This is a genomic window from Robiginitalea aestuariiviva, from assembly GCF_029537735.1.
In the GTDB taxonomy this organism is placed as follows: domain Bacteria; phylum Bacteroidota; class Bacteroidia; order Flavobacteriales; family Flavobacteriaceae; genus Robiginitalea; species Robiginitalea aestuariiviva.
The window spans coordinates 1,345,882-1,402,854 of sequence record NZ_JARPUQ010000001.1; the positions used below are offsets into that span (position 1 = coordinate 1,345,882).

The following is a 56,973-nucleotide window of genomic DNA, read 5'->3' on the forward strand; positions in this document are numbered from 1 at the left end:
GCCGGGCGATAACCGGTTTACGCCCCAAAACAAACCCGCCCAGGAAGTGATCCGCACCTACTACCGCCTCCATCAATAAGAAACAAGGTTTGCATTTCGGCAGCATTTTTGATAATCTTTGTAAAACCCGCTGCGCATGCCTCGCCTGTTTTTCTGTCTTTTTCTTTCCCTGGGGATGCTCCTGCCCACTGGCCTTTGGGCCCAGGACAGCCTGATGCAGGTTGTGGCTTCCCCCGGCGATGGCATTTATTCCCTTTTACGCAAACACGGGGCAGACCCGGTAGGTCAGCTGCAGGTCTTTAAAGAACTCAATGCACCAAAACTCGACGCCAATGGCCACCTGAGAGCCGGAGATACGTACCTGGTGCCCCTGCCCGCACCCGAGGTGGAAGCCGAGGCCGTTACTGAATCCGCTGCCAAATCCCGTCGTTTTGAAATCTTCGGGGAGGCCTATGCCGATGTCCCGGAGCGCAGCACGCGCCTGGAGGGAGCCATCTTCTACCTGATATCGGGCCATGGCGGCCCGGACCCCGGTGCCGTGACCCCCTATGGCGAAACCTCCATTTCGGAGGATGAATATGCCTACGACATTACCCTGCGGCTGGCCCGTAACCTGATTTCTCACGGGGCCCTGGTATACCTCATTATCCGGGATGGGGATGACGGGATCCGGGACCAGCGCATTCTGCCGATGGATACCGATGAACAAGCCTATCCGGACCTGGAAATCCCCCTGGGGCAGCGGGAGCGTTTGCAACAGCGGGTAGAGGTGGTAAACCGGTTGTATGCCCAGCATAAAGGGCGCTATCAGCGGCTGGTGGTTACCCATGTAGACAGTCGCAGCAAGGGGCAGAATATTGATGTGTTCTTTTACCACCACGAAAAGAGCAGCAACGGGAAACGCCTGGCCGAAAATATCCATGCTACTTTCCGGGACAAGTACGCCCGCTTCCAGCCCAACCGCACCTATGCGGGAACCTTCCGCGACCGCAGCAACCTCTATGTGGTTAAGCACACCCACCCGGCCACCGCCTTTATCGAAATCGGGAACATCCGAAATTCCAGGGACCAGCGCCGCATCCTGGACCCGGACAACCGCCAGGCCCTGGCCAACTGGATCGGGGAGGGGTTAATGCTGGATTTCGAATCCCGTTAAGGGCCTTTTCCTTTCACATATTTCCGGTAATACCGGTAGAGCCTCTCGGGGGATGCCCCCAGGGCGCGCAACAAATGGATAATTCCGAAATGGGCCTGCAGGCGCCATACCCCGTGAATTTCGTATTTCCGGGCGGAGGTTACCAGGGTATCGGGGATTACCCGGAAGCGATATCGGCGGCGGATCCGCCCGATGAGTTCATTGTCTTCATAGATGACAAAGCGGGGATTGTATCCCTGCAAATCCCGGAAGACCTCCGCGCGTACAAATAAGGACTGGTCCCCGCCCCGGCACAGGGCCCAGTTCAGCCGGGTAAACCAGGCAAAAACCCGAAGGGCACTGCTGGGATGGTCAAAAGCCAGGCGAAAACACCCTGCGCCATAACCCTGGTTAACAGCGGTTCGTATCTGCCGGTCGAAACCCCTGGGGGGCAGGGAATCCGCATGCAGGAAATAGAGGATGTCTCCCTGGGCCCGGGCTGCCCCGGCATTCATTTGCAAAGCCCGGCCCCGGGGGCTTTCCACTACCAACGCCCCGTGTTTTTGGGCCACAGTAACGCTATCATCCCCGCTGCCGCCGTCCACCACCAGGACTTCGGTTACGGCTCCGGGGGTAGAGGCGCATTGGAGGTAGGGCAACAGGCGTTCGAGGTTCTCGGCCTCCTCCAGGACGGGAATGATCACGCTGATCCCCTTCATCGGATATCGTTCAGGGACCAGTCGTAGGGCAGGTAACGCAGTGTGGTTCCCTCGGGTAAGGGGGTTTTCAGGTAGCGGTTCAGGAAGCCGGTCAGGGTACCGCCCCCCTGGGTAAAGTCGGCTCCATACCATTTAAAGATGCGGGAGAGTTCCGGGCGGCCCCCGGCGGCGCGGTTCCTCAAGGGGTCGTTGATGAAATCGCGTGCTGCTGCTTCCAGTTGGGCTTCCAGCCGGTCTGCAAAATAGGCCTCGGGCCGGAGTTTCGGGCAGGAAAAGGAGGCACAATTCAGGGCAAAATGAATCCGTGGTTCGCCCATTTTTCGCAAGATGCCGTGTTCCACATCGTCCAGCGAAAGTGTGGCATCCCCAAGCTTCAGGCGGCGTTTGCCCCAGGGGCTTCGGATGTCCTTGATGCTCCCCACCGGGTAGTGCTCCAGGATCAGGGCCACCGTGCCTGCGTTATAAAGGTTTATGTAATACGCCAGGGTTTCTTCCCGGCTCCAGTGCTGCCCGGGGATGTACCCGGACAGGTGATCCAGGTAGGCTTGCAGGCGGTGCCTGTCCTGCAGGAAACCCGCGTAATCCACCAGGCCGTCCGCGCTCACATGCGCTTGCAGGAGGGAATCCCACTGTGCATGGGAGGGGGCCTCCTGCGCCGGATCCGGGGCAGGTAGCCGCGCCTCGGGATTGCCGTGGCAGGCTTGCAGTGCCCCGAACAGGGCCAGGAAAGCCATCAGGCGCATCAGGGTGTGCCGGGCTCCGGCCTTAGCAACATCCACCACCGTTGTAGTGCCAGGTGCTTTCACTGATAAAGATCTCTGCATTTTCGAGCGCAAGGGCAGCTGCAGTCTTATCGCATACCGCCAGGGGCTGGTTGGGCAGCAGTACGTGTCCTTTCCCGTCGTCAAAATAGTCCTCCTTTCCGTAATACAGGGCGGATTTCCCGGTAAAGATGCAGGGGCCGTCCGCTGGCATAGGATCTTTGATGGCGGCAATTTCGATGGATTCTATGGGGATGAGTTCCTCCACCGGATAGTGGTTGGGGCTCAGGACGCGGTAGAGGCGACGGGCGCGTACTTCAATGGTGCCAAAACCGGCATCGGTCAGGATTTTAATATAGTCCCGGACCGGGATGCTGCCGCTCAGGCACTGGGCGCGCAGGCGGTCGTCGTTCCGAAGGGCCTCGCTCATGGGAACTTCGCAAACCGGGTCGCTCATCACCAGGCGTCCGTGAGGTTTCAAAACGCGGTACATTTCGGATACCGCCTTCTTCAGGTCCTCTTCCTTGAAAATGTTGAAGAGGCAGTTCTGTGCCGCCACGTCTATACTCTGGTCGGCCACCGGCAGGTTCAGGGCATCCCCTTTCACCAGGTCTACATAGTCACTGCGGAACCAATCGTTCTCGGCTTCGGCCTGTTTAAAATTTTCGCGGCTGGCTTCCAGCATTTCATCCACCACATCCACGCCGGTAACCCCGCCTTTCTGCCGGGAAAAATAGGCGAATTGCAACAGTTCCATACCGCCGCCCACGCCAACATACAGAACCTTTGGGTTTCCTACCAGGTCCTGGGCAGATACGGTGCTGCCGCAGCCGTAATTCATTTCCTGCATGATTTTGGGGATGGACAGCCCGGGGAACTGCCATACGGGGTTGGTGGTGCAGCACAACCCCACATCCGGGGTCAGGGCGGCAGATTTATAGAGGTCGTGGGTCGCTTCCAGATAACTCATCAAGGGGTATGTTAGGGTTTAATACGGGTGAATAGTAGGGTTGAAAGGGGCAAACTTACAGCCTTCCCCTACATTTCGGAAATCAGGGTTTTGTACAGGGATACCAGTTTGGGTTCGGCCTTGCCGGCTACGGCCAGGATCTCGGCTACATTAACGGGCTCCAGGTGGTCCGGGTTGCATTCGTCCGTGAGCACAGAGATGGCTACTACAGGCAGGTTCAGGTGTTTGGCCACAATCACCTCGGGCACCGTACTCATGCCTACGGCATCGGCCCCCAGGGTGCCCAGCATGCGGTATTCGGCACGGGTTTCCAACTGGGGCCCCACTACGGCCGCATACACCCCTTTGTGCAGGGTGATGCCCTGTTCGGCTGCAATACCTTCCAGGCGGGCACACATTTCAGCATCGTAGGGCTGGCTCATGTCCACAAACCGCTCCCCGAAATCCGATACGTTCTTGAAGGCCAGGGGAGACCCGCCCTGCAGGTTCAGGTGGTCTTCCACCAACATGAGGTCACCCTTGCGGTAGTCCAGGTTAATGGCTCCGGCGGCATTGGAAATCAATAGTTTGCGGATGCCCAGTTCCCGCATCACCCGTATAGGGTAGGTGATGTCCGTAAACGCATAGCCTTCATACAGGTGGAAACGACCCTGCATCACCACCACCTTCTTGCCGGCAATTTGGCCATACAGCAGTTTCCCACTGTGAAATTCCACGGTAGCCAGCGGAAAAAAAGGGATGTTGTGATAATGGACAATTTTGGGGTCTTCAATTTCCTCCACCATGCGCCCCAGGCCAGAGCCCAGTACAATTCCGACTTCGGGGGCATCGAAGCCCTTTTCCTTCAGGAAGGCCACGGAGGTTTCCAGTTGTTTTTTAGTCATGCGATATATCGTTTAAAAAAGGGGCAAAAACGGGGTTGCCGGCAATGTCTTCGTACCGGTCTACATCGTTGCGCACCGGCAGCTGAAAGACCGGTGTCCCCTGCAGGTTTTTCAGGGTAGCCTGCAATACGGTTTCGGTACCCCAGGCTTTGTTTTCAAAGAGTTCGGGCCGCATTTGGGTGAGCCCCAGCAGGTAGTAGCCCCCATCGGCAGCCGGGCCAAGGACGGCGGGGTGTGTTTCCAGGGCAGTGAAGGCCGCTTCCAGGTCGGCTGTGCTGAGGTCGTATAAATCACTGCCGATCAGCACCACCTTCCGGTACCCCAGGCGAAAAGCCGATGCAAAGGCATCAGCCATTCGGGCGCCCAGGTCCCTGCCGGATTGCAGGGCATACCCAAACTGGGCAGGGTCCCAGAAAGAGCCGTCCCCCAGGTGCTCGGTGAAGTAAACGGTTTTGTCTGTGCCCTTGAGGTTTTTGGCAACGGTTTCCGTATGCCGGAGCAAAAAGCGGTAAACGTCCAGAGCCCGGTCGTTGCCGATGGTGGCGGCAAGCCGGGTTTTGCATTTTCCCGGAACGGGGTTCCGGGTGAAGATCAGAAGTGCCTGGTCTGTGGTTCGGGACACGTTGGGGCCTGTTGCGGTTGGGCCAGCACCCATGTAGAAGGCGAGCCGGCTGCCACAAATATACGTGAAAGGCAGGCAAACCCCTCCGGTGCCCCTGCGATTTATCGGGTTGCCGGGCCTTATCCAAAAAGCACGGCCGGCCCCGATTTCAGGCGGGCATCCACTTGTAGGCGTACAGCATCATGGCCAGGACGTACATCCAGAAAAATACGGCTGTACGAAACCGGTAGACGAACCGCGCCAGGCGGCTAAGGGTAGAAAAAGGAGTAAACGCTCTCAAAATATATAGTGTTCTCGTAAAAGAGTGTTTGTTGTTCCTAAGTGTGGTCTCGCGGCAGCCTTAATCCCAGGCAAAACCGGTATACAGTCTAAAAATGAATGCGTAGAGCACTACAAAGAACATGGCAAAGCTGAACCATGCAAAAGCTTTGAAATAGTTCCGGACGATAAAGTGTCCGAGATTGCGGAAGGCATCCATGTAAATTTCACGTACGAGTAGAATTGTTTTCATAGAGTTTTGGATTAAGTTTCTCAGGCGTTTTTCATATGTCACAAATCTGCCCTCATTCTTTGAGATGCTTCCGGCCAATAGATTTACGACCCGAATTTCTCGGTGAATCGCCGGATTTTTCCCATTGACCGATGTTTTTTGGGTATTCGCCGACATAAGGCAATACCTACAGCGTCGGACGAACTACCAATTTTTCGGTGAAATGCACCCCTTCTGGAAAGGCTCTTGGGGGTTCCCCAAAAAAAAGAAGGGCCGGCAGCTCTCCAGCCCCGACCCTTGCAACCAAACTAACTCAATTCTGGCTTAGCAATGAATGAGATTCAAAGATGTTCATTCCCCCCCAGATGGGTGTTAGGGAATGATTAAAAAAAGGTTGTGGAATGGGAAAGCTTAATGAGCAGGCGCATATGGGTCCCCAATCTGGTGTGCTACCCGCCTGAGGTCAATTCCCAACACTTCCCGGTTCACCCCAAGGACCGTGTTGCGCGGGCCCACGGGCAAGCCGGAAAAGCCCTGCTGCGCGCCCAGAATCATGCCGGCTACGGCTGCTACCGTATCGTTGTCCCGTCCGTAGTTGACAATAAAGGCCATGGTAGTCATAAAGTCTCCTTCCCCGAATTCCAGGGCGGCTATAAGGATTTGCCAGATCTCCCCGGCGTGAAAGGCAATGGCTTGCTGGTCTTCCTCCAGCATGGCATACACGGCTTCCTGCCGGCGCCAGTCGGTACTGCTGCCCGGGTACCCTTCCGGCATACGTATTATCAGGGAATCCAGGGCCGGGCCCGGGGGCAGAGGCTCCAGTAAGCGGGCGCGCCGTACATAGTCCCGGGCGGCCAGGGCCTGGTCCTGCGCAATGCGCCCCACCAGGCGGCTGTCCTGAAACCGCAGGGGATCTACAAAAACAGCGGTATTCAATACCGAATCCATGTTTTGCGTATGCAGGGCCACCTGCGTCATGGCGGCTACCAGGGCTGAAATGTCGCGGGCATAGCCCAAATCAAACAAGGCGTGGTCATAGGCAGTGCGGTAAGCGGAATCCGGGTCCGGAGTAACCAGCCCGAATACCGGGGTGTACAGCATTCCGGCACAGGACATTTCCCCCCCGTAAAAGCGGTCGCGGGCCAGGAGATAAGCCTCTGGTCCTTCCTGGTAGGCCAGGGCCACGCGTGCCCACTCCCGTAGCCAGTCCACCTGCTCCAATGGGGCTTCCAGCAGGTCCGGGTCTGCTGCCGCGGCCTGTAGGTCCAGGCCCTGCAGGGCAGCCGAATAGGTTTCCGCCAGGTGACGGGCAAAAGGGCCGGGGCCCAAGTCGGGCCCAGCGGCCTGCAGGTAGTCTCCCATCAGCGCTTTCCACCGGGTGTCGTCCGTGGTGGCCCCTGCAGAAAGGTTATGGTCCCAGGTGCCTTCGGGCGACTGATATCGTATGGCCGGGCTAAGGCTATTAACATAGCCATAAGTCCGCTGTATATCCCGGCGGTTCCACATCTCAGTGGCCGCCCCCATGGCATCGCCAATAGCCGAGCCCACCAAAGCCCCCAGCACCCTGTCCTGATAGGTTGCCGTATCCAGCTGGGCCTGGACAGCGGTGTAAGCCTCCCGTTGGGGGGAAGGCGGGAGGGAAGGGGGCTCTGGGGTGCGGTTACATCCCAACAGGGCCACTCCGAACAGGGTAGAAAACAGAAGTAATCGCGTTATGCCATAATCCATTGCCGGGCGGTTTTTAACAGGGTTTCTTTTTCTTCCAGGCTGCGCTCAAGCGGTAGCTGGGCCAGGCCTATCAGCCTGCGGACCACCTCGGTGCCGGCTACCTGCAGGGCAGTCTCTTCGCGGTAGGGTAAGGGGTAGGCGCCCAGCGTTTTGCGGGCCAGTTCCGGGTCCATCCCTGACATATAGAGGTGGGCTGCCATAACCCCCAGGTCAAATTCGGGGAAGCCCATAAAGCTGAATTCGGGGTCTATGATAAATAAGGCATTTCCGGCCTCTACCCAACTGCCCGGATAGAAATCCCCATGAAGCAGGGTCTGGCCCTGTTCCAGATAGGCATCACCAAGGGCCGCCACCCGAGCCTTGAGTTTTGCATCTTCCCGTAAGGGTGCCGCAAGCCCCTCCAGTCCGGGTTGGACGGTGTCCAGTGAAAAGCCATTTTCCGGTAAAAAAGGCAGGACAAATATATGCTGGTGGTTCAGGCGCCTTAGCTCCAGGTTGTCCGGGAAATCTGACGGGGCCGGTGCAGTGTGGATGCCGGCCAGCGCTCCGGCCAGGCTATCCAATAGTATATCTGGCACGTTTCGCGAGGCATAAAGCCGGGTGAGGTCTTCTGTCTGGCCCAGATCTTCCATGAGCAGGAGGTGCTGGGTTGCATCGTAAGCGGCGATTTTTGGAAAACAGGATAGCCGGGCTATTTGGGAAATGGCCTGGTAAAACCGATGTTCCACATCAATTCGATTGGCAGGGGCGGGGATGTCCGGATATTTCCGGACATAGGGCCTGGATTGTTTCAGGATCAGGCTTCGCCAGTTGGTCTGCAGGCGAAGGACCACATTCATGTTGCCCGCTCCAGCAACAGAAACGGATGCTACTTTTTCCCCGGGCAGGATCCATCCGCGTTCCTCCAGGAGGGCGGTAAAGGTTTCTGGGGCAGTATCCTCGGAGAAGTGTGTCAAAAGGGACTCGGCTTTCTCCACAAGATACTAAAGTTTCCCCTGGTCCTAACCACCGTGCAAACAGGTGGGTGCAAAGCGGTTTCGCTTCAGGGCGTTAGATTTCCTGTGAAGGGCGGGCATGGTCCCGCCCATAACCCCTTCACCTTAATCAAAGGCAAAACCAGTAGCCAGCCTGAAGACAAAAGCGTACAGGACTATGCCAAACATGGCAAAACTGAACCAGGCAAAAGCCTTAAAGTAATTCCGAACCAGGTAGTGCCCCAGGTTGCGGAAAGCCTCCGCATATATTTCCTTGATGAGTAGTGCTGTTTTCATGGCGTTTCGTTTTATCGTTCACAGAGGAAACATCCAGGAGCAGGCCAAAGCGACCCAAAGCGTTATTTTTTCGACTAACGGCTTCCTAAATGGGGTTAAAGACATCTTTTTGCTACCAAAAACTTCAATTTTATTGGCTTGATCTTAGTTTCTGGCGCTCAGAAAATTAGAGGGTTTCCGGGCCTTTCCCGCAGGAAATCAGCCTGGATTTTAACACTTTTTTAATAGGGTGATCCGGGTCCCATTTGTTTGTAAAGTGAACTCAAATAAAAACCCAAATCTTATGAATACCCAATTTAAAACCTTCGGAATTGTTTTAGTAACGGCTGCCTTATTCACTGCGTGCAGCAAAGAGGAAAACGGGCCTCAGGCCAACGGAGAAACCTATGCCACTACTTTTAAAATGACCGATGCCCCTACGGACAATGCCAATGTGGATGCCGTGATGGTTACGGTGTCTGATGTGCGGGTTAATGGTACTTCCCTGGAAGGCTTTAACAAAACTACCGTAGAACTTTCTGCCCTGGTAAACGGCAGCACCCAGACTCTGGGGAACCTGGACCTGGCTGCCGGATCCTACTCCAACCTGGAACTGGTACTGGACTACGAAACGGATGCCGCCGGTAACGCTCCCGGCTGCTACGTACGCCTAACAGACGGGACCAAAGATAAAATTGCCTCTACGGCTAACAGCATCCGCATTAATGATGCCTTTGAGGTATTTGCCGGGGCTGCCAACGAAGTGGTGCTGGATTTTGACCTGCGCAAGACGGTGGTAGAGGAAAGCCAGGCCACCGGATCGAATTTTGAACTGGTATCTGCTGCCGGGTTGCAGGCTGCTATCCGGGTGGTCAATACCGAGACCACCGGGATGATCGAGGGTACCATAGACGATTCCCAGAACACCTCCGACAAGATTATTGTTTACGCCTATGAGAAGGGCACTTACAATGCAGAAACGGAAGCCCAGGGCTCCGGCGGGGTGCAATTTGCGAATGCCATTACCAGCGCTGCCGCCAGTGGCCTGCAGAACAGCTTTAGCCTTCACTTCCTGGAGTCCGGCGAATACGAACTGGTGTTTGCCTCCTATTCGGAAGATGCCAATGGCCTGACGTTTAACGGGACCCTGAATGCCCAGTCTGCCACAGGGGTAAACCTGGCAGCCATTAGCGTAAGTGCAGCCCTGCAGCTCTCCCTGAACGTTTCCGTATCGGCCAATTAAGCCACCCGGATACCCCAAAGAAAAGGCCCTGATCCAGGGCCTTTTTTTATTTCCCGCCGTTGGCGGTCAGGTCGGTTTTGCAGGCTGCATCCAGTGGTGGTACTGTTCCCCCGCTAAGCATGTTCAGGATGCCTTCGCCGGTTTCTGCGGTCCAGTACATCAGGCAGGTATCGGAAGTGCAGTGGCGGCCGTGTTCCACATCCTGGTGATCGGTTTGCATGGGGGTCCCGGCATTCACCAGGCCCAGCAAATGGCCAAATTCGTGGTTCAGGACGGTGGTCTCCAGCACGGTACGGCTGGGCTCCAGGGGTTGGTCGCTAAAGGCCTGTATGCTGCTGCCAAAGAGGGCTACGGAAGTGTTCTGGTAAGCAATCCCCAACACGGTGCCGTTGGTTTGGCCGGTATCGTATTCGGCATCTGCAAAAAGGGCGAAAACAGCCAGCTGCCTGCCGGAGGTAAAGGCTGTACGCTCCCGGGCTTCCAGTTGGCGGATGTCTTCGGCCGTCAGGCGCTCTTTCCCTGTGCTGCCCAGGGGCAACATGTGCAGGGTAACACCCCCGGGTTTGTTGAGGAGTTCCTGCAGGAAGGCCTGGAGGTTTTCCAGGGTTTGGGCCTGGGGCGCATAGGCGTCTGTGTAGGCTATCTCAATTAAAATGGAGGAATAGGTGCCGGAGGAAAGCAGGTCTGCGGCAGAGGTGCCCACCTGCCCGTCGGTGGGGTAGGCGCTTTCAGGATTAGACCCGGTGGGGTTGGAATCGGCGACCAGGTCATTCATGGCGTCTGTGGAACATCCTGGCGTCAGGAGCAGGCCCATCAGGCCGCTGGTAACCAAAAAGATTGTTCGCAAAGTCTTCATGTTTCGGGGTTTACTATGCATAACGGGTGGAACCGGCAATTATTTTTGGGAACCGGTAGGGAGCGGATTCGCCCCCAATCCCGCGGCTATCTGTTTTTGAGGGGGCAAAGGTAAGCGGGATTTGCAAATTTCAAAGTATTGGGCATTTGGTCTATCCTATTATTCCCGCCGAATATATTTACTGAGGGAAGGGTTGCAACCGGCAATTTGATTTTATAGCTTTAGGGGACAGGATTCTCCTGCTGCCGGGGGACTCAAGCCAATCATTAAATACACCCTAAGATGAAGAAATTCAAAAATATCCTTGCCGTTGGTTTTGCTATGATCATGCTTACAGGTTGCGCCACGCTCTTCGGGGGGCCGGTTACCCAGTCCCAAAAAAGAAAGCCAGGACCTGGCGAGCCCCAAAGGGAAGTACGTGTAGTGGCCATGATAGCGGATATCGTTTTGTTTTGCCCCGCTCTCATTGTGGATTTTGCCACTGGGGCCATTTACAAACCAAAGTAATTAGGTTATAAGGAAGACATTCTGAGTCCTGGTTCGGGTAATTGGAAAGGACATTTACCCTTCCGGGTTGCAGCGGTCCGGGAATTTACTTTCCGGCTTCTCTTGCTTTCCTGGCAATGGCTTCAAATACGGCTTTGCCTTTTTCCAAAAGGCCCAGGACTTCCTGTTTTTGTTCCTCCGTATCGTAGAGCCCCTTATTGCGCACCCAGCTTTCCAGCGTTTCGGTGATTTCAATAAAACGCAGGGCCGGTCCGGACATGCCTGCGGGCCTGCCTTTAAAGGATATGAACACCGGGTTGGAGTGGGCGCCCGAAGTGCGTATGGCCAGCCATCCGGAATCTTCAACGGTCAGCGGCATGTCCAGGTTTTGACCCGTGTGGATCACCTTCCCGTTAAAAATCACTTCCACCGGCAGGTCGCCTTCCGGGGACATGGCCTGTGCCTTAACCCGGAGTACGGTCTTTTTCCCTCTCGCAGGAATTTCAGACCCCGCCAATTGGCCGTTCACCTCAAAAAACAACATGGGCCCTTTGGTGATGAAACTGCGCCCGGCTTGCAGTCCTTCCCGCCAGTTTTCCAGGGAAAAAGGTTTTCCCTGCAGGTTCACATATACCCGGGGCGTATCCTTGATGTCCCAGTCCGGGCCTGCCGTGGCCATGACGCGAAAACCGCAATTCAGCAGGTCGTACCACACCTGTTGCTGCCCGCCGTTACCGTAGATTTCTGCCAGTTGAATTTTGCCCAGGGCCACATCTACCGGCATCTCGAACCCGGTGGAGGGCCAGGGGGTTTTAACCGTTTCGCCTTTGGTGATATAATTCCCGAAGTGGGCGCCAATGGTGGTCCCCCCCTGTTCCAGTGCCTCTTCCAGTACCAGTGCATTGGGCGGGTAGTCCGGGCCGCCCAGCTCTCCCAGCGCCCCGGAGCTGATGGGCTGCATCAGGTAATCCAGCCCCAGGAAAATCAAATGTCCGTAAGGGTTGCTCCGGTATTCCTGGTCGTAAGACACCAGGTGCTCTGGGGTACTGAAGGCTTTCCGCAGCCCCATGGGATATTCGTTGGCGTAAATGGCATGGGTGTCCCATTCCCCCTTCAGGGTTAAAATAAAGGAGGCATGCAGGTCTTCGCCCTGGGTAATCAACGGCCAGAAGCGGGAAAACATCGTAGGGATGCCGCCGTCGGTGGTATGGATATGGGTCTGCCCGGAATACCATCCCAGTGAGGGCATGTTGATCCAGCGTTCCAGCCGGGCATTTACGATTCCGTTTTCCGGGATGTCTATCTTGAGGGGTTTGTACTCAAAGCCGTGGTATATGGTTGCCGTTTTGCCCTTTGGGGCTACCCCAAGGCGGGCCTGGTCCTGCACGTAGAAATAAGGCCCCGGTTGAAAACCCCATAGCGTAGTCTGCCACCCTTTGGTACGGTTTACTGCATAGGCCGGCCCTTTTAAGGGGTTCCAGTAGCGGCGGCCCAGGCTGTCCCGAACCTCCACTCGTGCGGCCAGGTTTTTCCCGCTATGGGCATCCCGGATGTGAAACTGTATGGCTTGTTCAAATTCGGGGAGGAGGTCGTTTTCCAGGTGGTCGTAAGCCGACAGGGAAACCGGTTCAATGGTTTTGCCGGGAAACACGCGTACGGGGGCAGCGGTCATGGGGAGTGCCTGTAACCCAAGATGTGCACGGGCTTCCATCCCGCTTTCGGTTTGTGCCAGGAGATGGGCCTCTGAAAGCCCCTCCCGCAAGGGGTGCAACACCACAAAGGTGTAGCGGAAAGCATCCGGGTTTAGGGGCACGTCCTTTTTCCAAAACAGGATATCGTCGCTGTAGGTAGAAGAAAGGCGGATGGTTTGGGGGGCGGATGAAGCATTGGTGATTTTGACCAGCACCACCCGGGAATGTGCTACCTCTACCTTAAAAAGGGGATCTTCCCAAAGGACCTGCAGTTGCTTCCCGGCCACCTGTAACCGAAGTACCGGCTGTTCCTGCTCCAGCTTTGTAAAGTAGGCCCTGCAGGCGGCCAGCAGGTCCTTTTGCAGGGCGCGGGCCACCCGGACTTGTTCCAGTACCTCCCCGGAATCCGAAGGCAGGTTTTCGGCATCGGTCAATTCCCGGATCTTCCAGGACGCCTCCCGCAGTTCCTGCCATTTCCCGAAGAGGGCCACGGCTTGCGGGTCCGTATGCCGCATGAGTTGTATGGCCATCAGGTAGTCGTTGATCTCTTCCAGGTGGGGATCGGTATGGCCCTTATGGGCAAAAAGGCTCAGGCAGCACAAAAGGGCTGCACAGTTAAGAAGGGTTTTGATCAGGACGTGTTTCATGGATGGGGGTTGTTGGCTGCCCGGGTATTCCATGGGGGTAGGTTGGCGGAACCGTCCGGGCAGGGATTCCTTAAAGATAGGGCAAAGTGGGCTTAGGATGTGTTGGAATGCCGGCCATTGATCATTCCTGATGGGTAGGCCTGTAGGGTGTAAGGGAATATCCAGTAGCTCTGAACTCCTCAAGGGATTTCTTCAGTTTTTCACTGATTACGTAAGACCAATCCACATCTCTTATTTGGTAAAAATCATATTCGGGAAACGTCTTTTTAAATACAATTTTCTTGGGATGAAGTTTTCGTCCAAATGCCAACCCATCTTTTAATTTCAATAGTTGCTGCCTGGATTCAACAGGAATCTCTTCCTTGGTTTGTGCAATTTCAGATAACCTTACCATATCTGATAATCTATAAATAAAGCAGGAGCTTTTTGTAGTATCAAGGTGATCCCAGAAGTCATCGACAATAATGTGGAAAATATAGTAGGAGAGCGGTTTCTTCTTGTGCCACACTTCGATGGGATAAAATCGGTGTGGCGGTAATTTGTGTTGGCTCAGGATTACCTTTAAATCTTCATCTACAATATGCTCAAAGTTGGTTCCAACCGAATGGATGAAATTTGTTGGATTGGCCCGATCATCTATGTCTATCTGATAATAAATGGGCGTGTCTGCGAAATGATGAATATTTAATTTATGAATCGAATTCGGTAAAGCCATATTGTATCCCGCATGGAAATTTGTTTGCGGGTAAAAACCAATTTCTTTAAGCTCCGTAGAATTCAAAATAGCAAAATACTTCACCGAGAATCATTTATGAACCTAAAATAATACGGTTCGGACAAAAAAGTGCCTTCCTATTTCGCGAGGATAAGGAGATTGCCTGAAACCCTGTTTCCAGATACTTTTGAGGGTTCTTAATAGTGTCTTTTGAATTCCAGGAGATACCCTGAAGTGTGCCCCGCACTACTTCAGGGGTCCCCCGCCTGAAAATGCCAAAACCCTGCCATCGCTTTCAGGAGATGGTTTTCAACTTTTTTACCTCCAGGAGATACCCTGAAGTGTGCTCCGCACTACTTAAGGGTGTTCCTTTGGTCCCCCGCCTGAAAATGCCAAAACCCTGCCTCCGCCGCCGGCGGAGGCGGTTTTTTGTTTCCCGCGTCCTTACGAAAGCAAGCTTTCGACGTCCGCAGAAAACAAAAAACCCGCTCCTGTTGGAGCGGGTTTTGGCGCTTTAAGTGGTACCTCCAGGAATCGAACCAGGGACACACGGATTTTCAGTCCGTTGCTCTACCAACTGAGCTAAGGTACCAGAGTATATGTCATAACATCCGGGTTTTTAACGTTTGAAAGACCAGGGACACAAGCCCCGATAGTGATCGGGATTCAGTCCGTTGCTCTACCTCCCGATAGCTATCGGGAGCGCTAAGGTACCAGGATGTCAAACCGTTCGGGAAGTCCTTGAGACCGCGCATTCCGAACAGGCGGGTGCAAATATAATTTCTAATTTAAGAAGAACCAACAAAATCCTGAAAAAAGCGGGAGGTCTGCCCAAAATGGCCGATCTTTAGGGTATGAATCTCGTGATTGACGCAGGCAATACCCAAATAAAATTGGGGGTCTTCCAGGGCAGCAGGCTGGTTGCCTCCAAAAGCTGTCTGGTGGAGGCGTTTCCCCAGGAATTGAAGGCAGCCTTCGAAAACTACCCGGGAATCGGGCATGCCATCCTGGCCTCGGTAGGCCCGCCGGACAAGACCATGACAGACCTGGTTAAGGTGTTCTGCCCGGTACACGTGGTTTCGCCCCTTACCCGAACGCCCTACCGGAATACCTATGCCACCACCCAGACCCTGGGGGCGGACCGCATGGCCCTGGCCAGCGCGGCCTTTTTCCGTTTCCCCAAAACCAATACCCTGGTAATCGATGCCGGCAGTTGCATTACCTATGATTTTTTGAACGATTTTGGCGAGTACCTGGGCGGGGCCATTTCCCCCGGCCTTCGGATGCGTTACCGGGCCCTGAATGCCTTTACCGCCCGCCTGCCCCTGCTGGAGCCGGGAGAACCCCCGGAACTGATCGGCAATGCCACCGAGACCAGTATGCACATTGGCGTGGTATATGGGCTTTCTGCGGAAATAGACGGCATGATAGACCGTTATAAAACACGCTATCCAACTTTAACAGTGATTTTAACAGGGGGGGATGCGCTATTTTTGTCTAAGCGGTTAAAAAATACCATATTTGCCCATTCTAATTTTCTCCTGGAGGGCTTAAATCAGCTGCTGGAATACAACAAAAGTTAGATGGTCAAACGACTCCTGTTCGCAATCCTTATCCTTGCGGGCTTTTCATTACAGGCACAAAACGGAACGGTTTCCCCCTATTCCGCTTTCGGAATTGGCGACCTGCGCTCCGTGCGTTCGGTCGAAAACCAGATGATGGGCGGCCTGGGGATGTATACAGACAGCATCCACCTGCACCTGAGCAACCCGGCAGCCCTGGGAAAACTCGGGGTAACCACGTATGCCGCCGGGGCATCCCACCGCGAACTGCGCCTGGAGACCTTTAGCGACAAGCAGAATTCCTCGGTAACCAACCTGGATTACCTGGCCCTCGCGCTTCCGCTTAAAATCCAGAAAGCCGGCCTGGCTTTCGGGCTTAAGCCTTTTAGCTCCGTTGGGTATAACCTTACCAATACCGGCATCGGTGCCGGGGGGGCTGAAGTCAGTACCACCTATTCGGGTGAAGGCGGAGTGAACCAGGTTTTCATCAGCCTGGGCTTTGAAGTGCTGCCGCGCGTTCATATCGGGGCTACGGTAAACCACTTTTTCGGCCGCCTGGAATACGGCCGCAGCCAGATTACGGACGGGGTGGCCTACGGGACACTGGACCAGCGGATTTCCGACATCCGGGGCTACGATTTCAATTACGCCCTCACCTATACGCCCATGGTGAGCAGTAAGCACACCTTATTTACTTCCTTGCGGATCCGCACCCAGAGCAACCTGACTTCCGAAAACCAGCAGACCATCTCCACTTTTGTCCCGCTTACCGGCGTCGACATTTTTGTCCGGGACATCAACCTCGATGAGGACCTGCTCCGATTTACCGAAATCAAGATCCCCACCACCTTTACCCTGGGCCTGGGCTTTGGGGAAGACAAACACTGGTTCCTGGGCGCCGAATACAGCCTGCAGCAATTCTCCGATTTCCAGAACCGTTTCCTGGAACTGGACGGGGCGCGGTACGAAGACGTGGCCAGCTATGCGGTCGGGGGGTATTATATCCCGGATTATACGGCCATCGACTCCTATTTCCGCAGGGTGGCATACCGGGCCGGAATGCGGGTGGAGCCGTCCGGATTTGTGGTCAACGACAAGTCGCTTACCGACTTTGGCATAACATTTGGAATGGGTTTACCGCTGGGAGGCGATTTTTCCAACCTCAACCTGGGGTTTGAGCTGGGAAGACGCGGTACCACAATGAATAGCCTGGTACGCGAAAGCTATTTCAATCTGAGTTTGGGCTTGTCTTTCAACTCCAGGTGGTTCCAGAAAAGGACCATAAATTGATAAAATTATTGTATTTTACACCCCCTCAAAATAAATGAAACCGATGAAAAAGGAACTTTACACCATGCTGATTGCGCTTTTTGGGGTACTGGGTATAGCCTTCGGACAAGCACAGAATCCGGAGTGCATGACCAACCTTTCCATTTACGCGGAGCATATCAAGGTTAAGAATTTCGATGCGGCCTATGAACCCTGGAAAATGGTTTACGAGAGCTGCCCGGGCATTAACAAGGCTAACTTCTCCTATGGGGAAAAGATCCTGGACTACAAGATCGAAAACTCCAGTGGTGCCGAGAAAGAAGGTTACATCAAGGACCTGCTCGCCCTGTACGACAAAAGCATGGAATACTTTCCCAAGAACTATTCCAAGGCCGGTGTAGCCAGTGACAAAGCCTCCCTGTTGTACGATAACAAGAAAGCTACTGACGGGGAATTGTACGATATGCTGTCTAAGGCCTTTGCCGAAGACCGCGCCAATTTCGACAACCCCAAGGCCCTTTACCTCTATTTCTCCAGCCTGGTGGACCTGCACAAGGCCGGCAAGAAGGAACTGCAGGAGGTCTTTGACGTATATGACGACGTTACCGAAAAGATTGAGGAGGAAAACGACAAAATCCTGACCCGTATTGAAATCCTGCTGCCCAAGGAGGAAGCCGGAACGCTTACCTCTAAGGAGAAGCGCCAGCTGAAGTCTTATAACAGCTATTCCGAAAATTATGGGAAAATCTCCGGCAGCATCGATTCCAAACTCGGTGCCCTGGCAGACTGCGACAACCTGATTCCCCTCTACCAGAAGAGTTATGAGGAAAAGAAAGGGGACATCACCTGGGTGAAGCGCGCCGTAGGCCGGATGTTCTCCAAGGAATGCACGGACGATCCGCTGTTCCGCAAACTGTTCGAGGCCCAGCTGGCCCTGGAACCTTCGGCCAGTGCCTACCTTTACGGGGGAACCCTGAAAGCTAAGGATGGCGACAATAAAGGTGCCATTGCAGATTTCGACAAGGCAGCCGAACTGGAAACCGACGCCCGCAAGAAATCCGATATCCTGTATAAGGCGGCTACCATTGCCCGCAAGTTCAGCAAATCCCAGGCGCGCAGCTACGCCCAGAAGGCGATCAATGCGTATGGTTCCAACGGGAAGGCCTATTTGCTGATTGCTAACCTGTACGCCTCCAGCGCCAACGACTGTGGCAGCACGCCCTTCGAAAAGCGGGCGGTGTACTGGAAAGCGGCCGAAATGGCCCGCCAGGCCGGTCGTGTTGACCCCTCCCTGAGTGGTCGCGCCGGGCAGGCAGCAGCCAGCTACAACGCCAAGGCGCCCTCCAAAACGGACATCTTCCAGTCCGGGATGGCCGGGAAAACCCTGTCCTTCCCCTGCTGGATTGGCGGAAGCGTGACGGTGCCCAACCTGTAACAGGATGCAACGCCCATATCAAAGATTGTTTTTGAACATTGCCATGGTCTTCGCCATGGCAATGTCCTTTTTGGGCTGCGAGGACCAGTACAAACGCGTGGGGGAGGAAAAAGCAGACCCTGTTTATCCCCAGGGCGTGGCCCAGGATTATGTACTGCGGTATACCGAGACCGTTAAAGCGCTCAATACCCAGGACAGCAGCGACACCCGGCTGATTGCCGTGCTGCGCAGCCCGGTAAGCGAAGACTACACCAACCTGCGCTTCAAGTACCGCACCTTCCCGAAAGGGCTGGAGGTAAAGCACTACGATGAGCAGGGGCGGGTAAGTACTATTGTTGCGGATTCTGCCATTATTTACGACCAGACCAACCTGGTAGACCTGCGGGGCAATGTGGTGATGGAAACCTTCGACGGCAAACGCCTGGAAGCCGAACAACTGTATTGGGACCGCAGATCCGAATGGATTTTTACCGAGTCCCGCTTTACCCTGTCCAACCCGGAGGAAGGGACCGTGCTCAACGGACGCGGGATGGATTTTAACCGGGATTTTACCTATTTTAATGCCCACAAAACCGGCGGGGAAATGCTGGTTAAAGAAGACTAAACCCATGATCCGAATCCTGAAATACACCGAATACGTATACCTGGCCATAGCCCTGATCTCCCTTTTTGAAATCAGCCGTTTCTGGGATACCAACCGGGACCGCGCCTTCCTCTTTATCTTTTTTGCAGCGGTGTCCCTGGGGATGTTTTTCTTCCGGCGTAATTACCGCAGGCGGTTCGAAAAGCACAAGGACTCTAATAAATCCTAGGCAAGCCCCCGGCCATGACCCTTACCATCATCCTGATCTCCCTGTTGTGCTCCGCGTTTTTCTCGGGGATGGAGATCGCCTTTGTCTCGGCCAACCGCATCCATATCGAAATTGAAAAAAAACAGGAGGGCTTCCTGGCGGTGATCCTATCCCGGCTTACGGCCAAGCCTTCCAAGTTTATCACCACCATGCTGCTGGGCAACAACATAGCCCTGGTGGTATATGCCTACTATATGGGCGCATGGCTTATGGAATGGTTCCAGGGCCTGTTGCCTTCGCCCTACCCGGTGGTGCAGGCCATGCTTACGGACTTTAGCCTGCTAACCCAGACCCTGATCTCTACCCTGGTGATTCTGATGACGGCCGAGTTTTTGCCCAAGGTGTTGTTCCAGATTTACTCCAACACCCTGCTTAAGGCCCTGGCCGTACCGGCTTATATTTTCTACCAGCTTTTCTGGCTGGTGAGCGAGGGGGTCATGTGGATATCGGACCGCATCCTTAAGGTGTTTTTCAAAACCGAAGGGGATACCGTGCAGCTCTCCTTTACCAAACTGGAATTGGGCGACTACATTACCGAGCAGATGGAAACCGTGGAAAAGGAAGACCAGGTAGACTCCGAAATCCAGATTTTCCAGAACGCCCTGGAGTTTTCCGAGGTAAAAGCCCGGGAGGTGATGGTACCCCGCACGGAGATCACGGCCGTGGAACTGCACGAAACCCCGAAAAACCTCACCAAACTCTTCACGGAAACGGGCTTTTCCAAGATTCTGGTGTACAAGGAGAATATCGATAACCTGATTGGTTACGTCCACTCTTACGAACTCTTCAAGAAGCCCAAGACCATCAAAAGCATCCTGCTCCCGGTGGAGTTTGTGCCCGAAACCATGCTGATCCAGAACATCCTGAATGCCCTGACCAAGAAGCGTAAAAGTATGGCGGTGGTGTTGGACGAATACGGGGGCACCTCCGGCATTCTTACCGTGGAGGATATCATCGAAGAGCTTTTCGGGGAGATTGAGGACGAACACGACAGCACCGACCTTTTTGAAGAGCAGCATTCCGAGACCCGGTTTACCTTTTCGGCCCGCCTGGAAGTGGATTACCTGAACGAGCAGTACCGCCTGGAACTGCCCGAAAGCGACGAATACGGCACCCTGGGCGGGATGATCCTGAACGAAACCGGAGACATCCCCAAGCAGGAGGCCGAAATCCGCATCGGGCGATTCCTGCTGCGCGTGTTGGAAGCCTCCAGCACCAAGATTGACCTGGTCTCCCTGGAGGTCCTTGAAAACGATTGATCCCGGGCGGTTTTTCCCTTTTATTATTGAGGAGAAAATGGTATTTTCGCCCACTGATTTAAAGAAGACCCAGCATGGCTATTTTAGAGAAAATACGGAAGCGGACCACCGTTTTGATCCTCATTATCGGGATGGCGCTTTTTGCCTTTGTAATTTCCGGTATTTTTACCGGTAACGGGGGGATGGGCCTCGGCAAAATCGGCTCCTCGGTAGGGGAGGTGAACGGCGAGACCATTTCCATCGATCAGTTCCGCCAGGAAATGGAGGCGGTGGAAGGCCGTTTTGGCCCCCAGACCACTTCTACGCAGATTGTGAATTCCGTCTGGGACCAGATGGTGCGCAAGACGCTGCTGGGGCAGGAATTCGATCGCCTGGGCATCGATATCGGGACCGACCAGATCATGGACCTGATCCGCACCAACCCGAGCTTTACCCAGAACCCCCAGTTCCAGGACCAGAACGGGAATTTTGACGAAGATGCCTTCCGCAACTTCATCACCGACCTGAGTGTAAACCAGCCGGACCAGTACCAGGCCTGGTTGCAGAGCGAGGCCGCCCTGATCCAGGCTTCCATGGAGCAGACCTATTTTGACCTGGTTCGCGCCGGGGTAGGCGCCACCCTGAAAGAAGGGGAGCTGGATTACCACATGGCCAACGACAAGGTAGACATCCGCTATGTACGGGTACCCTACACCAGCATTGCGGACAGCACCATCAACATCTCCAAGTCCGACATTGAAAAGTATATGAAGGCGCACGAAGAGGAATATCAGCAGGCCCCGGGCCGGGATATCCGCTATGTGTACTTCGAGGAAAAGGCTTCCGAAGCCGACCAGGCGGCCATCCGGGAATCCCTGGTTACCCTGCTGGAAGACCGGGAGGAATACCGTCAGGACCTGGATTCCACCGTTACGGTTTACGGCTTTAGCCACACCCCGGATATGGCGGCTTTCCTGGACCTGAATTCCGATACCAAATACGACACCCTTTTTAAATCCCGCAATGATCTGCCCGCTGTAGTGGCAGACACCCTGATGGGGATGGAAACAGGGGAGATTTACGGTCCCTACCGCGATGGGGAATACTTCAAGATTTCCCGAATCATGGACCGCAAAGACAACGGCTCCGTAAAAGCAAGCCACATCCTGGTGGCCTACCAGGGTGCCATGCGCGCCAACCCTGCTGTAACCCGCACCCAGGAAGAAGCTGAAGCCCGCGCCCGGGAACTGCTGGCCGAAGCCCGCGGGGATGGAGCGGTTTTTGCCCAGCTGGCCCGCGACAACTCCGACGGCCCCTCCGCCCAGAACGGCGGAGACCTGGGGTATTTCCAGGAAGGGGTGATGACCGCCAAGTTTAACGACTTTGCCTTCCAGAACCCCACCGGAACCATTGGTCTGGTGGAAACGGAATTTGGCTACCACATCGTGAAGATCGACGACAAGCAGGACATCATCCGCGTGGCTACGCTCAGCCGGATGGTAGAGCCTTCCGAAGAGACCATCAACGCCACCTTTACTGAGGCTACCTCCTTTGAGATGGCCGTAAGTGAAGCCCCCACCTCCTATGGCAGCAAAGCCGAGGAAATGGGGTATAGCGTGCGTCCGGTGAACAAGCTGCAGGCCATGGACGAGAACCTGCCGGGCCTGGGTGCCCAGCGCCGGGTAGTGCAGTGGGCATTTAACCCGGAAACCGAAACCGGGGATGTGCGCCGCTTTGACCTGGCCGGGGGTTATGCGGTAGTACAGCTTACTGCCAAGTACCGCGAAGGCCTGATGAGTGTGGAGGACGCCTCTGCCCAAATCCTGCCCAAGCTGCGCCGCGAGCGTAAAGCCGGGCAGATCATGGCAGCCAACCAGGGCAAAAGCCTGGAGGATATCGCCAGCGCCAACAATGTGACCATTGCCAGTGCCTCCGCTCTTAACGCCAAAACCCCCACCATTGCAGGTGCCGGTCGTGAGCCCATGGTAGTGGGTACTGCCGTATCATTAGGCGAAGGAGATACTTCCGGCCTGATCCAGGGCGAGACCGGAGTGTTCAAACTGCAGGTAACCGCCAAGCAAGCCGCTCCGGCCCTCGAAAATTACGCTCCCTACGCAGGCACCCTGACCCGTAGCATCGCACCCCGTGTGAACACATCGGTATACGATGCCTTAAAGGAAAAGGCGGAAATCGAAGACGAGCGCGCAACCTATTTCTAGGCGCTACAAAAACCCATCATCACAAAAACCCGCATGCCATGCATGCGGGTTTTTGCATTTAAGGCAGGACCATGCTGTTGTATGGGATCTGGGTGGTGTATCCTTTGGAGGCAAAGTATTCCCGGGCCTGGGTTCCACCGGCGCAGAGGATGAAATCCCCGCCCCAGGCCCCCAGGCTTTTCAGGCTGCCGTCAAAGTCCGGGAATCGTTGCGCCTGTATGGTAGGCATACCCAACGTTTGCGAGATCAGGGCTTCGTGGGCTTCCATGGCTTCCCGGAATTCCCCAAGGGTAGCCGCCCCGGCCATTTTTCGAGTAAGGGCTGAAATTCCTTCCAGGCCGTCCGGATCCATGCCCCCGGCTTCCCGGTACCGCCGGATCCCTTCCCGGCTGTCTTGTTTTTCGTTGAGGTAGATAAAGGAAAGGGCCTCTGCAAATACTGGGGCAAAGGGAGCAGCTGTAACATTGGGGTTGCCCTGATTGTCCCGCTGGTAAAAGATAGGCCCCGTTGCCGTGGCACAGGCCAGGTCGTACCCGCTGCCGCCCAGAGTGGCTTCCAGCAGGGCATAAGGGTTTGCCCCGGCCCAGGCGGCCAGGTTGGCGATCAGCGTAGAGGAGGAACCCAGCCCCCAGGCCTGCGGGAATTCCAGGCCGGTTACGACCTGTATGCCCAGGCAGGTTTCCCGGAATGCGGGTTGCAGGGCCATGGCGGTTTGCAGCAGCCGAAGCAGCCTGTCCGCTGCCCCGGCGGGAAAGGGCCCAGCCCCAACAGGGGCTTCCAGCTGTTCCCGGGTAAAAGTGGCTTGCAGCCACGGTTGCCCGTGCACGTCCAGGCTGGTCCAGCTCAGCCCCGGGATGTGGGTTGGGGATACTTCCAGCCATTGCCCCTGCCGGGTGGGTACGGCCAGGGCCAGCGCCCCGTCCAGGACCGCGTATTCCCCGGAGAGCAGCAATTTGCCGTGGCTGTAGAAGCGTTTTTTCATGGTTGCCGGCGCAGGGCCTTAAGCTGGGTAACCACCTCGTTATGGGTTACGGTATGCGTTTTGAAATATTCCACCATGGCTTCCTTTTCGGCCGGGGTGGCCCCCATCTGGTTCAGGATATTGAGCAGGTGCATCTTCATATGCCCGCGTTGTATGCCCACGGTGACCAGGGATCGGATGGCTGCAAAATTCTGGGCCAGGCCGGCCACGGCCACCACCTCCATCAGTTCCCGGGCAGAGGGTTGCCCCAGGATCTCCAGGCCCAGCCGGACCAGCGGGTGCAGGCTGGTAAGCCCCCCTACGGTGCCCAGGGCCAGGGGCACTTCAATCCAGAAGCAGAACTCCCCATCGGTAAGGCTTGCCCCGGTTAAACTCCGGTAGCGGCCGTCCCGGGCGGCATAGGCATGCACCCCGGCCTCCACAGCCCGGAAATCATTCCCGGTGGCAATCACCACCGCGTCTATCCCGTTCATGATGCCCTTGTTGTGGGTCACGGCCCGAAAGGGTTCGCAATTGGCAATTTCTACAGCCTGTACCAGGCGTTCGGCTACGGCTTCCCCGGAGAGGCCGGCTTCAGGTTCCAGGTCCGAGGCCGGGCAGCGCACCTCTGCGCGCACCACGCATTCAGGGGTGTAGTTCGAGAGGATGCTCATGAGGACTTCCACAGGTTTTTCCTCCCCTTTGAACCCCTCGTATGCAGCAGCCTCCCGGAGCAGGGTAGTGGAAAACTGTTCCAGGCAGGAGTTGATGAAATTCGCGCCCATGGCATCGCGGGTGTCAAACCGGCAATGCAGCTGGTAATACCCGGGCAGGTCGGCGGTTTTGTCCCGCAATTCGAGGCCCAGGATGCCGCCCCCGCGTTTTTCCATATTCCCGGTTATGGGGGCGGCATCCTGCAGCAGGATGGGCCGCAGGTATTCCATAAAAGCCTGCAGGGTTTCGGCCTCCCCACTGTAGGTAAAATGGACCTGCCCAATTTTTTCGATCCCCAGGACCCGGGCGTGGAAGCCCCCCCTTTCCATCCAGTATTTGGCGGCTTTGCTGGCCGCAGCTACTACGGAGCTTTCCTCTATGGCCATGGGGATGGCGTAGAGTTTGCCGTTGATCAGGAAATTCGGGGCCACCCCCAGGGGGAGGTAGAAGTTGCTGATCGTATTCTCTATGAATTCGTCGTGCAGTTGCTGCAGCTGGGCATCCGAATGCCAATACTGGCGCAGAACAGCCTCGGTTTGCTCGGGATGGGCCGTGTAGTTTTCAGCAATCCAGCGGATTTTCTCTTCCTTGGAGCGTTTGGAAAAGCCTGCTACGGGTTGGATCATATCCGGAGGTTTTTGGGTTCCAAAGATACGCATTCGCCCCGGCACGCAGCAGGGGGGTGCCAAAGGTGTCCGGGCGGGTCATAAATTCGGTCCGGAGCTCCGATTTCTGGCAATATTTTCATAAACTTGGGGGTTTTTAATCCCTTTTTTGCGAATTCATGAACCTGAGAGCCCCGCTGTTTGCAATCTTCTTCCTGACCCTTTCCGTTTTACCTGCCCAAAAACAAATCACCCTGGAGGAGATCTGGGGGGGTGCCTTCAGTACCGAAGGCTTACAGGTATTACGCTCCATGAATGACGGACAATACTATACGGTCCTGGAAATGGACCGGGGTGCGCGCCGCAGTTCCATCGTGAAATACGAATACCGGACCCAGCAACCCGTGGGCACCCTGGTGGCCACCGACGCGGGCAAGGGTATCCCCTTTTTTACCTCCTACGCCTTTAGTGCGGACGAATCCCGCGTAATTCTGGCCACCGACGTGACCCCTGTGTATCGCCGTTCCCGCCTGGGGGTGTATTACGTGTACGACCTGGGCAGCGGGGAACTGGTGCAGATTGCCTCCGAAGCTATTCAGGAACCCACCCTTTCGCCGGACGGCAGCCAGGTGGCCTATGTGTTTCAGAACAACCTCTATGTAAAGAACCTGGCCTCCGGGGCCGTTTCCCAGATCACCCAAGACGGACAGGCCAACGCCATCATCAACGGGGTAACGGACTGGGTTTATGAAGAGGAATTTGCCTTTGTGCGGGCTTTTGCCTGGAATGCCACCGGCACCAGGATTGCCTTCCTGCGTTTTGACGAGCGGGAAGTGCCGGAGTTTTCCATGGACGTATACGGCAGTGGGCTTTATCCCTTCCCCTATGTGTTCAAGTACCCAAAAGCCGGGGAAGCCAATGCCAGCGTAAGCCTCCATATGCACGACCTGCAGGCCGGCACCACCCGCCCGGTAGACCTGGGCAACCCCTATTACATTCCCCGTATCCAGTGGATGCAGGACGCAAACCACCTGAGCGTACAAACCCTGAACCGCCACCAGAACCGCCTGCAATTGCTGCAGGTGGATGCCGGCAGTTTGGAAACCACCCTTTTGCTGGAGGAAACGGATGCCGCCTATGTGGATGTTACCGACAACCTGACCTTCCTGCCCGGCGACCGCTTTATCTGGACCAGCGAAAAGGACGGATATAACCACATTTACCTCCATGCCGCGGACGGCTCCCTGGAGCGCCAGCTTACCAGCGGCCCCTGGGAAGTAACAGCCTACTACGGTTTCGATGCGAAGCGCAAGCGGATTTATTACCAATCTGCCGAACAGGGTTCCACCCTCAGGGATGTATACAGCGTGGGGGTTAGCGGCAAAGGCAAACGCCGCCTCACAGAGGGTGCCGGTACCCACCGGGCCGCCTTCAGCACGGATTTCTCCTACTTTATCGACACCTACAGCAGCGTGGATACGCCCCCGGTCTATACCCTGCACCGGGCATCGGACGGGAAGGCCGTTAAGGAACTCAAAAACAACCAGGCCCTGCTGGACAAACTGGCCGGGTACCAAATATCTCCCAAGGAATTCAGCACCCTGCGGGTGAACGGGAATGACCTGAACATGTATATGATCAAGCCGGCGGATTTTGACCCGGCCAAGGAATATCCCCTGCTGATGTTTCAGTACAGCGGGCCAGGCTCTCAACAGGTAGCCAACAGCTGGTTTGGCAGCAACGATTACTGGCACCAGATGCTGGCTTCGGAAGGCTATATCATTGCCTGCGTGGACGGCCGGGGAACGGGCCTGAAGGGTCGGGATTTTAAGAAAGTAACCCAGCTGGAGCTGGGCAAGTACGAGGTGGAAGACCAGATAGAGGCGGCCCGCATCCTGAGCGAACGCCCCTATATTGACGCCTCCCGCACCGGGATCTGGGGCTGGAGCTACGGGGGCTTTATGTCTTCGAACTGTATCCTGAAGGGCAATGAGGTCTTTGAGGTAGCCATTGCCGTGGCCCCGGTAACCAGCTGGCGGTTCTACGATACCATCTATACCGAGCGCTATATGCATACGCCCCAGGAAAACCCGGAGGGGTACGACCAGAACTCCCCCCTCTTCTTCGCAGACCAGCTGAAAGGGAGCTACCTGCTGGTGCACGGTTCTGCAGACGACAATGTGCACGTGCAGAACACCATGCGCATGGTGGAGGCCCTGGTGCAGGCCAACCGGCCCTTTGAGTGGGCCATTTACCCGGACAAAAACCACGGGATTTACGGGGGGAATACCCGCTTGCACCTCTATAACAAAATGACCGACTTTATCCGCAAAAACCTTTAAGCAAAACCAGACTATATATGGATACGCAAACCGAAATCACCGAAGAACAACAATTACTGGGGCACCCCAAGGGCCTGTTCTACCTCTTTTTTGCCGAGCTGTGGGAGCGGTTCAGTTTTTATGGGATGCGCGCCCTTTTGACCCTTTACATGGTCAATGTCATTTTTGAAAAACTTGTGGAACGGGATTATGCGGCAGCCGCGGTATATTCCAGTTACGGGTCTTTGGTTTATGCCTCCACGGTGGTGGGCGGGCGGATTTCGGATACCATCCTGGGGATGCGCCGATCCATTTTGCTGGGTGGGATTCTGATGGCCCTGGGCCATTTTGTGCTGGCCATTGAGCACAATGTAACCTTTTACCTGGCCCTGGCCCTGATTGTGGTTGGGAATGGGTTCTTCAAGCCCAATATCTCCACTTTTGTAGGGTCCCTGTATAAGGATGGGGATCCGCGAAAGGATTCGGGCTTTGTGATCTTCTACATGGGGATCAACATCGGGGCCTTTGTTTCTCCCTTGCTCTGCGGCTGGCTCGGCAGGGAGTATGGCTGGCATTACGGTTTTGGGCTGGCAGGCATCGGGATGCTTACCGGATTGCTCTTTTTCTGGAGTGGGATTAAAAAGAATGTGTTCGGAAACCGGGGCATGGCGCCCAGTGAGGGGGTTTTGAACAAGAAACTGATCGGGCTGCCCCAGCGTTCCATGGTACCCATCCTGGCTTTCTTGGCAGCACCCATCATTGCCGTGCTGCTTTCGTCCTATCAGCCCCTGGGTTCCGAGGCCAGTTTCCTGGGCGACCAAAATATTGTAAACATCATTTTTAAGGCCATCGGCGTTTTTATCCTGGGGTATCTGGGTTATATCATGTATAAGGCCACCCTGGACGAACGTAAAAAGCTGTTCATGGCCGTGCTGATCACGTTGTTTATGACCATCTTCTGGGGCTTCCACGAATTATCCGGCAGCGTGATCACCCTGTTTGCAGACCGCAACGTGAACCTGCAGTGGATAGATGCCGCCCAGTCCAATGCCATAAACCCGGTGTTTATCATTCTCCTCTCCATACCCATTTCCCTGCTGTTCACCTGGCTGGCCAAGCACAACCGGAACCCGAGAACCCCTTATAAATTTGGTTTGGGGCTGGCTTTTGCAGGGATCAGCTTTTATATCCTTGCCCTTAGCGGCGGCAGTGCGGATGAAAACGGGATGGTACCCTTTTCCTATCTGCTGCTTATGTATTTCCTGCTTTCGGTTGGGGAGTTGTTTATGTCTCCCGTGGGGCTTTCCAAGATCACGGATCTCTCCCCCAAACGCATTGTTGCGTTTATGATGGGGGTTTGGTTTCTTTCTTCCGCCTTTGCCTTCCAGGTAGTGGGCTTTATCGGCAAGCAATTGGCCATTGAGAGCGACGACCCCAATGTGCGGGGGATGGATACCCTTGGGGTGTATACCGGAGGGTTTGAGCTTATCGCTCAGTATGCACTAGGGGCCGGGATCATTGTCCTGGTTGCTGCACCCCTGATGAAACGCCTGATGGGGAACGTACACTAGGCCAGGATTGGATATATGCCCCGTCCCGCCCGGTGTGGTGGAATGGGATATGGCGCTTGCTACAGCTTTCTTTCCAGAGGGCAACCAGGGAATGGTAGTTGCTGCCGTCTGCCACCACGCGGGCTGGCTTAAGGACTTCCAGGGCGCGTTCCATATGCATGCGGGGAGAACCGCTTAGCCACAGGATATCCGTGGGAGCGCCGTCTGCAGGGTATACCCCGGTACTATCTATACGAAGCAGCCGCTGCGGTCCTACCCTATACGCCTGACCCAGGGAAAGCATATGTGCCGGTGCCAGGCGTTCCCCCACCCGGTATGCCCGCAGTGCGGCGCCAAAATCCGCTGGGGCATCGGAATAAGCCGTAATTCCTTTTCCATCCCGAACCCACAGGGCGCTGGCCCCCGTGCGGTGCGGGATAATCCATTCGGCCCGGGAGCGTGCCTGGTAGTCTTCCATAATGGTCCTTAGAAACAACCCGGACAGCGCCAGGGCCGCCCCCAGGGCGTAGGTCGCTTTGCGGTGGCGTATCGCCTGCCCCCCCAGGTAGACCGCCAGCAGTCCCAGCCCCATGGCCGTATCGCTCCAGGCCAGGTCTGTAAGCCGGATACCCGGCACGTTTCCGATGCGGTAAAGCACACCGTGGAAGCCGCGGATCAGGAAATCGTAAGCGGTGAGCATCCATTCCTGGGCCACCCCGGAATACAAGCCGATTAGCAGCACGAACCCCCCCAGCAGGATAACCCCCATTAAAGGGGCCAGCAGCAGGTTGGTAAGCAGGAAAGCCAAGGGGAACTGGTGGAAGTAAAACAGGCTTACCGGGAATACCCCCAGCTGGGCGGAAAGGCTCAGGGCCGTCCATTGCCCTATGGGTTTGCCTGCCGGGCCCTGCCAGGGCCAGTAAGCCATGAGGGTGGGCTGGAAATGGAGGATGGCCCAGACGGCTGCAAAACTCATCTGGAACCCGGGTCGGAAAAGGGCCCCGGGATCAAACCACAACAAAAGGATGGCTGCCAGGGCCCAGAAATGCAGGCTTTGGGTGCCCCTACCGGTAAGCAGGGCCAGGGCCAGCAGGCTGAACATCACTGCCGCCCGGATAACGGAAGGGCTCATTCCAGCCAGGAGCGCATAGCCCCAGAGCAGGGCCAGGCTAATCCCTACCTGTATCCTGCGGCCTTTACGGAAAAGCCGGAAGGGACCCAGCATCAGGGCCAGCACCCCGGTAAACACCCCCACATGGAGGCCGGAAACAGCCAGCATATGAGCTGCGCCTGTATCGCGGTAGGCTTGGGTTAGCCCCTCGCTCAGGGCACTGCGCTCCCCCAGAAGCATGGCTTTTAACAGCGCAGAGGTATCCGGATGCAGGCGGGGGTGGTCCAGGCTGCCCAGCATCGCCATCCGCAAGCGCTGCAAGCGGTGGGTCCAGCCCGGGCTGCGCACCGGGTAGTGACGGATTACAGCTGAATCAGGCCGTATCCGTCCCCAAATGCCCAGGGACGCCATGTAGGCTGCATAATCAAAGCTATGCGGGTTGGAAGGGCCGGGAAAGGCCTCTGGTGTTCCCGGGAGGACCAACAGGTCTCCGGGTTGCCATATGGGATTTCCGGACTCCTTTGGGTATTCCAGCAGCACCCTGCCCCGGATGGGAGTAGCATTGCCCTGCCGTAGTACGGCCGTCCAACGGGAGGTATAGCCTCCAGGCATTGGCGCCAGAAGTTCCAGGGTAAAGGTCCGGGATGCCGGGGTCGCGGGGTGGCGGAAATGCCCGGCTTGATTAGGCGGATGTGACCGGCAGGCTATGGCAAAACCCAGGCCCGCTGCGCTTAGGATGGCAAATAGCAGGAATAGGGGGTATCCCAGGCGCCTCCCGGCCCACAGGCCCAGGCCAGCCAGCATAAGCCCCAACACCGGCCAGGGGAAGCCGGCATTGGCCGGATACCCCGTAATGTGGGCCACGCTAATCCCCAGGGCCAGCCCAAAGGCCAGCCCCATTACAGGGGTATGGGGTTGATTCATGCTACAGGATGCGGGCAGCGCTTACAAAGGCGTAATTCCAATAGCCTTCATTGAGGGAGGAGACAATAACGCCCCGGGATGTGGTGGAATGGATAAACCGGATATCCCCGCCATTCCGCACCTCGACCACCAAGCCTACATGGTTGATGTTTTTTCCTTTTTTTCGGGTGCTGAAGAAGAGGAGGTCGCCCTTGCGCAGGGTGGCCAGTTCAATGGGCCGGGCTGCAGCCGCCATCTGGCTGGACACCCGGGGCACGGGTATTTCGTGTTGCTGAAAGGAAACATACAACAGCCCGGAGCAGTCCATGCCCTTGCGGGTGGTACCTCCGTAGCGGTATTTTACCCCGGCAAAGGAAAGGGCGGTTTCCACCACGGCTTCTGCCTTGGCCAATACCTCAGGGGCATGGGGGCCGCCGCGTGGGGCCTCGGGCCCTGCATGGGTTTCGGGGGTTCCCGCAGCCACGTGTACGGCGGAGGCACGGGCCTGGCGCGCCCGTTTGCGCGCACTGCCACAGCTGGCCAGTAAAACCCCCAGCAGGAGGAAGGTGAAAAGTCGCCTCATACGGTAGTAACGGAATCCGTTCCACTAAATTATATAAATCCCGGAAATCGGCAGGGAACCACCCCTGCCCGCAGGTAAGCGAAACTAGGCCCGGGAACTGAAATCGACAATCAGGCTGGCGGCTTTACGGCTGGCACCCGGCCCGCCCAGGCGCGTCTTCAGCTCGGCATAGGCCTCCTGTTGTGCGCTGCGGCCTTCCGGCGAAAGGATACGGTCCAATTCGGCCTTCAGGGTACCCGGACGCAGGTCGTCCTGTATGAGTTCCCGAACCACTTCCCGGTCCATGATCAGGTTCACCAGGGAGATATACTTCAATCGGATAAGCCGCCGCGCGATCTGGTAGGATAGCCAGTTTCCCTTGTAACATACCACCTGCGGGACATCCAGCAGGGCGGTTTCCAGGGTAGCGGTGCCGCTGGTTACCAGGGCCGCGGTGGCGTGCTGCAACAGGGGATAGGTCCAGTCCATCAGCAGGGTTACCCCGGTGCCCTCCAGGTAGGGGGCGTATTCGGCTTCGCCCAGGTTGGGGGCCCCGGCTATGGCAAATTGGTACCCGGGGTATTCCGGGATCACCTGTAGCATCACCTCCAGGATTTTCCGGATTTCCTGCTTCCGGCTGCCGGGCAGTAAGGCAATGATGGGTTTGTCCGGGTCCAGGCCATGGCGGGCCCGAAAGGCTTTCGGCTCCGGCTCCGGCAGGCCCTGCATGGCGTCTATGAGGGGGTGGCCCACAAAATGTACCGGCACCCCGTGCCGCTTGTAAAAAGGCAGTTCAAAGGGCAGGATAGCGTAGATGGCATCCAGGTCGCGTTTCATACGCGCCACCCGGCCCTCCCGGGATGCCCAAACCTGGGGGGCAATATAGTAGTGGGTGCGGACCCCTTTTTTCCGGGCCCAGCTGGCGATTCGCAAATTAAACCCCGAAAAGTCGATGAAAATAAGGGCATCCGGCTTAAAGGCCTCAATGTCTGCCTTGCAGAAGGAGAGGTTGCGGAAAATATCCGGCAGGTGGGCTAGCACTTCCAGAAAGCCCATAAAGGACATGTCCTTATAATGGCGCACCAGGGTGCCTCCGGCCTGTTCCATCCGGTCTCCGCCCCAACAGCGCACCTGCGCCTGTGGGTCTTCTGCCCGCAGGGCACGGATGAGGTTGGAGCCGTGCAGGTCCCCCGAGGCTTCTCCGGCTATGATATAATACTTCACCTTTAGAATATCTTGTAATAGAGGATCAGCAGGGCGGTGAGTACGGTGGCCATCAGCACCCCCCTTGCCCGGTAATCGCGCCGCAGTCGCAGAAAGCCAAAGAAGGCCACCAGGTTCAGGATGGCGCCCAGGGCCAGGAGGCTGCCCACATGGTTTTCCTGTACGGCGGCCTGGTAGGTTTCCACAATCCCCATATCGGAGAACAGCAGGATGTATAACAACACGCCCAGGGTGTTGGCAATAATACCGACAGCAAAGCCAATGCCGATTTCTTTTTTATGATTCATGGAGCTTCCAGGTGTTGAGTTGTGGGATAACGTGGTGGGCCGTCAGGTCGAACTGGGTGGGTACCACGGAAACGTAACCCTGGTCCAGGGCCCACTGGTCTGTGTCTTCCCCGTGGTCCAGCAACTGGAAATCCCCGGTAAGCCAGTAGTAGTCCTTTCCGTTGGGGCTGGTGCGCTTGTCGAAGCGCTCCTTCCAGTTGGCCCGCGCCTGCCGGCAAATTTTTATGCCTTTGGGAGCCGCACCTTCGGTTTTGGGGATGTTTACGTTAAGCACCACCCCTTCAGGCATCCCGTGGCGCAGGGCCTGAGCGGCAATTTGTTGTACCGCTTCCCTGCAGGGCCCGAAGTCTGCATCCCAGGCATAGTCGCAAAGGGAGAACCCTATGGCGGGGATCCCCTCGATGCCGGCTTCGATGGCAGCGCTCATGGTGCCCGAATAAATAACGTTGATGGAGCTGTTGGAGCCGTGGTTAATCCCACTTACACACAAATCCGGCTTCCGCGTCAGGATTTCCTGCAGCCCCAGTTTCACGCAGTCTGCCGGGGTGCCGCTGCAGCTGTACTCTTCCGGGGCCCCGTGTTCGCGGTCAATCTCCACCTTTTTGGAATACAGAGTACTGTCCAGCGTAATGGCGTGGCCCATGCCGGATTGGGGGCTGTCCGGAGCCACCACGACCACGTCTCCCAGGGCCCTCATATACCGGATTAGATGGCGTAGCCCGGGGGCCGTAATTCCGTCGTCATTGGTCACTAAAATCAGGGGTTTTGCCATCGGGTATACTTTCTTGGGTAAAAATACGTTTTTCAGTAATAGGACTCCCGCGAACCGCCCTTAACAAAAAATTATACGGGGCCCGCCAAGACTGGCATGGTTTTTTCCGTATTTTAGGGAGTTCAAGAGACAAATGAGGAAAAACGGGGCGGTTCACACCTTCCCGGCTGACAAAAAAAATGTACATGAAAAGGAATTTACTGCTGGTATTTTTCGTCCCCCTGATTGCCATAGCATCCTGTAGTTTTACCAACCGCTCTTTCGAGTCCGACGACAAGGACAAGCTCCTGCTGGACCTGATCACCTATGTGCTGGAGCGCGGGCATTACGAACCCAAGGATATCAACGACGACTTCTCCGCCAGTGTCTATGAAGATTTCCTGGATGTAATCGATCCTACCAAGCGTTACTTCCTGGCGTCTGATATTGCGGAATTCGAACAATACAAATTCCAGATCGACGACCAGATCCACAATACCGAAATTGGGTTTTTCAACCTGGTTTACGACCGGCTGATGGAACGCATGGCCGAGGCGCGGACCCTGTACGGGGAAGTGCTGGAGCTGCCCTTCGATTTTAACCAGGACGAAAGCATAGATGTGGATTATGAGAAACAACCCTATGCCCAGGACCACAAGGCCCTGAAGGAACGGTGGCGGAAACAGCTGAAATACGCCAGTATTGGCACCTACTATTCCAAGCTCAACCTGAGCGCTTCGGAAGAAGGGGAAAGCATTGCCCCTGCCCAGGCCGAGGAGGCTTCCCGCGAGGCCACCCGCAAGACCCTGGACGAATTCTTCGATTTTGTGGACGACCTGGAGCGCAAGGACTGGTTTGTACAGTACCTGAATACCATTGTGGACGAATTCGACCCTCACACCTACTATTTTGCCCCCGAAGACAAGGAGCGTTTTGACGTAAGTATGTCCGGGAAGTTTGAAGGGATTGGCGCCCGCCTGCAGAAGAAGCCCGAAGGGGCCAAGATTGTGGAAATCATCAGCGGGGGGCCGGTCTGGAGGGACCAAAGCCTGGAAGTGGGCGATGAGATCCTCAAGGTAGGCCAGGATGGCGAGCCGCCTGTGAATATTGTAGGCATGCGCCTGGACGATGCCATTAAACTCATCAAGGGCCCGAAAGGCACAAAGGTAGACCTGACCGTCCGCAAGGTGGACGGAACTGTGGAAGAGGTTTCCCTGGTACGCGATGTGGTGGAACTGGAAGAATCCTTCGCCAAATCTGCCACAGTGATCAAGGACAGTCACAAATACGGTCTTATCCACCTGCCTAAGTTCTACGTGGATTTTGACGACTATAGTGAGCGCAATGCCGCCACCGATGTAGCCAAGGAAATTGAGCGCCTGAAACAGGAAGGGGCCGAGGGCCTGGTACTGGACCTCCGCGACAACGGGGGAGGCTCCCTGAAGACGGTGGTGGACATGGCCGGGTTGTTTATCAAGGACGGCCCCGTGGTACAGGTGCGTTCCTCCGCCCGCGACAAGGAGATCTATTCCGACCGGGACGAGCGCGTACAATGGGACGGCCCCCTGGTGATCCTGGTGAACGAACTATCGGCTTCCGCCTCTGAAATCCTGGCCGCGGCCATGCAGGACTACAAGCGCGCCATCGTGATTGGCAGCAAGCAGACCTTTGGGAAAGGAACCGTTCAGAACGTGATCCCACTGGAAAATATAATGCGCAGCAACGAATACGGAGACCTGGGCGCCATCAAGCTCACTACCCAGAAGTTCTACCGCATCAATGGTGGCTCCACCCAGCTGGAAGGGGTGAAAAGCGATGTAGTGGTCCCGGACCGCTACAGCTATATAGACCTGGGCGAACGCGACCAGCAAAACCCCCTGCAATGGGATAAGATCAGTCCGGCGGATTACGAGCCCTGGAATGGCTATATCGACTTTGAAAGCACCATTGCCCGCTCCAATGCGCGGATGGCTTCCCACCCGCAGATCGCCATGATCGAGGAGAACGCCCTCTGGCTGAAAAACCAGCAGGAAGAAACCCGTGTTCCCCTCAATTACGAGGCCTATAAGCAACGGGAGGCGGAGAACAAGGAGCGTTCCCAGTATTTCCGCTCCAAGATGAAGTACGATTCCCAAATGACCTTCAGCTCCCTGAAATACGAGCAGGAGCTCTTCACCAAAGACTCTGTCCTGCGGGAAAAGCGGAACCGCTGGCACCAGAACCTGGCCGGGGATGTCTATGTGGAGGAAGCCATTAACGTGCTGGAAGACCTGAAGCTGAACAACTTCAAAAAAGACAAGCTGGCCAGCCGTATGCGGGAGTAAACCCTTCGGCAGCCCAAAAAAGTAAAGCCCCCGTTTAGGGGGGCTTTTTTGATTCCAGGTGTTTGGCTTCTTTATTTCAGGAAGGAGGCATAGGAATCCCGGAGTTTCCGCAACTTGGGGCTGATCACATACTGGCAGTATCCCTGTGCCGTATTGCGCCGGTAATAGTCCTGGTGTTCCGCTTCGGCCTCAAAGAAGCGCTGCAGGGGAGCCAATTCCGTCACGATGGGGTCCTCGTAATACCCTTGCATTTCTTCCAGTACTTCCCGGGCTGTGGCTTTTTGCCCCTCGTTGTGATAAAAGATCACGGACCGGTACTGGGTGCCCCGGTCTGCGCCCTGCCGGTTCAGGGTGGTGGGGTCGTGGGTGCCCATAAAGATCCGCAGCAGGTCCCGGTAGGGGAGGACGGAAGGATCGAAGGTAATCTGCACCACCTCCGCATGGCCGGTAAGGCCGGAGCACACTTCACGGTAGGTGGGTTTACCCGGCACCCTGCCGCCGCTGTACCCGGAAACCACAGCGGTAACCCCCTTCACCTCCAGGAAGACCGCTTCGGTGCACCAGAAGCAACCCCCGCCCACAGTGGCCTGCTCCAACCCCTCAGGCGTCATGGCCTTCCGTTTTGTCGTGGCGCAGGGCCTCGGAGTTGATACAATACCGTAATCCGCTGGGTGGCGGGCCGTCCGGGAAGACGTGCCCCAGGTGGGCATCGCAGGTATTACAGCGCACTTCTACCCGGACCATCCCATAAGAGGTGTCCCGGATGTACTGTATGGCATTTTGGGCTACGGGTTGGGTAAAACTGGGCCACCCGGTCCCGGATTCAAACTTGATCCCGGAATCGAACAGGGGCTGGTCGCAGCAGATGCAGTGGTACAACCCGGGTTCGTGCGCGCTGCAAAGGGCCCCGGAGTGGGGGCGTTCCGTACCGTGTTCCCGGGTGATGCGATATTGTTCGGGGGTAAGTTGTTCCCGCCATTGGGCAGGGGTTTTTTCCACACGCCGGTCTGGCTTGGGGTTGCCTTTAGTCGAGTAGTGGATAATATCTTTCCAGTGGAGCATAAACGTGTTTTTAGGGGTGTAATAGTCGCAGTAAACCCTCCGGGCTTACAGCCGGAGTCCGGGTTCTGTTCCCTGCGAATTTAATGTAAATTTGGGCGGTAAACCCTAAAGCGGCATGAGGCGAAAACGTTGGGTGTATCCCGTATTGATGGCAACCTGCGTGGTGGTGTTCTGGTGGTTCGAAAATTTCTACCGCACGGACCCCTACGGTTCGGGGACTGCACCGGAACCTGCCGGATCATTTCCGGAAGCCTTCCGGCCCGAAGGAGGGGGCGGGCAACTGGTGGAACACGACTTCTATCTGCTGCGCTACAGTGAACCCCACGAACAAGCGGCCTGGGTGGGCTATGTGCTGGAGCGAGACCACCTGACCTACGAAGACCGGGACCGCCCCTATTTTGTGGAAGACCCCAAAGTGCGGTCCCACTCGGCGGACTGGCGCAACTATCGGGGCTCCGGGTACGACCGGGGGCACCTCTGCCCGGCCGGGGACCGGCGGTTTTCTCTCACGGCCTATAACCAGACCTTCTACACCAGCAACATAAGCCCCCAGGACCCGGAATTCAATGCGGGGCCCTGGAACGACCTGGAGCAGCAGGTGCGGCGCTGGTGCAAACGGTATGGTACCGTGTATGTGCTTACCGGAGGGGTGCTGCGCGACGGCCTGCCAGGGATTGGATCGGAAGACGTTAGCGTGCCGGACCAGTTTTTTAAGGTGGTGATTCGCGGGTCGGGGAATGACCTTAAAGCCATTGGTTTCCTTATGGAAAACCGCCCCGGGGCGCAGCCTTTACCCGAACACGCCATACCCCTGGATCGGATAGAGGCCCTTACAGGCCTGGATTTTTTCCCGCAGTGGGAGCCGGGGCAGCAGGAAATGCTGGAGGCCCGGATATCCCTTTCAGACTGGGGGTTCTAGCCCCATTCATTCAGGCGGTTGGCATCCAGGCGCAGGAAGATGAAAAGCAAGATGGTGAACCCCAGCAGGCCGGACCCCCCGTAACTGAAGAAGGGTAAGGGGATACCGATAGTAGGCAGCAGGCCTATTACCATCCCGATATTGATAAAATAGTGGATCAGCAGGATGGAGATTACCCCATAGCCATACATGCGCGAGAAGGGGTTTTTCTGGCGTTCGGCCAGGTGGACCAGTCGCAGCAGTAACAAGGTGAAGAGCAGGACCACGGTGGTGGTGCCGTAAAAGCCCCATTCCTCCCCAATGGTCGTGAATATGTAATCGGTGTCCTGTTCCGGCACAAAATCCCCCTTGGTACGGGTGCCTTCCAGAAACCCTTTCCCCTTTAATCCCCCGGATTCGATGGCCTTCTCGGATTGGTAGGTATTGTAACCGATGGTCTTGCGGATTTCTTCCAGTTTTTCGGGGTCCTTTTCCAGGCGCAACCACAAACTAAAGCGGTCGCGGTGGCGTTGTTCAAACACGTTGTCGAAGACAAAATTTACGGATAGGGAGAACACCAGGGTGACGGCATACAACCCCAGAACCGGCAAGAGCGGGATGCGGTATGATTGCTTTTTGAGCATGTAGATCAACCCGATCACCAGGGCCATGCCAATCCCGATCCAGACCGTCCCGAATATCAGGGTGCAGATAAAGATGGTAACGGCAAGCAACCCCAGGGCCAGGTACCACAAGGGTAACCCTTCCCGGAACAGCACAAAAATCAGGGCAAAGAAGACCAGGGCGCTGCCGGGGTCCGGCTGGGGGATAATCAGGATGGCGGGGGCCAGGAAAATCAGGATGGCATAGGCCTGGTGGCGGAGCTTGCGGATGTCCGTCTGTATATCGCTCAGGTATTTGGCCAGGGCCAGGGCTGTGGTGGTTTTGGCCAGTTCCGACGGCTGCAGGTTGAAAAAGCCCAGGTCGTACCAGGAAGTTGCCCCTGCAATGGTTTTTCCGAAGACAAAAAGCCCCAGCAGCAACCCCAGCCCGATCACGTAAAACAGGCTGGAAAAGCGTTCGTAGAAGTTGGCCTCCAGGGCCATGATCACTACAATCATGCCCAGGCTGATCAGGATAAAGATCAGCTGTTTGCCATAGCGTTGGCCGGGGTCCAGGAGGGAAGCGGCTTCGGGGTCGAAGGTGCTGGAGTAGATGCTGATCCACCCCAGGGTCACCAGCACCAGATAAAGCAGGGCCGAGGTCCAGTCTAAGCGGCGGAGTGCCCCCCTACCAAACATACTCGTTGATCTTGAATTCTTCTCCGCTGTAGGGCTTGGCGTATTCGTGTTCCAGGGTTTTTTCCAGCATTCGCTGCTCCAGGTCCTTGCGGGTAATTTCGCCCTTCAGGTATTTTTCGATAAGCAGTGAGGCAATGTGCCCTGCATACCGGGCCCCGTAATATCCGTGCTCTATGTACACGGCCAGGGCAATTTTGGGTTTGTCCACCGGGGCAAAAGCCACAAAAAGGCTGTGGTCTGTAAGCTGCACGCGCTCCCCTTCAATCCGGGTAAAGTTTTCTACGGTGCCCGTTTTGCCGGCAATCTCCACCCCGGGGATCTGTATCCATTTGGCGGTGCCTTTTTCGTACACGTCCTTCATGCCCTCAATAACGGGTTCAAAATGCCGGGGGTCTATGGAGGTGTTTTTACGCTCCGTATAGTTGGGGTCGTTTATCGGCTGGTTCCCAATCTGGCGGATCAGGTGGGGGGTATAGAAATAGCCGCGGTTGGCAATGGCGGCAGTCATGTTGGCCAGTTGGATGGGGGTGGCTGCCACTTCCCCCTGCCCGATGGAGTTAGAGATGATAAAGGAAGATACCCAACGGCCATCCCCGTACACCCGGTCGTAATACTCCTTGCCGGGAATCCGCCCGGGCCGGCCTGTGGGCAGGTCGTACCCCAGGTAATCGCCCAGGCCAAAACTCCGCATATGCTTTTCCCAGACATCCATGGCCTGGTCTGTAGTCTCGTATTTTTCAAAGAATTTCCGGAAGGTGCCTGCAAAATATGCATTGCAGGAGCGGTAGATGCCGCTATTCATGGTACGTATGCCGCCGCCGCAGTGGCAGCCGCGCTTTTTATTGCCTACAAAGAACCCGTTATAGCAACGGAAGGTGGTATTGGGGGTGATCACCCCTTCCTGCAACGCGGCCAGGGCCTGTAGGGTCTTAAAGGGGGAACCCGGGCTGGGCTCGGCCAGAATGGAACGGTCCCAGGTGGGTTTGGCAATAGTGTCGTAATGGAGTTTGCTGTAATTCTGGGAACGCTGCCGCCCTACCAGCAGGTCCGGGTCGTAGGTGGGCCCTGATATCATGGCAAGGATTTCGCCCGTGGCCGGCTCTATGGCCACAATGCCGCCCCTTTTCCCGTGCATCAGGCGCTCCCCGTATTCCTGCAGGGCCTTGTCCAGGGTAATGTGGATTTCCGTACCCGGCTGCGGCAGGGTGTCCAGGGAGCCCCCTTTGTAAGGCCCGATATCCCGGTTAAACCGGTCTTTCTGGATCAGTTTCACCCCTTTGCGGCCCCGCAGCACCTCTTCGTATTGCTTCTCAATCCCGGTGCGCCCCGTAAGCTCGCCCAGTTCGTAATACGGATTCTGTTTCAGGTCCCATTCGCTCACCTCGCTGATGTACCCCAATACGTTGGCGCCGGCAGGGGTTTTGTAGTCTCTCAGGGAGCGTTTTTCGATATAAAAGCCCTGGTATTTCCGCATTTTTTCCTGCAGGCGGGCATAATCCTCCTTGGAAAGTTGGGGTACCAATACCGAAGGCAGGCGAGGGGAATAGGTACGGGCCTTTTGCAGGCGGTTACGGAAATGATCCGGGGAGATATTAAGCAGTTCGCAGAATTCCAGGGTATCCAGGGGTTGCACCTCGCGGGGGATCACCATCACATCGTAGGCGGGCTGGTTGGCCACCAGAAGCTTGCCGTTACGGTCGTAGATATACCCGCGTTCCGGGTAGTCGTAAACCCGCTTGATGGCCGGGTCGTCCAGGATGTGGTCCGAAGAGGACCGGATCAGTTGCAGATAGGAAAGCCTGCTGATAAAGGATAACCCTATCAGTACGATAACCGTAGAAAGCAATACTTTTTTCATAGGCATTCCGGGATGGTCTGCGGGAAGGGTTTCCCGTCCCCGGCCTTATTCCCTGTGTCGGGAAAAAAGGAAAGACAACAGGAGGGCAAAGACGAAGGTACCCAACCCGGTAAGCAGCACCCGGTTCAAAAGTAAAAGCAAATTCGTCAAACTAAAAATTTCCAGGCCAAAGAAAACCAGGTGGTGTACCAAAATTAATAACGCAAGGAATGTCGTTTGTTGTACACGGGTGGAGTTGTTTAAGCGGAAATTCTGGAATTCCAGGTTTACTCCGAACACAAACCGCATCAGGGCCGGGCGCACAAAGGCGGTGGTTAGGGTGGCCACGGTATGCATGGCCAGGGTGTCGCTGAACAGGTCTACGGCAAAGCCGAGCAAAAAGGCAATCCCCAGCAGGGCGCTCCGGTTCTCCCGGATGGGGTACCAGTACAGGAACAGGATATAGACCATGGGGTTAACCTGCCCGAAGAGGTTCATCCGGCTGAAGATGAGTACCTGCAGCAGCACCAACCCTGCAAAACGCAGCAGGCCAAGAAGGAAGTTATTGCCCATTTTCGGTTTCGGATTCCAGTTCCAGGACCTCCGGGCGGTACCGGTTGCGGATCACATAGGCCTGCCGGAGGTTGGACATATCGTTAAAGAGTTCCACATCGATCTGGTAAAAACTCTGGGAGGGGTTCAGGTCAAATCGCGCAATGGTTCCTATGGGGATGCCTTCGGGAAAAATACTGGACATGGCCCCGGTCACAATGGTATCCCCCACCTTTAAAGGCACCAGCCGCGGGATGTCTTCCAATTGTGCGAAGCGGTAATCCTCCCGGTTCCAGGTCAGGGAACCAAAGTAATCGGTCCCGGCAATCTTGGCATTGATGTTGGAGCGGGTGTTCAGGATGCTTTGCACAGAGGCAAAGTGGTTGCTGGAGCGTTCCACAATCCCCAGGATACCCAAAGGCGTGATCACCCCCATATCCTGGACCACCCTGTCTTTCAGACCGCGGTCTATGGTGATATAGTTGTTGGGCAGGGTGAAGCTATTCTTTACAATCCGGGCCGGCAGGACCTGATAGGTGAGGCGGGCCGTATCCAGCAGCACGGTATCTGTAGGGGGGAGGTTGAAAAGGCGTTGGCGCAGGCGGCGATTTTCCTCGGCCAGGCGGCGGTTTTCCTCCTGCAGGCCAAAATAGTCACTCACCGAGGTGGCGGACTGGTACACGGAACCGCTTAACCAGTTGGCGGAGTTCAGGAAACGGGAGCGGTGGTAGTTGTGGTTTTGTACCGTAAGGGCCAGGCCAATAAAGAGCAGGAAGAAATAGAGCAGGGAGGTCTTGTTTCGAAGAATGAAATTAATGATCCTTTGCATGCCAATGCTTGGTTTTTTCCGGGTGCCTGCCGTCCCGGTGCCCTGCCTATTTGATCAGGATGCTCTTGTAGCGCTCCAGGTTTTTCAGTGCGATGCCCGTACCCCTTACCACAGCCCGCAGGGGGTCTTCCGCAATGTAAACCGGCAAATCGGTTTTTTGGGAGAGCCTCCGGTCCAGCCCGCGGAGCATGGAGCCACCCCCGGCCAGGTAAATCCCGGTGTTGTAGATGTCTGCAGCCAGTTCGGGCGGGGTTTGGGAGAGGGTTTCCATAACGGCGTCTTCTACCCGTAAAATGGATTTGTCCAACGCTTTGGCGATCTCGCGGTAGGAGATGGATACCTGTTTGGGTTTCCCGGTGAGCAGGTCGCGTCCCTGAACGGACATCTCATCCGGCGGGGCCTGCAGGTCTTCTGTGGCAGACCCGATCTGGATCTTGATATTTTCGGCTGTGCTTTCCCCCACATAGAGGTTGTGCTGGGTGCGCATGTAGTAGATGATGTCGTTGGTGAAGACATCCCCCGCAATCTTTACGGACTTGTCGCAGACAATCCCGCCCAGGGCAATCACCGCAATCTCGGTAGTCCCCCCGCCTATGTCCACAATCATGTTGCCCTTGGGTTGCATGATGTCCAGGCCAATCCCTATAGCGGCCGCCATGGGTTCGTGGATCAGGTATACCTCCTTGCCGTTTACGCGCTCTGCGGATTCCTTTACCGCCCGCATCTCCACCTCCGTAATCCCGGAAGGGATGCAGATTACCATCCGAAGGGCCGGCGGAAACCATTTTTTCTTGAGCGCCGGGATGCCCTTGATAAACATGTTGATCATCTTCTCGGAGGCGTCAAAATCTGCGATAACCCCATCTTTCAGGGGGCGGATGGTCTTGATGTTTTCGTGGGTCTTTCCCTGCATCATGTTGGCTTCCCGCCCCACGGCAATGATCTTCCCGGTCATGCGGTCCCGGGCTACGATAGAGGGACTGTCCACCACCACTTTGTCGTCGTGAATGATCAGGGTGTTAGCCGTACCGAGGTCAATGGCAATTTCCTCGGTCAAGAAGTCAAAAAAACCCATGCGTATGCAGTTTGGAGGCCGGTTAAAGGGCAGGTATTACCCGCAAAAGTAGTAAAATTAATGCTTAAAATGACGGGTGCCTGTCATTACCATTGCAATTCCGTTTTCGTTGCAATAATCGATGCTCAGCTGGTCTTTTATGGACCCTCCGGGCTGGATTACGCTTCGGATTCCGGCCTTGCCCGCAATTTCCACGCAATCGGGAAATGGGAAGAAGGCATCGCTGGCCATTACGGCCCCGTCCAGGTCAAAACCAAAGGAACCTGCCTTATGGATGGCCTGGTTCAGGGCATCTACCCGGGAGGTTTGCCCGGTGCCGCTGGCACAGAGCTGGCGGTTTTTAGCCAGTACAATGGTATTGGATTTGGTGTGTTTGCAGATTTTGGAGGCAAAGAGCAGATCCGCTATTTCATCCGCCGAAGGCTCCTGGGTGGTCACGCGTTTTAGGTCGGCTTCCCCGTCGGTTTTCAGGTCCTTGTCCTGATAGAGGATGCCGTTCAGGCAGGTGCGCACCTGGGTGCCGGGCAGGGGGGTGGGTTTCTGCACCAGGAGGATGCGATTTTTCTTTCCCTTCAGGATTTCCAGGGCATCGGCCGCAAAGGAGGGTGCAATCACTACCTCGCAGAACAGCTCGTGTACCTGGCTGGCAGTAGCGGCGTCCATGGGCCGGTTGCAGATCAGGATCCCCCCGAAGGCGGATACCGGGTCTCCTGCCAGGGCGTCGGCATAGGCCTGGGCCAGGGTAGGCCGGGTGGCCAGCCCGCAGGCGTTATTGTGTTTAAGGATGGCAAAGGTGGGGTCGTCTTCCCGGAACTCCTCCATAAGGTTTACGGCCGCATCAATGTCCAGCAGGTTGTTGTAGGAGAGTTCTTTGCCGTGTAACTGGTCGAAAAGGGCATTGAAGTCCCCGTAAAAAACGCCTTCCTGATGGGGGTTTTCCCCATAGCGCAGCACGCGGCCTTCCGGCTCGCTGATTTTAAGCGCCCGGCTGGCCCCGCTGCGGTTAAAGTAATTGAAGATGGCCGCATCGTAGTGGGAGGACACCTGGAAGGCCCGGGTGGCAAACTCCTGGCGGTCCTCCAGGTCGGTCTGTCCGCCTTTCGCTTCCAGCAGGGAAAGCAAGGGGGCGTAATCTTCCATAGAAGCCACGCAGAGGACATCCTTGTAGTTCTTGGCCGCAGCGCGGATCAGGGATATCCCCCCGATGTCGATTTTTTCAATGATGGCCTGCTGGGAAGCGCCTTCGGCCACAGTTTTTTCAAAAGGGTAGAGGTCTACCACCACAATGTCCAGTTGCGGGATGTCGTATTTCCCCAGCTGGTCCAGGTCTTCCTGCAGTTCCCGCCGACCCAGGATGCCTCCGAAAACTTTGGGATGCAGGGTTTTTACCCGCCCGCCCAGAATTGAAGGGTAGCCGGTTAGGTCTTCCACGGCCGTTACAGGAAGGCCCAGGTCCCGGATAAAGGCCTCGGTACCCCCTGTGGAATACAGGGTTACCCCAAGGGCGTGAAGCTTACGTACCACGGGCTCCAGCCCGTCTTTGTGAAATACCGAGATCAGGGCGGAAGTCGCCTTCTTGGAGGTGCTCATGGCAAATGCTGGTCTTAAAGGGTTTAGGCAAGCAAATGTAGGGCATTTAGCCCGATCCGGCAGGGCGGGTTATCAACAAAAACCCCAAAGTTTTTAAAAGGGGGTCGCCGGGTTCGGACTAGGACAGTTGAGAAGCCGGATCCGTGATGCCGCGGTCGGAAAATAGGCGGGAAACCTCCCCGCAAATCGCTTCCAGCAGGCGCTCGTCCTGCGGGCCGAAGGGATCCGGGGTGTGGGAGTCAATGTCGATCTGCCCGATGTTCTCCCCATTCAGGAAGAGGGGCACCACAATTTCGGCCTTCACATGCAGGCTGCAGGCAATGTAATTGTCCTGGGCGGCCACGTCAGGCACCACAAAATTCTGGTTGCTCAGGGCCACCTGCCCACAGATCCCCTTGCCAAACGGGATCAGGGTATGGTCGGTCGGGTCGCCGGCGTAGGGCCCCAGCTTGAGTTCTTCCTTCCGGCCATTGCGGAAATAGAAGCCCACCCAGTCGTAATGGGGTACGTTTTCCTGCAGGAGGTCACATACGGCTTGCAGACGCTCACCCGGGGTGGTCTCAGGGCTGTTGAGCAGGGCGTGGCACTGGGTCAGAAGGGTCTCGGACATCGGGTTGAATTTTAAAGTTTCGAAGGTACGAAACGCGCGGTTGCGCAAAAAAAAATCCGGCAGGATTCCTGCCGGATTTTCTAAGGGGTGTTCCCGGATAGATTACATCATGCCGGGCATACCGCCGCCGCCCATGGGGGGTGCGGGCGGGTTGTCCTCTTTAATTTCGGTAAGGGCGCATTCGGTAGTCAGGATCATACCGGCCACGGAGGCGGCATTTTCCAGGGCAATACGGGTCACTTTTTTCGGGTCGATGATCCCTTTCTTCATCATGTCCACATATTGCTCGCTCTTGGCGTCGTATCCGAAGTCACCTTTGCCGTCGTGTACCTTGGCAACCACCACGGAGCCTTCACCTCCGGCGTTTTCAACGATGGTACGCAGGGGTGCCTCAATGGCGCGGGAAACGATCTGCAGCCCGGTGCCTTCGTCCGGGTTATCCACTTTTACCTTGGCCAGTACAGCCTGGGCGCGTACCAGGGCTACACCCCCTCCGGCCACAATGCCTTCCTCTACGGCGGCACGGGTGGCGTGCAGGGCGTCGTCCACACGGTCCTTTTTCTCTTTCATCTCCACTTCGGAAGCGGCGCCAACATAGAGTACGGCAACCCCGCCGGCAAGTTTGGCCAGGCGCTCCTGCAGTTTCTCGCGGTCGTAATCGGAAGTGGTGGTTTCGATCTGGGATTTGATCTGGTTCACGCGGGACTTGATCATCTCCCCTTCTCCGGCACCATTCACAATGGTGGTGTTATCCTTGTCGATGCTCACCTTCTCGCAGGTACCCAGCATGTCTATGGAGGCGTTCTCCAGGGTAAACCCGCGCTCCTCGGCAATCACGGTTCCGCCGGTCAGGATGGCGATGTCTTCCAGCATAGCCTTGCGGCGATCCCCAAAACCGGGAGCTTTAACGGCTGCGATTTTCAGGCTGCCGCGCAGTTTGTTTACCACCAGGGTGGCCAGGGCTTCCCCGTCCACATCCTCGGCAATGATCAGCAGGGGCTTACCGGACTGGGCCACGGGCTCCAGTACGGGCAGCAGGTCCTTCATGGTGGAGATCTTTTTGTCAAAGAGCAGCACGTAGGGGTTATCCAGTTCCGCGATCATTTTTTCGGAATCGGTCACAAAGTAGGGGGAGAGGTATCCGCGGTCGAATTGCATCCCTTCCACCACGTCTACATAGGTATCGGTACCTTTGGCTTCCTCTACGGTAATCACGCCTTCCTTGCCTACTTTTTCGAAGGCTTCGGCGATCAGTTCCCCGATAGTCTCGTCGTTGTTGGCGGAGATGGAGGCTACCTGCTTGATTTTTTCAGTGGCGTCGCCCACTTTTTTGGATTGCTTGGCGAGGTCTTCCACAATGGCCTCAACGGCCTTGTCGATCCCGCGCTTCAGGTCCATGGGGTTGGCGCCGGCAGCCACGTTCTTCAGGCCTTCTTTTACAATAGCCTGCGCCAGAACCGTGGCGGTGGTGGTACCGTCTCCGGCCAGGTCGTTGGTCTTGGAAGCTACTTCCTTAACCATCTGGGCACCCATGTTTTCCAGGGCGTTCTCCAATTCAATTTCCTTGGCCACGGTTACCCCGTCCTTGGTCACCACGGGGGCGCCGAAGGATTTGCTGATGATTACGTTGCGGCCTTTGGGCCCCAGGGTCACCTTTACGGCATTGGCCAGGGCGTCTACGCCGCGTTTCAGGCCATCCCTTGCTTCAATATCAAATGTTATGTCTTTTGCCATAATAGTATGTATCGTTTGAGTTAATCCGCCCCCACAGGGGCTATGGGTTCAGTTTAAATAATCGCCAGGATATCGCTTTCCCGCATCATGAGGTAATCCGCCCCGTCCAGTTTCAGTTCGGTGCCGGAGTACTTCCCGTACAATACGGTGTCCCCAACCTTCACAGTCATTTTTTCGTCTTTGGTGCCGGGACCTACCGCAACGACTTTGCCTTTTTGCGGTTTTTCCTTGGCCGTGTCCGGGATAATGATGCCGGAGGCCGTTTTGGTTTCGGCTGCCATGGGTTCTACCAGGACCCGATCCGCCAAGGGTTTGATGTTTACGTTAGCCATATTGATCGATTTTTTGAATTTAAAGTTTACGCCCTATGCAGTGGCCAAAATTGTGCCATGGGACAAAACATGACAGATTGTAAAATGAAAATGCCAGCTTGTCATAAAAGCTGGCATTTTAGTCTGAATTCGTTTGGGTTTACTGAAGCGTATCCAGGGGTGTGGCCGGGGTCTGGGCCGGCGCTTCCGGAATGGCGTCCAATTCCCCTTCCGGAACGGCTTCAATGCCGTCTTCCTGCAGCAGGCGGGATTCGGCCCCGCTAAAGTTGCTTTTCAGGGTTACGTTGGAGAGCAGGATCAGCACGATCAGCAAGGTTGCCAGGGTCCAGGTGCTGCGGTCCAGGAAATCCCCGGTTTTCTTCACCCCGCCAATCACCTGGTTTCCACCGCCGCCAAAGGAAGAAGACAATCCGCCTCCCTTGGGGTTCTGCACCATTACAACCAGCATCAGCAGCAGGCATACTGCGATGATCAGGATCACGAAAATGGTAAATGTGCTCATTTCTTTTTCTTCGGTTTATCGTCTTGCAGTTTCTGGACTGCCTTAATTTGGTCTGCAAAGAAACCACTTTTTTCCGGATATTTCAAACTCAGGATCCGGTAGGCCTGCACGGCTTTTTTGTACTTACCCTGTTCCAGATATACCCGTGCCAGGGTCTCGGTCATCAGCTCTTGTTTGTTGAGTTGCACAGAGGCGTCAATATCCACCTTGGAGGTCTCCCCGGGTTTGGGGACAATCTTGGGATTTTCGGCAATAAAGCGGTCAATCAGTTCAAATTTCCGGGCCTTGGGGTCTTCGGCTTCGGGCGCTGATTCCGCAGGTGGGGCAGCCTCCTCTGCCCCCGTTCGTTTTTTAAAGCTGGTGAGCTGCAGCCATTCTGAAAAGGAATACCGCTCGCTGCGGTCAAAGGCCAGGGGCCTGCCCATTTCCAGAGCTTCACGGGCCTCAGCCCGCCGGGCTTCCAGCGCCTTGTCCACCTCCGGGTCTACGGAGCGGAAAAGTTTGGGGTCCAGGATCTGTTCCGCTTCCTCCGTATTCCGCGGCAGGGGGCTGTCTTCCTCGGTATCGATCATCCCGGTATCCCGGTCGGGGTTGGGTTCCACATCCTCTGAAACGATTTCCTGATCCTCCAGGGCCTGCCGGCCGGAGATGCTGTCGGCCACGCTGTTCTGCAGGAAGGCTTCCGAGGTGATGAACTCAAAAAGAATCTCGCGGTCTGCGGTACAGGCTGCGGTTTCCTTCAGCGCCTGGTTGTACTTGTAGCTGTTGTCGTTTTTCAGCCCCTTAAGGTGCAGGGCGCGGGCAGCCTGAAACCAGGGGTAGGCCTCCACCACCTCTTCGAGCTGCCGCGTCTGGGCGGCAGATTCCAGCCGTTCGGGCTGTTGGAGCAGGGATGTAAAATCCGACACGTTCATGGGCTACCAGTCTGCCAGGGATTTGTTGAAAATGTCCTGGTTAATGCGTTCAAAGATGGCCTGGTGCGCCTCGTCCTGCACGGCAGACAGTTGGGAGGTGGCCGGGTAATCGTAAAAGAAGGAGAAACGCTGTTCCCAGTCTGCATCCTCTTTGGTTCGGTTGTAAAAGCGCACATTGACGCTCATGGTGAGCCGGTTCTGGGCGGCCCGCTGTTCGGCTGTGGCGCTCATGGGCTGCACCCGGTATTCCACAATCTCCCCTTCGTACACCAGGTCCCCGTTGGCGCCCACCAGGTCCAGGTTGGTCTGGTTCAGGATCAGGTCCTGGAGGGAAAGGGTAAAGTCCCGGTCCAGCCCCGGGTGGAACACCGACCCCGGGCTCTGGGTGGCAAAATTCTGAAAATAGCTCACCTGGAAAGTCTGGGCGGTCCCCACGTCTCCCCCGGTGAAGTTGTAGGCCCCGCACCCGCCCAACAGGAGGGCGGTAACCAGGATGAAAAGTGCAAGAGGTCTGGGCATGCTACAGGTCGTATTGTTTGATCTTGCGGTACAGGGTTCGCTCGGAGATGCCCAGTTCGGCGGCAGCGGCTTTCCGCTTGCCTTTGTTGCGTTCCAGGGCCTTGGCGATAAGCTCAATCTCCTTTTCCTGTAAAGATAGGGTTTCTTCCTCTTGGATTTCCTCGGCAAAGTGGTAGCGGTCTTCCGGCGGGGGCGGCGGTGCCGGGGTGGATACGGAAGGGCTGTGCACCTGGGATTCCGGGCTGGCGGCCGGCAGTACGGCCACGGTGTGTTCTTCCTCCTCCAGGTCTTGCTCCCGGCCGTAGATTTTCCGGATCAGCTGCCCGTGTTCTTCCTGTACCTTTTCGGTATCGTCGTGCTTGAGCAGTTCCAGGGTGAGCTTCTTGAGGTCGTTCAGGTCCGATTTCATATCGAAGAGCACCTTGTAGAGGATTTCCCTTTCGTTGCTGAAATCGCTGTCGGCCTTGCGGGGCGTCACCACCGCGGGCAGGTTGCTCCCGGCATCCGGGAGGTAGGACCTCAGGGTGGGGGCACTTACCGTGCGGTCCTGCTCCAGCACGGAGAGTTGCTCAGCAATGTTGCGCAGCTGTCGGATGTTCCCGGGCCAGCGGTATTGCTGCAGCAGGCGTACGGCGTCCTCTTCCAGGCGAATGGTGGGCATCTTGTATTTCTGGCCAAAATCCGAGGCGAACTTGCGGAACAGCAGGTGGATGTCCTCGTGCCGCTCGCGCAGGGCGGGGATATGGATTTCCACCGTGCTGAGGCGGTAATAGAGGTCTTCCCGGAACTTGCCTTTCTGGATGGCCTCGATCATCTGGATGTTAGTGGCCGCCACAATACGCACGTTGGTTTTCTGCACCTTGGAGGATCCCACTTTCAGGAATTCCCCGTTCTCCAGCACCCGTAACAGACGTACCTGGGTAGTGAGCGGCAGTTCCCCGACCTCGTCCAGGAAAATGGTGCCCCCGTCCGCCACCTCAAAATACCCGCTCCGGGTTTGGGTGGCTCCGGTAAAGGCGCCTTTCTCGTGGCCGAACAATTCGCTGTCTATGGTTCCCTCCGGGATCGCCCCGCAGTTTACCGCGATGTATTTGGCGTGTTTGCGGTGCGAGAGGGCGTGGATGATCTTGGGGATGGCTTCCTTTCCCACCCCGCTTTCGCCGGTGACCAGTACGGAAATGTCTGTAGGGGCCACCTGAATGGCCTTCTCCAGGGCGCGGTTCAGCTTTACATCGTTTCCGATGATCTCGAACCGCTGCTTGATGGCTTGTACGCTTTCCATAGGCTTATTGCTGGGCATAGCCCACGGCCGTTCCCAGCAGGGTGGCCGAGGTGCAGTCCTCGATGCGGACGTTTACGAATTCGCCCTTTTGGTACTGTTCTTTCGGGAACACCACTACGGTGTTCTGGGTGTTGCGGCCCATCCAGTGCGCATCCGACCGCTTGGAAGGGCCTTCAATCAACACTTCCTCCACCTTGCCCAGGTGTTGCTGGTTGCGCCAGAGGCTGTGCTGTTGCTGCAATTCGATGATCTCCCGCAGGCGCCGTTTCTTGTCTTCCTCCGGCACGTCGTCTGCCATCTTGCGGGCCGCCAGGGTACCCGGGCGCTCGGAATAGGCGAACATAAAGCCGAAGTCGTACTTCACGTATTCCATCAGGGAGAGGGTTTCCCTGTGGTCTTCTTCGGTCTCGGTCGGGAACCCGGCAATCATGTCCTGGCTGATGCCGCATTCCGGGATCAGCCGGCGGATATTGTCGATCAGTTCCATATACTCCTGGCGGGTGTGCAGGCGGTTCATGGCCTGCAGGATACGGTCGCTGCCACTTTGCACGGGCAGGTGGATGTACTTGCAGATATTCCGGTGGCGCGCCATAGCCTCGATCACGTCCAGGGTCATGTCCTGGGGGTTGGAGGTCGAGAAGCGGATGCGCATGCCCGGGTAGGCAGCTGCCACCTGGTCCAGCAACCCGGCAAAGTTGACGGCACTGGCTTTCTGGATGTCGCTCGCCTTTTCATAATCCTTCTTCAGCCCGCCCCCGTACCAGAGGTAGCTGTCTACATTCTGCCCCAGCAGGGTCACTTCCCGGAAGCCCTGTTCCCAGAGTTCGCCTACTTCTTTTACTATGGATTGCGGGTCCCGGCTGCGTTCCCGCCCCCGGGTAAAGGGCACCACGCAGAAGGTGCACATGTTGTCGCACCCGCGGGTTATGGATACGAAGGCGGTTACCCCATTGGACCCCAAACGCACGGGGGCCACATCCCCGTAGGTTTCCTCCTTGGAGAGGATTACATTGACGGCCTGGGCTCCCCCGTCCACCTCGCGGACCAGGTTGGGCAGGTCCTTGTAGGCATCCGGCCCTACCACCATATCCACGATTTGTTCTTCTTCCAGGAGCTGGGATTTGAGGCGTTCGGCCATACAGCCCAGCACCCCCACTTTAATGGAGGGCTTGTCCCGCTTCAGGGTATTGAATTGCTCCAGCCGTTTGCGCACGGTCTGCTCTGCCTTGTCGCGGATGGAACAGGTGTTGACCAGAATCAGGTCTGCCTCTTCCATGTTGGGGGTGGTATTAAACCCCTCCCCGGACAGGATGGAGGCCACAATCTCGCTATCCGAAAAATTCATCTGGCAGCCGTAACTCTCGATGTAGAGTTTACGGGTATTGGCCTGCTGCTCCCTGGTTTCCAGGGCCGTGCCCTGTTTTGTTTCGTCAATGGTCTTCTCCATAGTCGGTATTCGTTCTCCCCGCTTTTCGGGAAGGGGGACAAAGATACGATTTTGGAAGGCTTATGACAATTTGGCAGGAATTAAAATTTTACAAAAACGCAACGGCTGGGCATTGGGCGTATCTTTAAGGAGAACAACCCTTTAACCGATTTGCCATGAAAACTGCCCGGATACTACTCCTGTCCCTGGCCATCCTGCCCCTGCTTTCCTGCGAGAAGGAAGATCCCGAGGAATTTGCGGAATACCTGGTGGCCCGCCCCCTCACCATGACCCGCGAAGCGTTCAGCAACAGCCTGGAGATGATCGCCCCCCAGCCCATCGGGCAGTCCGGCAAGGTCTATGCCTATGGGGATTTTGTTTTTGTTGGGGAACCCTACAAAGGGGTCCACGTGATCGACAACCGAAACCCACAGGCGCCCAGGAAGGCCGGCTTTATCCGTATTCCCGGGAACATGGATATATCCGTAAAAGGGAACTACCTGTTTGCGGACAGCCTTTCGGATCTGGTAGTCCTCGATATTTCAGATATGGATAACATCCGGCCGGTGGCACGCCTGGAAGGGGTGCTGCAGGAGTACCTGCCCTGGCCTGTGGAGGCGGACCTCTTTGAGTCTGCCGGGTGGGACCCGTCCACCGAGGTGCAGGTAGGGTGGGAGCTTACCCTGGAACGCCGGGCGGTAGCCGAGGTACAACGCGGTATGATGGACAATATGTTTACCATGGCCGAAGCGGCCTCCGATACCGGGCAGGGTGGATCCCTGGCCCGTTTTAAAATCGTGGCGGATTACCTCTATGCCGTAGACAGCCATACTATTAATGTATTCGATATCTCGGACCTGGAAGCCCCGGCGGCCCTGGAGGATGTCTTTGCAGGCTTTGATATTGAAACCATCTTTAACTATGGTGACCATTTGTTCCTGGGCAGCATGCGCGGGATGTACATCTTCGATATCAGCACACCGGCCAGCCCCACCTTTGTTTCAGAGTTCCAGCACGGCACCGCCTGCGACCCGGTGGTGGTGGACGGCTCCTATGCCTACGTGACGCTAAGGGGCGGCAACCAGTGCGGGGCCCTGGAAAGCGGCTTGTTTATTGTAGACCTGGCCGACATCTCCCAGCCTACCCTGGCGATCTCTTACCCCATGGACCAGCCATACGGCTTGGGCGTTCGCGCACAGCAACTCTTTATCTGCGACGGCTCCTCCGGGTTGAAAGTCTATGACAAGACGGATGTTTTTGACCTGAAATTGCTGGATCACTTTCCCGATGTGGTTACCTATGACGTCATCCCCCTGGAAGACCGCCTGCTGATGGTAGGCGACGGGATGCTGTCCCAATACCACTATGCCGAAACCGGTTTGGAGCTGCTTAGCCGGATTTCGCTAAGGGATTGATTCGCCTCTGCTTGCCCCCCTGCCTGTAGGGGCCAGGGTACTATTTTACGCGGTGCGGGACCAGGCGGTGAACCCCCCTGGCGAACGGATCAAAAAAAAATTGCCATACTTTTGTAAACCAAAACTGCACTGCATGGCAAAGAACCTGGTTATTGTCGAGTCGCCTGCCAAGGCCAAAACCATCGAGAAATTCCTGGGTAAGGATTATAAGGTTACCTCCAGCTTCGGACATATTGCCGACCTGCCCTCTAAGGAACTCGGGGTGGACGTCGACAAGGACTTTGCTCCCAAATATGTGGTGGACAAGGAAAAGAAAGCCCTCGTTAAAAAACTAAGGGAGCTGGCTAAGGGTGCAGAGACCATCTGGCTCGCCAGCGATGAAGACCGGGAAGGGGAGGCCATTTCCTGGCACCTGGCCGAGACCCTGAAGCTGGACCGGGACAAAACCCGGCGCATCGTTTTTAACTCCATCACCAAATCGGCCATCCAGAAGGCCATCGACAACCCGAGGACCATCAACTACGACCTGGTGAATGCCCAGCAGGCCCGTCGCATCCTGGACCGACTGGTGGGATACGAACTTTCGCCAGTGCTTTGGAAAAAAATCAAACCCGGACTCTCCGCCGGGCGGGTGCAGTCCGTGGCTGTACGCCTGATCGTGGAGCGGGAACGGGAAATTGAAGGCTTCACGCCCGAGAGCAGTTTTAAGGTAGCCGCAGAATTCCGCACCGGTGGCGGGGGCGTCTTTACCGCCCGCCTGACGGAGACCTTCCCGGACGAGGCCAGTGCCATGGCTTTCCTGCAGGCGGTGAACGGTGCCGATTTTAGCGTAAGCAGCCTGGAGAGCAAGCCTGCCAAAAAATCCCCGGCCCCGCCTTTTACCACCTCCACCCTGCAACAGGAAGCCTCCCGAAAACTCTATTTTTCGGTCTCCCGCACCATGCAGGTAGCCCAGCGGCTGTACGAAGCCGGGCTTATCACCTATATGCGTACGGACAGTGTTAACCTTTCCGGCGAGGCCATACAGGCCGCCAAGGAAGCCATAGCCGAAAATTACGGCGAGCAGTACAGCAAGGTGCGGCAATTCAGCTCCAAGGCCAAAGGAGCCCAGGAGGCCCACGAAGCCATCCGCCCCACCGATATGCGCCTGCAGCGCCCCAACCTGGACCGGGACCAGGCCCGTCTTTATGAACTGATACGGATGCGTACCCTGGCCAGCCAGATGAGCGACGCCCAGTTGGAACGTACCCAGGTGAAGATTGCCAACAACCGTCAGGATTCCCTTTTTGCAGCCAACGGGGAGGTGATCAAATTTGACGGCTTTTTAAAGGTATACCTGGAAGGCAAGGACGAGGAGGACCTGGAGGAACAGGAAGGGATGCTCCCGGCCATGGCTGAGGGCGATGCCCTGCAAGCCAATTACATCACCGCTACCCAGCGCTTTACCCGCCCGCCCTACCGCTACACCGAGGCCTCCCTGGTTAAAAAACTGGAGGAGCTCGGCATAGGACGTCCCTCTACCTACGCCCCGACCATCTCTACCATCCAGAACCGGGGGTATGTGGAAAAGGGCAGCGTGGAAGGCATCGCCCGGGCGTACCGGCAATTGGTGCTGGAAGCGGGTAATATACAGGACAAGGACCTTTCGGAAACCGTGGGGTCGGATAAGGGGAAACTGGTGCCTACGGATATCGGGATGATCGTTAACGATTTCCTGGTGGACCATTTTGCCAACATTCTGGATTACAACTTTACCGCCAAGGTGGAAAAGGACTTTGACGACATTGCCGCAGGGGAGGAGCAGTGGCAGGACGTGCTTCGGGACTTCTATAAGGATTTCCACCCGACTGTGGAAGACGTGGAAGAAAACGCGGACCGCGCCAAAGGGGAACGCATTCTGGGCACGGATCCCAAATCCGGCCGGCAGGTTTCCGTGCGTTTGGGCCGCTTTGGCCCCATGGTGCAGATCGGGACGGCCGAGGAGGAGGAAAAACCCCAGTTCGCCAGCTTGCTGCCGGACCAGTCCATAGGTACCATTACTTTTGAAGATGCCATGGACCTGTTCAGGCTGCCGCGCAAACTGGGCACCTATGAAGGGATGGAGGTCGAGGCCAACGTGGGGCGCTACGGGCCTTATGTGCGCTACGGCAAGAAATTCGTTTCCCTGGACAAGGACGAAAGCGTTTTTGAAGTGGATATGGAACGGGCCGAGGCCCTGATCCGCGCCAAGGAGCAGGCCGATGCTCCCATAGCGAGCTATCAGGAAAAACCCGTTACCAAAGGAAAGGGGCGCTTCGGGCCCTTCATCAAATGGGACGGGATGTTCATAAACGTGGGCAAGAAATACGATTTCGACCACCTCTCCCAGGCCGATATTGAAACCCTGATCGAAGACAAGTTGCAGAAAGAGCGCGAGAAACGCGTCAGGGAATGGCCGGAGGCGGGGGTGCGTATTGAAAAAGGCCGGTGGGGAAAGCTGGTCCTGATCAAAGGCAAATCCAAGGTGGACCTGCCCAAGGATACGGACCCGGAAGGCATGACCCTGGAGCAGGCGGAGGCATTATTGTCTCAACGCAAAACCCGTAAAAAGAGCTAAATTTCCCGAACCGGCAGCGGCGTATGGCATTTGATTTCCTTAAACCTGTATCCCAGAAACTCCTGGCCCATTGTGAGCTGATGCCGGCCCAGGCGCTGGGCAGCCTGGTCTACAAGCACACCGAACAGGACGGCCTGCCCGTGCTGGCAGGGGCCACCTTTGCCCTGGTAGGTATACACGAATCCCGGAATGCCTTTATCAAAAAGACCCAGCGCCTGGACCTGGAAGAAATCCGGCTGCAGCTCTACCGCCTGATGTTGGGCAACTGGAACTACACCATCCTGGACCTGGGCGACATTGAAGAAGGGGAAACCGTAAAGGACACCTATTTTGTGGTCCGCGAAATCATGGCCGGGCTGCTGGAGGAAAATATTGTGCCTATAGTCATTGGCGCCACCCAGGACCTGAGCTATCC

53 protein-coding genes and 1 tRNA gene (2 of these 54 cut by a window edge) are annotated in these 56,973 nt (G+C 56.2%); 17 read left to right on the forward strand and 37 right to left on the reverse strand.

The annotated features are described in order from the left end of the window. Positions 1–79 carry the final stretch of a glycoside hydrolase family 113 gene (locus OZ410_RS05950; RefSeq protein WP_277707006.1) on the forward strand. 926 nt of this gene lie to the left of the window's left edge, so the window shows 79 of its 1,005 coding nt (coding positions 927–1,005); its start codon lies off the left edge, out of view; its stop codon occupies positions 77–79. Positions 80–136: 57 nt separating this feature from the next. Then, positions 137–1,156, forward strand: a complete 1,020-nt coding sequence (locus tag OZ410_RS05955; RefSeq protein WP_277707007.1) for an N-acetylmuramoyl-L-alanine amidase family protein — start codon at positions 137–139, stop codon at positions 1,154–1,156. Here OZ410_RS05955 and OZ410_RS05960 read toward each other — a convergent pair. From OZ410_RS05960 to OZ410_RS06005, 10 genes are all read right to left on the reverse strand, one after another. After that, entirely contained in the window at positions 1,153–1,854 is a 702-nt protein-coding gene (locus OZ410_RS05960; RefSeq protein ID WP_277707008.1) for a TIGR04283 family arsenosugar biosynthesis glycosyltransferase, read from the reverse strand. The genes OZ410_RS05955 and OZ410_RS05960 overlap by 4 nt on opposite strands. After that, positions 1,851–2,660, reverse strand: a complete 810-nt coding sequence (locus OZ410_RS05965; protein WP_277707009.1) for a DUF547 domain-containing protein — start codon at positions 2,658–2,660, stop codon at positions 1,851–1,853. The genes OZ410_RS05960 and OZ410_RS05965 overlap by 4 nt, the downstream gene beginning before the upstream one ends. Continuing rightward, on the reverse strand, positions 2,620–3,585 hold the full coding sequence (arsM, locus tag OZ410_RS05970; RefSeq protein ID WP_277707010.1) for an arsenosugar biosynthesis arsenite methyltransferase ArsM: 966 nt from the start codon (positions 3,583–3,585) through the stop codon (positions 2,620–2,622). The genes OZ410_RS05965 and arsM overlap by 41 nt, the downstream gene beginning before the upstream one ends. 68 nt (positions 3,586–3,653) lie before the next feature. Beyond that, entirely contained in the window at positions 3,654–4,469 is an 816-nt protein-coding gene (locus OZ410_RS05975) for a purine-nucleoside phosphorylase (protein WP_277707011.1), read from the reverse strand. After that, positions 4,462–5,091: a TIGR04282 family arsenosugar biosynthesis glycosyltransferase gene (locus OZ410_RS05980; RefSeq protein ID WP_277707012.1), complete on the reverse strand. Its 630-nt coding sequence runs from the start codon at positions 5,089–5,091 to the stop codon at positions 4,462–4,464. Before OZ410_RS05980 ends, OZ410_RS05975 begins: the two co-directional genes overlap by 8 nt. Positions 5,092–5,239: 148 nt before the next feature. Then, a complete protein-coding gene (locus tag OZ410_RS05985; protein WP_277707013.1) occupies positions 5,240–5,371 on the reverse strand; it encodes a hypothetical protein in 132 nt (43 codons plus the stop codon). A 60-nt stretch (positions 5,372–5,431) separates the two neighbouring features. Then, positions 5,432–5,602 (reverse strand): DUF6747 family protein, encoded by a 171-nt coding sequence (locus OZ410_RS05990; RefSeq protein ID WP_277707014.1) that lies wholly within the window; start codon positions 5,600–5,602, stop codon positions 5,432–5,434. A 390-nt stretch (positions 5,603–5,992) separates the two neighbouring features. Further along, complete coding sequence (locus OZ410_RS05995; protein ID WP_277707015.1) at positions 5,993–7,309, reverse strand: ADP-ribosylglycohydrolase family protein; 1,317 nt, start codon at positions 7,307–7,309, stop codon at positions 5,993–5,995. Then, entirely contained in the window at positions 7,294–8,265 is a 972-nt protein-coding gene (locus tag OZ410_RS06000) for a phosphotransferase (protein ID WP_277707016.1), read from the reverse strand. The genes OZ410_RS05995 and OZ410_RS06000 overlap by 16 nt, the downstream gene beginning before the upstream one ends. A gap of 144 nt (positions 8,266–8,409) precedes the next feature. Beyond that, positions 8,410–8,580 (reverse strand): DUF6747 family protein, encoded by a 171-nt coding sequence (locus OZ410_RS06005; protein WP_277707017.1) that lies wholly within the window; start codon positions 8,578–8,580, stop codon positions 8,410–8,412. 283 nt (positions 8,581–8,863) lie between these two features. Here OZ410_RS06005 and OZ410_RS06010 point away from each other — a divergent pair, with 283 nt between their 5' ends. Next, a complete protein-coding gene (locus OZ410_RS06010; protein ID WP_277707018.1) occupies positions 8,864–9,802 on the forward strand; it encodes a DUF4382 domain-containing protein in 939 nt (312 codons plus the stop codon). A gap of 46 nt (positions 9,803–9,848) precedes the next feature. On the opposite strand, the gene OZ410_RS06015 is transcribed toward OZ410_RS06010, so the two are convergent. The 4 genes from OZ410_RS06015 to OZ410_RS06030 form a co-directional block, all read right to left on the reverse strand. Further along, positions 9,849–10,658: a membrane metalloprotease gene (locus OZ410_RS06015; RefSeq protein ID WP_277707019.1), complete on the reverse strand. Its 810-nt coding sequence runs from the start codon at positions 10,656–10,658 to the stop codon at positions 9,849–9,851. A 592-nt stretch (positions 10,659–11,250) separates the two neighbouring features. Next, positions 11,251–13,482 carry a CehA/McbA family metallohydrolase gene (locus tag OZ410_RS06020; protein ID WP_277707020.1) on the reverse strand — a complete coding sequence of 744 codons (2,232 nt, stop codon included), beginning with the start codon at positions 13,480–13,482 and terminating at the stop codon, positions 11,251–11,253. 121 nt (positions 13,483–13,603) lie between these two features. Further along, positions 13,604–14,281, reverse strand: a complete 678-nt coding sequence (locus tag OZ410_RS06025; RefSeq protein ID WP_277707021.1) for a hypothetical protein — start codon at positions 14,279–14,281, stop codon at positions 13,604–13,606. A 435-nt stretch (positions 14,282–14,716) separates the two neighbouring features. Continuing rightward, a tRNA-Phe gene (locus OZ410_RS06030) sits at positions 14,717–14,789 on the reverse strand. A 262-nt stretch (positions 14,790–15,051) separates the two neighbouring features. Between OZ410_RS06030 and OZ410_RS06035 the strand changes: the two genes are divergently transcribed. The 7 genes from OZ410_RS06035 (at position 15,052) to OZ410_RS06065 (ending at position 22,771) form a co-directional block, all read left to right on the forward strand. Beyond that, complete coding sequence (locus OZ410_RS06035) at positions 15,052–15,780, forward strand: type III pantothenate kinase (RefSeq protein WP_277707022.1); 729 nt, start codon at positions 15,052–15,054, stop codon at positions 15,778–15,780. Next, a complete protein-coding gene (gene bamG / locus OZ410_RS06040; protein WP_277707023.1) occupies positions 15,781–17,049 on the forward strand; it encodes a BamG family beta-barrel-assembly machinery protein in 1,269 nt (422 codons plus the stop codon). Positions 17,050–17,092: 43 nt separating this feature from the next. Continuing rightward, positions 17,093–18,463, forward strand: a complete 1,371-nt coding sequence (locus tag OZ410_RS06045; protein ID WP_277707024.1) for a tetratricopeptide repeat protein — start codon at positions 17,093–17,095, stop codon at positions 18,461–18,463. A gap of 4 nt (positions 18,464–18,467) precedes the next feature. Beyond that, a complete protein-coding gene (lptC, locus tag OZ410_RS06050; protein ID WP_277707025.1) occupies positions 18,468–19,067 on the forward strand; it encodes an LPS export ABC transporter periplasmic protein LptC in 600 nt (199 codons plus the stop codon). 4 nt (positions 19,068–19,071) lie between these two features. Continuing rightward, complete coding sequence (locus OZ410_RS06055) at positions 19,072–19,275, forward strand: hypothetical protein (protein ID WP_277707026.1); 204 nt, start codon at positions 19,072–19,074, stop codon at positions 19,273–19,275. Positions 19,276–19,289: 14 nt separating this feature from the next. Then, positions 19,290–20,573, forward strand: a complete 1,284-nt coding sequence (locus tag OZ410_RS06060; RefSeq protein WP_277707027.1) for a hemolysin family protein — start codon at positions 19,290–19,292, stop codon at positions 20,571–20,573. A 74-nt stretch (positions 20,574–20,647) separates the two neighbouring features. Further along, the gene (locus tag OZ410_RS06065) at positions 20,648–22,771 is read left to right on the forward strand and encodes a peptidylprolyl isomerase (protein WP_277707028.1); all 2,124 of its coding nucleotides are present in this window, start codon (positions 20,648–20,650) and stop codon (positions 22,769–22,771) included. 58 nt (positions 22,772–22,829) lie between these two features. Here OZ410_RS06065 and OZ410_RS06070 read toward each other — a convergent pair whose 3' ends face one another. Then, on the reverse strand, positions 22,830–23,753 hold the full coding sequence (locus tag OZ410_RS06070) for a GYDIA family GHMP kinase (protein WP_277707029.1): 924 nt from the start codon (positions 23,751–23,753) through the stop codon (positions 22,830–22,832). Then, positions 23,750–25,072: a hydroxymethylglutaryl-CoA reductase, degradative gene (locus OZ410_RS06075; RefSeq protein WP_277707030.1), complete on the reverse strand. Its 1,323-nt coding sequence runs from the start codon at positions 25,070–25,072 to the stop codon at positions 23,750–23,752. Before OZ410_RS06075 ends, OZ410_RS06070 begins: the two co-directional genes overlap by 4 nt. 158 nt (positions 25,073–25,230) lie before the next feature. On the opposite strand from OZ410_RS06075, the gene OZ410_RS06080 reads away from it, so the two are divergent. Together OZ410_RS06080 and OZ410_RS06085 are read left to right on the forward strand one after the other, a co-directional pair. Beyond that, positions 25,231–27,393: a S9 family peptidase gene (locus OZ410_RS06080; protein ID WP_277707031.1), complete on the forward strand. Its 2,163-nt coding sequence runs from the start codon at positions 25,231–25,233 to the stop codon at positions 27,391–27,393. A 17-nt stretch (positions 27,394–27,410) separates the two neighbouring features. Next, the gene (locus OZ410_RS06085) at positions 27,411–28,943 is read left to right on the forward strand and encodes a peptide MFS transporter (RefSeq protein ID WP_277707032.1); all 1,533 of its coding nucleotides are present in this window, start codon (positions 27,411–27,413) and stop codon (positions 28,941–28,943) included. Here OZ410_RS06085 and OZ410_RS06090 read toward each other — a convergent pair. The 5 genes from OZ410_RS06090 to surE form a co-directional block, all read right to left on the reverse strand. Then, positions 28,888–30,957, reverse strand: a complete 2,070-nt coding sequence (locus tag OZ410_RS06090) for a ComEC/Rec2 family competence protein (protein ID WP_277707033.1) — start codon at positions 30,955–30,957, stop codon at positions 28,888–28,890. The genes OZ410_RS06085 and OZ410_RS06090 overlap by 56 nt on opposite strands. A 1-nt stretch (position 30,958) precedes the next feature. Beyond that, positions 30,959–31,519: a C40 family peptidase gene (locus OZ410_RS06095; protein ID WP_277707034.1), complete on the reverse strand. Its 561-nt coding sequence runs from the start codon at positions 31,517–31,519 to the stop codon at positions 30,959–30,961. Positions 31,520–31,603: 84 nt separating this feature from the next. Further along, the gene (gene lpxB, locus OZ410_RS06100) at positions 31,604–32,722 is read right to left on the reverse strand and encodes a lipid-A-disaccharide synthase (RefSeq protein WP_277707035.1); all 1,119 of its coding nucleotides are present in this window, start codon (positions 32,720–32,722) and stop codon (positions 31,604–31,606) included. Positions 32,723–32,724: 2 nt separating this feature from the next. Then, positions 32,725–33,009, reverse strand: a complete 285-nt coding sequence (locus OZ410_RS06105; RefSeq protein WP_277707036.1) for a hypothetical protein — start codon at positions 33,007–33,009, stop codon at positions 32,725–32,727. Beyond that, positions 32,999–33,781, reverse strand: a complete 783-nt coding sequence (gene surE, locus OZ410_RS06110; RefSeq protein WP_277707037.1) for a 5'/3'-nucleotidase SurE — start codon at positions 33,779–33,781, stop codon at positions 32,999–33,001. Before surE ends, OZ410_RS06105 begins: the two co-directional genes overlap by 11 nt. 185 nt (positions 33,782–33,966) lie before the next feature. Here surE and OZ410_RS06115 point away from each other — a divergent pair, with 185 nt between their 5' ends. Beyond that, a complete protein-coding gene (locus tag OZ410_RS06115; protein ID WP_277707038.1) occupies positions 33,967–36,084 on the forward strand; it encodes a carboxy terminal-processing peptidase in 2,118 nt (705 codons plus the stop codon). A gap of 71 nt (positions 36,085–36,155) precedes the next feature. On the opposite strand, the gene msrA is transcribed toward OZ410_RS06115, so the two are convergent. Together msrA and msrB are read right to left on the reverse strand one after the other, a co-directional pair. Further along, positions 36,156–36,695, reverse strand: coding sequence for a peptide-methionine (S)-S-oxide reductase MsrA (msrA, locus tag OZ410_RS06120; protein WP_277707039.1), 540 nt, complete (start codon positions 36,693–36,695; stop codon positions 36,156–36,158). Further along, the gene (gene msrB, locus OZ410_RS06125) at positions 36,685–37,146 is read right to left on the reverse strand and encodes a peptide-methionine (R)-S-oxide reductase MsrB (protein WP_277707040.1); all 462 of its coding nucleotides are present in this window, start codon (positions 37,144–37,146) and stop codon (positions 36,685–36,687) included. Before msrB ends, msrA begins: the two co-directional genes overlap by 11 nt. A gap of 115 nt (positions 37,147–37,261) precedes the next feature. On the opposite strand from msrB, the gene OZ410_RS06130 reads away from it, so the two are divergent. Beyond that, positions 37,262–38,065, forward strand: coding sequence for a DNA/RNA non-specific endonuclease (locus OZ410_RS06130; RefSeq protein ID WP_277707041.1), 804 nt, complete (start codon positions 37,262–37,264; stop codon positions 38,063–38,065). Here the strand turns inward: OZ410_RS06130 and rodA are convergent. The 14 genes from rodA to miaB form a co-directional block, all read right to left on the reverse strand. After that, entirely contained in the window at positions 38,062–39,345 is a 1,284-nt protein-coding gene (rodA, locus tag OZ410_RS06135) for a rod shape-determining protein RodA (RefSeq protein ID WP_277707042.1), read from the reverse strand. The two genes, OZ410_RS06130 and rodA, sit on opposite strands and share 4 nt — an antisense overlap. After that, the gene (locus tag OZ410_RS06140; RefSeq protein ID WP_277707043.1) at positions 39,335–41,203 is read right to left on the reverse strand and encodes a peptidoglycan D,D-transpeptidase FtsI family protein; all 1,869 of its coding nucleotides are present in this window, start codon (positions 41,201–41,203) and stop codon (positions 39,335–39,337) included. Before OZ410_RS06140 ends, rodA begins: the two co-directional genes overlap by 11 nt. A 45-nt stretch (positions 41,204–41,248) precedes the next feature. Beyond that, entirely contained in the window at positions 41,249–41,755 is a 507-nt protein-coding gene (locus OZ410_RS06145) for a rod shape-determining protein MreD (RefSeq protein WP_277707044.1), read from the reverse strand. Further along, on the reverse strand, positions 41,745–42,563 hold the full coding sequence (gene mreC, locus OZ410_RS06150; protein ID WP_277707045.1) for a rod shape-determining protein MreC: 819 nt from the start codon (positions 42,561–42,563) through the stop codon (positions 41,745–41,747). Before mreC ends, OZ410_RS06145 begins: the two co-directional genes overlap by 11 nt. Positions 42,564–42,609: 46 nt before the next feature. Beyond that, positions 42,610–43,638: a rod shape-determining protein gene (locus OZ410_RS06155; RefSeq protein ID WP_277707046.1), complete on the reverse strand. Its 1,029-nt coding sequence runs from the start codon at positions 43,636–43,638 to the stop codon at positions 42,610–42,612. Between the two features lie 57 nt (positions 43,639–43,695). Beyond that, positions 43,696–45,228: a bifunctional phosphoribosylaminoimidazolecarboxamide formyltransferase/IMP cyclohydrolase gene (gene purH / locus OZ410_RS06160; protein ID WP_277707047.1), complete on the reverse strand. Its 1,533-nt coding sequence runs from the start codon at positions 45,226–45,228 to the stop codon at positions 43,696–43,698. A gap of 118 nt (positions 45,229–45,346) precedes the next feature. After that, positions 45,347–45,838 (reverse strand): GAF domain-containing protein, encoded by a 492-nt coding sequence (locus OZ410_RS06165; RefSeq protein WP_277707048.1) that lies wholly within the window; start codon positions 45,836–45,838, stop codon positions 45,347–45,349. 102 nt (positions 45,839–45,940) lie between these two features. Next, positions 45,941–47,572, reverse strand: a complete 1,632-nt coding sequence (gene groL, locus OZ410_RS06170; protein ID WP_277707049.1) for a chaperonin GroEL — start codon at positions 47,570–47,572, stop codon at positions 45,941–45,943. Between the two features lie 53 nt (positions 47,573–47,625). Continuing rightward, positions 47,626–47,904: a co-chaperone GroES gene (locus OZ410_RS06175; RefSeq protein ID WP_277707050.1), complete on the reverse strand. Its 279-nt coding sequence runs from the start codon at positions 47,902–47,904 to the stop codon at positions 47,626–47,628. A 139-nt stretch (positions 47,905–48,043) separates the two neighbouring features. Further along, the gene (secG, locus tag OZ410_RS06180; protein ID WP_277707051.1) at positions 48,044–48,406 is read right to left on the reverse strand and encodes a preprotein translocase subunit SecG; all 363 of its coding nucleotides are present in this window, start codon (positions 48,404–48,406) and stop codon (positions 48,044–48,046) included. Continuing rightward, positions 48,403–49,320: a hypothetical protein gene (locus OZ410_RS06185; protein WP_277707052.1), complete on the reverse strand. Its 918-nt coding sequence runs from the start codon at positions 49,318–49,320 to the stop codon at positions 48,403–48,405. The genes secG and OZ410_RS06185 overlap by 4 nt, the downstream gene beginning before the upstream one ends. A 3-nt stretch (positions 49,321–49,323) precedes the next feature. Continuing rightward, positions 49,324–49,839 (reverse strand): LptE family protein, encoded by a 516-nt coding sequence (locus OZ410_RS06190; RefSeq protein WP_277707053.1) that lies wholly within the window; start codon positions 49,837–49,839, stop codon positions 49,324–49,326. Position 49,840: 1 nt separating this feature from the next. Then, entirely contained in the window at positions 49,841–51,121 is a 1,281-nt protein-coding gene (locus OZ410_RS06195; protein WP_277707054.1) for a sigma-54 interaction domain-containing protein, read from the reverse strand. 4 nt (positions 51,122–51,125) lie between these two features. Continuing rightward, positions 51,126–52,568 carry a tRNA (N6-isopentenyl adenosine(37)-C2)-methylthiotransferase MiaB gene (gene miaB, locus OZ410_RS06200; protein ID WP_277707055.1) on the reverse strand — a complete coding sequence of 481 codons (1,443 nt, stop codon included), beginning with the start codon at positions 52,566–52,568 and terminating at the stop codon, positions 51,126–51,128. A 155-nt stretch (positions 52,569–52,723) separates the two neighbouring features. Between miaB and OZ410_RS06205 the strand changes: the two genes are divergently transcribed. The 3 genes from OZ410_RS06205 to OZ410_RS06215 form a co-directional block, all read left to right on the forward strand. Then, positions 52,724–53,962, forward strand: coding sequence for an LVIVD repeat-containing protein (locus tag OZ410_RS06205; RefSeq protein ID WP_277707056.1), 1,239 nt, complete (start codon positions 52,724–52,726; stop codon positions 53,960–53,962). A gap of 133 nt (positions 53,963–54,095) precedes the next feature. Then, on the forward strand, positions 54,096–56,558 hold the full coding sequence (topA, locus tag OZ410_RS06210) for a type I DNA topoisomerase (protein WP_277707057.1): 2,463 nt from the start codon (positions 54,096–54,098) through the stop codon (positions 56,556–56,558). 23 nt (positions 56,559–56,581) lie between these two features. Beyond that, positions 56,582–56,973: the 5' portion of a formimidoylglutamase gene (locus OZ410_RS06215; RefSeq protein WP_277707058.1), read on the forward strand. 766 nt of this gene lie beyond the right edge of the window; 392 of the gene's 1,158 nt are visible here — the first part of the coding sequence; it begins with the start codon at positions 56,582–56,584; its stop codon lies beyond the right edge, outside the window.

Bases quoted from the DNA above. Each gene is read 5' to 3' on its own strand.
- OZ410_RS06070 (WP_277707029.1), bottom strand. From the start codon at position 23,753: ATGAAAAAACGCTTCTACAGCCACGGCAAATTGCTGCTCTCCGGGGAA.
- OZ410_RS06090 (WP_277707033.1), bottom strand. From the start codon at position 30,957: ATGAATCAACCCCATACCCCTGTAATGGGGCTGGCCTTTGGGCTGGCC.
- groL (WP_277707049.1), bottom strand. From the start codon at position 47,572: ATGGCAAAAGACATAACATTTGATATTGAAGCAAGGGATGGCCTGAAA.
- OZ410_RS06190 (WP_277707053.1), bottom strand. From the start codon at position 49,839: ATGCCCAGACCTCTTGCACTTTTCATCCTGGTTACCGCCCTCCTGTTG.
- OZ410_RS06065 (WP_277707028.1), top strand. From the start codon at position 20,648: ATGGCTATTTTAGAGAAAATACGGAAGCGGACCACCGTTTTGATCCTC.
- OZ410_RS06130 (WP_277707041.1), top strand. From the start codon at position 37,262: ATGAGGCGAAAACGTTGGGTGTATCCCGTATTGATGGCAACCTGCGTG.
- OZ410_RS06165 (WP_277707048.1), bottom strand. From the start codon at position 45,838: ATGTCCGAGACCCTTCTGACCCAGTGCCACGCCCTGCTCAACAGCCCT.
- OZ410_RS06045 (WP_277707024.1), top strand. From the start codon at position 17,093: ATGAAAAAGGAACTTTACACCATGCTGATTGCGCTTTTTGGGGTACTG.
- OZ410_RS06020 (WP_277707020.1), bottom strand. From the start codon at position 13,482: ATGAAACACGTCCTGATCAAAACCCTTCTTAACTGTGCAGCCCTTTTG.
- OZ410_RS06015 (WP_277707019.1), bottom strand. From the start codon at position 10,658: ATGAAGACTTTGCGAACAATCTTTTTGGTTACCAGCGGCCTGATGGGC.
- OZ410_RS06005 (WP_277707017.1), bottom strand. From the start codon at position 8,580: ATGAAAACAGCACTACTCATCAAGGAAATATATGCGGAGGCTTTCCGC.
- OZ410_RS06195 (WP_277707054.1), bottom strand. From the start codon at position 51,121: ATGGAAAGCGTACAAGCCATCAAGCAGCGGTTCGAGATCATCGGAAAC.
- OZ410_RS06035 (WP_277707022.1), top strand. From the start codon at position 15,052: ATGAATCTCGTGATTGACGCAGGCAATACCCAAATAAAATTGGGGGTC.
- OZ410_RS06175 (WP_277707050.1), bottom strand. From the start codon at position 47,904: ATGGCTAACGTAAACATCAAACCCTTGGCGGATCGGGTCCTGGTAGAA.
- secG (WP_277707051.1), bottom strand. From the start codon at position 48,406: ATGAGCACATTTACCATTTTCGTGATCCTGATCATCGCAGTATGCCTG.
- OZ410_RS06010 (WP_277707018.1), top strand. From the start codon at position 8,864: ATGAATACCCAATTTAAAACCTTCGGAATTGTTTTAGTAACGGCTGCC.
- surE (WP_277707037.1), bottom strand. From the start codon at position 33,781: ATGGCAAAACCCCTGATTTTAGTGACCAATGACGACGGAATTACGGCC.
- msrB (WP_277707040.1), bottom strand. From the start codon at position 37,146: ATGCTCCACTGGAAAGATATTATCCACTACTCGACTAAAGGCAACCCC.
- rodA (WP_277707042.1), bottom strand. From the start codon at position 39,345: ATGTTTGGTAGGGGGGCACTCCGCCGCTTAGACTGGACCTCGGCCCTG.
- miaB (WP_277707055.1), bottom strand. From the start codon at position 52,568: ATGGAGAAGACCATTGACGAAACAAAACAGGGCACGGCCCTGGAAACC.
- OZ410_RS06095 (WP_277707034.1), bottom strand. From the start codon at position 31,519: ATGAGGCGACTTTTCACCTTCCTCCTGCTGGGGGTTTTACTGGCCAGC.
- OZ410_RS06055 (WP_277707026.1), top strand. From the start codon at position 19,072: ATGATCCGAATCCTGAAATACACCGAATACGTATACCTGGCCATAGCC.
- OZ410_RS06080 (WP_277707031.1), top strand. From the start codon at position 25,231: ATGAACCTGAGAGCCCCGCTGTTTGCAATCTTCTTCCTGACCCTTTCC.
- OZ410_RS06085 (WP_277707032.1), top strand. From the start codon at position 27,411: ATGGATACGCAAACCGAAATCACCGAAGAACAACAATTACTGGGGCAC.
- arsM (WP_277707010.1), bottom strand. From the start codon at position 3,585: ATGAGTTATCTGGAAGCGACCCACGACCTCTATAAATCTGCCGCCCTG.
- OZ410_RS05960 (WP_277707008.1), bottom strand. From the start codon at position 1,854: ATGAAGGGGATCAGCGTGATCATTCCCGTCCTGGAGGAGGCCGAGAAC.
- topA (WP_277707057.1), top strand. From the start codon at position 54,096: ATGGCAAAGAACCTGGTTATTGTCGAGTCGCCTGCCAAGGCCAAAACC.
- bamG (WP_277707023.1), top strand. From the start codon at position 15,781: ATGGTCAAACGACTCCTGTTCGCAATCCTTATCCTTGCGGGCTTTTCA.
- purH (WP_277707047.1), bottom strand. From the start codon at position 45,228: ATGAGCACCTCCAAGAAGGCGACTTCCGCCCTGATCTCGGTATTTCAC.
- OZ410_RS05975 (WP_277707011.1), bottom strand. From the start codon at position 4,469: ATGACTAAAAAACAACTGGAAACCTCCGTGGCCTTCCTGAAGGAAAAG.
- OZ410_RS06205 (WP_277707056.1), top strand. From the start codon at position 52,724: ATGAAAACTGCCCGGATACTACTCCTGTCCCTGGCCATCCTGCCCCTG.
- OZ410_RS06185 (WP_277707052.1), bottom strand. From the start codon at position 49,320: ATGAACGTGTCGGATTTTACATCCCTGCTCCAACAGCCCGAACGGCTG.
- OZ410_RS05955 (WP_277707007.1), top strand. From the start codon at position 137: ATGCCTCGCCTGTTTTTCTGTCTTTTTCTTTCCCTGGGGATGCTCCTG.
- OZ410_RS06115 (WP_277707038.1), top strand. From the start codon at position 33,967: ATGAAAAGGAATTTACTGCTGGTATTTTTCGTCCCCCTGATTGCCATA.
- OZ410_RS06145 (WP_277707044.1), bottom strand. From the start codon at position 41,755: ATGGGCAATAACTTCCTTCTTGGCCTGCTGCGTTTTGCAGGGTTGGTG.
- OZ410_RS06155 (WP_277707046.1), bottom strand. From the start codon at position 43,638: ATGGGTTTTTTTGACTTCTTGACCGAGGAAATTGCCATTGACCTCGGT.
- OZ410_RS06075 (WP_277707030.1), bottom strand. From the start codon at position 25,072: ATGATCCAACCCGTAGCAGGCTTTTCCAAACGCTCCAAGGAAGAGAAA.
- OZ410_RS06105 (WP_277707036.1), bottom strand. From the start codon at position 33,009: ATGAATCATAAAAAAGAAATCGGCATTGGCTTTGCTGTCGGTATTATT.
- OZ410_RS06140 (WP_277707043.1), bottom strand. From the start codon at position 41,203: ATGAAAAAAGTATTGCTTTCTACGGTTATCGTACTGATAGGGTTATCC.
- mreC (WP_277707045.1), bottom strand. From the start codon at position 42,563: ATGCAAAGGATCATTAATTTCATTCTTCGAAACAAGACCTCCCTGCTC.
- lptC (WP_277707025.1), top strand. From the start codon at position 18,468: ATGCAACGCCCATATCAAAGATTGTTTTTGAACATTGCCATGGTCTTC.
- OZ410_RS05995 (WP_277707015.1), bottom strand. From the start codon at position 7,309: ATGGATTATGGCATAACGCGATTACTTCTGTTTTCTACCCTGTTCGGA.
- OZ410_RS05990 (WP_277707014.1), bottom strand. From the start codon at position 5,602: ATGAAAACAATTCTACTCGTACGTGAAATTTACATGGATGCCTTCCGC.
- msrA (WP_277707039.1), bottom strand. From the start codon at position 36,695: ATGACGCCTGAGGGGTTGGAGCAGGCCACTGTGGGCGGGGGTTGCTTC.
- OZ410_RS06060 (WP_277707027.1), top strand. From the start codon at position 19,290: ATGACCCTTACCATCATCCTGATCTCCCTGTTGTGCTCCGCGTTTTTC.